This window comes from Ruegeria sp. BHSC276, assembly GCF_059612945.1.
Map to the genome: position 1 here is coordinate 284,834 of NZ_JBXWRP010000006.1, position 57,671 is coordinate 342,504.

Below are 57,671 nucleotides of genomic sequence, written 5' to 3' on the forward strand. Positions count from 1 at the left end.
GACACTTCTCGCAGCGGCCGGCGAGCCGGATATCAAGGAGAAGCTGCTGCAGGGCCACACGGCGAACGGCAAGGATTTCCGGGTGCATCTCGACGGCTACAATATGATGCCGTATCTCTCGGGCGAGGTCGACGAGAGCCCACGCGACCGGATCTTCTACTTCTCAGCCAACGGTGAACTGAATGCGGTGAGGTGGAATGACTGGAAGGTGCATTTCGCAACGCTGGAGGGGAATATCACTGACGCCGTGCGCTTCGCTTCGAACTGGCCCAAGATCGTTCACTTGCGATCCGACCCTCTCGAAGAAATGTGGCTGGAATCGGAAATGTACCTGCGATGGATGGCGGATCAGATGTGGCTCTTCGTGCCGATCCAAGAAGAAATCCGTGATTTCATTGCGTCTATGGACGGTTACCCTTTCCGAGAGGGGCAGGTCTTGAATGCCAGCGGCATCAATTACCAGTCACTGCGAGCGTATCAGGTTTTGAAGGAGATCACTGAAAAGGGTATTATTGCACCCGCATACCAGTGATTAGGCCCAAAAAGACTGATTGCGGCGTGCCTCATTGGGATGCCGTGATCAAAAAACCATCGAATACGAGGAGAGGCAAATGAAGACGCTGTATTTGGTTGCGGGCCTCTTAACGCTTCTCTCCAGTACATCAAGCGCGCAAGAGAAGCCGCGCTTGGTCTTGCAGATCACCGTCGATCAGCTGCGTGGCGACCTGATCGATCGCTACGGCCAGCACCTGGGAGAGGACGGGTTTAGCCGCCTGATCGAAAGCGGCGTGCATTTCGTCGATGCCCATCACCGACATGCGAACACTGAAACTATCGTCGGACACACGACACTCGCCACCGGCACGGATCCGGCGATCCACGGCATGGTCGCGAACCTGTGGTTCGACCGGATCGGAGGCTCGCAGTTTTACAACGTACAGGATCCCGACTTTCCGCTCGTAGGCGCCGAAGGCGTCGATACCGACGCCGAGATCGACCCCACCCAGCGGGCCGCGACGACGGATGGCCGGTCGCCCCGCAACATCCTGACGTCCACGATCTCAGACGAGATCGCGCTGCATTTCGGCCCCGAGGCGAAGGTCTTTGGCGTCTCTATCAAGGATCGCGGTGCTATCTCGATGGCAGGGCACGCGGGCACCGCCTACTGGTTCTCGAAGTCGGAGGGACGGTTCGTCACCAGCACGTTCTACCGGGAAGCCTACCCGGATTGGATTACCGAGTGGGAGGCAAAGGGCGTCGTGGCGCGCTACGCCGACACCGCGTGGGAGCTGTCCGCCACGCGAGACGCCTACATGTTCGGCACCCGCGACGATCAGCCATGGGAAACCGATTTCCCTGGCTTCGGACGAACGTTCCCGCACGCATTCGGCGCGGCGGACGACAAGTATTTCACCACGCGTCTGACGCTGAGCCCCGCCGGCGACGAGATCACTGCCGACTTCGCCAAGGCGCTGATTGACAACGAGGGGCTCGGGCAGGACGATGTGCCCGACTACCTCGCCGTCAGCCTGTCTTCCACCGACTATGTCGGCCACATTTTCGGCCCCTCCAGCCTAGAGTCAGAGGATAACATTCTGCGGCTCGACCGGACGCTGGCCGACTTGCTGGCACATATCGACGACCGTGTCGGGCTGGACCGGACGCTCGTGGTTCTGTCGGCCGACCACGGCGCGCCAGAGCATCCAGACTACCTGGCCACACTCGGCATCGAAGCTGGGACCTTCGACTTCGAGCGCATCGACACCGAGCCGGGTTTCGTGCGCCTGACTGCCGAATTCGGCGAGAGTCGCGACCTGATCCTCAATTTTTCCAACCCTTACTTGTATCTCGACACGGAAGAAATCGCGGCCCGCGGCTTAGACCCCGTCTTGGTGGAGCGCGCAGTGGCAAAGGAACTGGAGCGGCTGCCAGGCATCGCCCATGCCATCGCCAGCTCAGACCTTCGCGTGGGAGCAGTGCCTCGAGGCAAGATCCAGGACGCAGTTCTGGCCAACTTCCACCCCGACCGCTCGGGCGACATTTACCTCGTCTTCGAACCGCACTGGTTCATCGCCGATTTCGACGGGCTGCATGTGGCCTCAGCCCACGGATCGCCCTGGACTTACGACACGCACGTACCAATAATTGTCACAGGCCCTGGCATACAACCTACCCGGGTCTTTCGACGGGTTGAAACGGTTGACGTTGCCCCTACCCTCGCAGCCTATTTGGGCACAAAGCCGCCCTCAGGTGCGCTGGGCCAGCCGCTTGTCGAAGCGCTGAGGTAATCTGCGAAAATGAGCTTGATTGCCGCTGTCGCCTTCACCTCAGTATTTCTTGCCGCGACAACGGCTGATGCTACCGGCGCCGTCCTTTCGCTCGATTTTGGCGGGATGTCGATGGGACTTTTCGGTGGATTGGCGCTATTTCTTCTGGGAATGAACTTCCTGTCAGATGGTCTCAAGAACGCTGCCGGCGACCAGATGCGTGTTGTGCTCCAGAAGTTCACCAAGAACAGGGTGATGGCCGCCATCACTGGTGCCGGCGTGACAGCCGTGGTCCAGTCTTCGTCCGTCACCACAGTGCTTGTGGTAGGGTTCGTGTCCGCCGGTGTCATGTCACTGCAACAGTCTGTTGGTGTGATCATGGGCGCCAACGTAGGGTCCACCATGACCGCTCAAATTGTGGCTTTTAGCGTTGAAGAGTACGCTCCGGTGATGATAACGCTGGGTTTCTTCACCAACTTCATCGCCAAAAAGGACCGAACCAGGCATCTTGGCTCTATCCTTTTGGGTCTCGGCCTCGTCTTTTTCGGGATGGGCATGATGAGTGCCGCAATGGTGCCGCTGCGTGGCTACGAGCCATTTCTCCGCCTGATGCAGTCGATTGCGGAAAGCCCGTTTCTTGCCATACTTATTGCGGCGCTCTTCACTGCGCTAGTGCAATCCTCTTCGGCCACTACAAGCATAATCGTGGTTATGTCCAGCGAGGGTTTGGTTTCCCTAGAGGCTGGAATCGCCATGGCGCTCGGCGCCAATATCGGGACATGCGTGACAGCCGCTTTGTCCTCGATCGGTAAACCGCTGGATGCGCGTCGTGCAGCGGCAGTACACGTCATATTCAACGTCGCGGGTGTTTTGCTTTGGTTGCCCCTGATTTCGTTCCTCGCCTCGCTGACAGTCTCTGTTTCGCCTAGCTACCCGGATCTTGTCGGTGCGGAGCGCTTGGCCGTTGAAACCCCACGGCAGATTGCGAATGCGAACACGCTTTTCAACGTTATCAACACGGTGATATTCCTGTTCTTCACTCAGCAGATCGCCGCCCTTGCCATCCGCCTGGTGCCAGAGTCAAAGTCTACAGAGGCAACCGTTTCTGTCGTTCCGGAGTTTCTTGACGACGCGCTCCTGAGTACGCCAGTCATGGCGCTGCAAGCCGCGCGTGAAGAGACGGCACGGCTAGGAGGTCTCGCCCAAAACATGCTCGACGAGATTTGGGCAGTTGTACAATCGGGGGACAAAGCCAGACTCGACGAAGCCGAAAGCCAGGCAAAAACGGGTGCGGCCCTGCTGCCGCAAATTACGCGTTTTTTGGCGCGCGTTGGTGAAAGCGAACTGCGTGAAGCGGATGCAGACGAACGGGTCAATCTCGCCATTGCAGCCACCGAACTCAACATGGTTTCGGAGATCCTCAATGTTCGGATCTTGCCCGTTCTCCGTACGATACGTTCTAATGACGAAGAATTAGGACTCTCCGATATGTATAAGTTGATGGAAATGTCGGTTCGGGACGCCGTCAGCGCCGTTCGCGACAGAGACAAAAACGCAGCTATGCGTGTGCTCGGATACAAGGATGCCGGAGAACGGGCCTTCGCATCGCTTGCTGCGGCACAGGTTTTGACGACCGATGACAAGGTAAGGGCCGAAGATTTACGCCTGCGGATTGAGCTTGCCCAAACGCTGCGCGTGCTCATGATGATAACCCGTCGCGCCGTCCGAACGGTTCTTCGTAGTGGCGACGATCAGGATTAAGGGTGCTGTCAGACAAATTCTAACCAGTCTCTACAAGGACAGGATGCTTGCCCCCTATTCGGCGCAAAGACCGCGCCACTCGGCGTGAGCAGCGGCGCGGGTCAGCTTGAAACTTGGTCTGGAGTAGAGGCTGCGCTCCGAATTGAACAGGTTGTAGACCGAAGCGTGGACGGCCGCGAATTTCTGCAGACTTCGCATCCGCCGGAAGCGCAACATCGCCCGTTCTCGTCGTCGAAGTGAAAAGTGTAAATTCTCTGCGCGGTTGTTCAACCACCCACCGGTTTGCTGGCGGTGGCCAGAGCCAATTTCCTTCAAGGCAGCATCGTCGGATCTGAGCCGATCGGTCACGATCACTTCGGGGCGACCGTGCTTGCGCATTGCTTTTCTTAAGAATTTCAGCGCAGCTTTCTTGTCACGCGTCTTCGTGACGAAGCTTTCCAAAACCTCGCCTTCGTGATCAACCGCACGCCAAAGGTAATGGCGTTCACCGTTGATCTTCACGAACAATTCGTCGAGATGCCAGCGCCACTTGCTGGAACACATGCCGTCGGTTCGACGTTTTCGGATCTCACCGGCGAACATCGGTCCGAACCGATGTCACCAGAACCTCACCGCCTCGTGGCTGACGTCGATCCCGCGTGCATGCAGAAGATCCTCAACGTTGCGCAACGAAAGTGGAAACCGACAAACAGCATCACCGCCAGGCGGATGATCTCTGGGCTCGTTTTGAAGTAGCGAAACGGGGATCGTGTCGGCATAAACTGACGCTACAAATCAGACCTCCACGTCTCAAGCCGTCTTCTATAACAGAGCTCCAAAAGGTGTATGTGCGCAGCGACAAGAACGCCCGCTTGGGGCTCAGTGCGGACGTTGAGCGAAAAATCGCGAATGGCAACTATGCGCACAAAGCGGACGCTCAATCGTTTGATTTTCGCCCCGATTTGTATTCTGGAAGTTTGGCCAAAGCCGACTTCAAAGCGTCACCCCATCTGTCAGAAACAACGCGCAAGTACTGGTCGTCGGACTCGAATCTTGACCGCGTGCCGGCCGTAAGGCTGTCTTCCTCGTAGAGAAGCAGGTCAAGCGGAGCCCCGACAGACAGATTGGCCTTAATCGTGGAGTCAAAACTGACAAGCAAGAGTTTCACGGTTTCCGGAAAACTCATTTCCGGATCGTAGGCACGCACCAGAATCGGGCGGCCATATTTTGTCTCACCGATCTGAAAGAACGGGGTGTCGTCGCCGGCCTCGATAAAATTGCCTTCCGGGTAAATCAAAAACAGACGAGACGGGCCGCCCTTGATCTGGCCTCCGACAATGAGTGTCGCGTGAAAAGCACTGTCCGCTTGCTGACCAGACCGGGCATGCCCCTCGATGACGTCGTTCAGCGTAGCCGCGACCAGTTGCGCAACTTGAAACATTGTGGGCGCCTCTAAGATCGATGGTGAACGATCTGCCGGCGCTTTTGTTCGTTCTTCCAGAAGGCTTATCGTGGCCTGAGTAGTGGCCAGGTTTCCGGCCGTCAGGATTGTGATCGACCGGTCCCCTTCGACTGTCCAGTTGAACATCTTGTTGAAGGTCGAAACATTGTCCACGCCTGCGTTCGTGCGCGTATCCGACATGAACACCAGCCCGCTATTCAGCCGCATGCCCACAGCATAGGTCATCATGTTCTCCGTTACTGCTGTGCGACTTTCAACTGCACTGTCAATTGCTCGCCCGCTGTCCCAATTCTATTCCCTATTACCGGTGCGGCTTGGGCATAGTCCAGCCCGGTTGCGACGCGTACGTATCGATCGTCAGGTGAAATCCCATTTGAAACGTCAAACCCTACCCAGCCAAGCCCGTCCAAATGCACTTCTGCCCAAGCATGGGTCGCGTCCTGAAGTTCTGTTTCGTTCATCATCAAATAACCAGATACATAGCGTGCCGGCACTCCAATCTGTCGTGCGCATGTAATGAAGATATGCGCATGGTCCTGACACACACCGCGCCCAGCTTTGAGTGCATCTTCTGCGCTCCAGCCCGGGTGCGAACCTCCAATTTCATACGCGACCTGAGCTCGAATTGTTTCGGACAGAGCATGTAGCTGTTCCAGCGGTTCACCTTTGGGCAACGCGCCTATCAGTTCGGCAACCCCTTTCCCCGGCGTTGTCAGAGGGGTGCGCCTTTTGAACAGCCACAAAGGAGTCGACCCTTCGTGAGGCCCCAAGACGCCGTGGGTGTCTTCAACCTCGACCACACCCTCGGAGATCAACGAGATACTTTGGGTGTTTGCGTCGAAACTGATCAATTCCACGGTGTTACGATGGTAGTCTTCAAACACCAGCTCTTTGCGCCCGCCGGTGATTTCGGTGTTCCAACTTTCAATGCTTTGATTGCGAAAAGACTTTGGTGTCTTCCTCAGCTGTTGCAAACCGAAGGGAACCGGCGCGTCGAAATCGTATCGTGTCTCGTGGCGTATATGCAGTTTCATTGGTCACTCATAGAACCGGTAATCAATTTCGATCTGGCGGCTCAGGTCCCCGAGATCCTTCAAAAAGTCCTGAATGTATTCGTGCAGCCCGAGGTCAAAGATATCGGTAATCTGCCGGTCGAGATACTTCTCGGAAAGCGCGTTGGCCGCCGTAACGGACGGACCCGCAAAGCCATAGTCTTTGCTGAGGTAGGACAGGTTCTCTTGAATCTTCCTACAGCAGAAATGCAGGCTGCGGGGCATCCTCTGATCAAGGATCAGAAACTGCGCAATTTCCGACGGCCGGGTGTTCTGGCCGTGGGTCATGCGATAGCCACCGCCTGCCCCAACGGACCGCAGGATACTTTCCCACTGGATGTTGTCCAGCGACGAGCCGACCGAGAAGGCCGTGGGCAGAAGGACATAGTACTTCACGTCCAGGATACGCCCGGTATTGTCGGCCCGCTCGACAAAGGTGCCGATCCGGGTGAAATCGAAAATGTCATTGCGCAGCATGGTCCCCAGAGTTGCGCCACGAACCAGAGCGGCTTGTTGACGAATAAGTTCCAGCGTTGCAGGCAGGTCCCTCTCATTCACGCGGCGCTTCATGGCTTGATCAATCTGCATCCAAGTGGCGTTCACCGCACTCCAGACATCATTGGTCAATGCGGTTCGAACAAGGCGCGCGTTGTCCCGCGCCTGTTTGATGACCGACTTGATCGACGATGGATTGTCGGCATCACGCAACATCCAATCCACGGCATTGTCTTTCGAAATCTCATCATATTTGGCGCTGTATCCGCTATAAACGCCGGCGGTTTTCAGAACCGAGCCCCATTCCGCATCGGAATTCTTGGTCCGGGTCAGCGCCATCCTCTGGCCTGTTTCCAGCAATCTGGCCGTGTTTTCCGCCCTCTCAAGATACCGGGACATCCAGAACAACCCGCCAGCAGTTTTTCCCAGCATGGTCAGTCCTCCAGAACCCAGGTGTCTTTGGTCCCGCCGCCTTGGCTTGAATTAACGACCAAGGACCCTTTTTTTAGCGCAACGCGCGTCAGGCCGCCGGGGGTGATCTCGATCCCTTGCGGGGACACCAGAACAAACGGCCGCAGATCGACATGCCTGGGGGCAAGCCCCGAACGGGCGAAGATGGGCACCGTCGAGAGAGACAATGTGGGCTGAGCGATGTAGTTCGACGGCCGCGACTTGAGCGTGTCACGGAAGGCCGCGATCTCTTTCTTGCTGGCGGTCGGACCGATCAGCATCCCATAGCCGCCCGACCCGTGCACCTCTTTGACAACAAGATCCGACAGGTTGTCCAATACGTAGGACAGCGACTCGGGGTCGCTGCAGCGCCACGTAGGAACGTTTTTTAGCAGGGGCTTCTCGCCCGTGTAGAACTCAACGATTTCCGGCATGTAGGAATAGATCGCCTTGTCATCGGCTATACCTGTTCCCGGCGCGTTCGCAATTGTGATGCCGCCAGCACGATAGACATCCAGAATACCCGGCACGCCCAATGCGCTGTTGGGGTTGAAATTCAGCGGATCCAGGAACTCGTCATCAACCCTGCGATAAAGTACGTCGATGGGAGTATAACCTCTGGTGGTGCGCATGCAGACTCGTCCGTCGACAACCCGCAGATCGTGGCCTTCGACCAATTCCACGCCCATTTGATCAGCAAGAAACGCATGTTCGTAGTAGGCTGAATTATAGATTCCGGGGGTTAACACCGCGACAGTGGGTTCTCCGTCTGCTACAGCTGGTGCGCAGGCAGCAAGAGAACGTCTCAGATTACGGGGATAGTCTGAAACATTCCGAACATTGGTTGCGCTAAAGAGTTCGGGGAACATCTTTAGCATCGTTTCCCGGTTCTCCAACATATAGCTGACCCCGGATGGCGTACGAGCATTGTCTTCCAGAACGAAAAACTCGTCTGGTCCGGTTCGCACCAGATCGACGCCGACAATGTGCGTATAGACCTGACCGGGCGGTGAGACACCAAGCATCTGTGGCAGGAAGGCCTCGTTTCCGGCAATCATCTCAGCCGGCACACGCCCGGCCCGGACAATTTCTTGACGGTGGTAAATGTCATGTAGAAATGCGTTGATTGCGCGCACCCGCTGTTCGATACCGCGTTCCAACCGCTGCCATTCCCGCGCTGAAATAACTCGTGGCACGATATCAAACGGTATCAGACGTTCTTCGGCCTCGGCTTTGCCGTATACGTTAAAAGTGATGCCCGTCAGCCTAAAAACTTTTTCGGCTTCGCGCTGTTTCGCCCTCAGTCGTGACACGTCTTCCGCGTTGAACCAGCGACCGATCTCTTCGTATGGACCTCTGAGTGATCCATCGCCGTTGAACATTTCATCAAAATACTCACTCATACTTTAAGTTTTACGCATAGATCAGATTTTTCAAGTCATTCAGGCTTGGTTGGAAGCTGTCTTTGGAAGGAGCGTCTAATTTTCAGGCTAACTGGATAACGTGATGATCTTAACAACAAGGCGTTATTCGTGTTTCCAGTTGAAGTCACATTCAATGTTTTGTGCTGCATCTGAACGTCCGCTTTGGGCTCCGTGCCGACGGTCAGCCCGAATTGCGCGATAGAAAGCTTCCTAATGTCGAATGTCGGCGCATCAGGCTACGCCATTGAAACCGAAAGGCTGTCTCGATTTCTTCAATGGCGGCTTTCGGGGCTGGGCTGCAGCTCGGACCGTCGCAGCGCCGCGAGACCGCTCTGAGCCCACTCCGGACGTGGCCTCGCAGGGTCCCCTGCAAATGCAGCATGGCCCCCTACATTTGGCTGCTGCGATGCAGCGGAAAAAGCGGTCATTGGTGGCCGGCTCAGCGAGATTTGGGGTCGCGATGTCCGAGATGCGGACGATGCGGTCACCTGGAAACCAGCTTGAGTGCCCCTTACTCCAACGGCTCGATTGCAGGGAAGGACCAGTTCCCGTTCAAGATTTCTTCACGAGGTTCATATAGCCGAACGGTGTAGTTCCAACCTGGCGTAATAGGAATGCAATTCACGCGCCCATCCTCGCAGGCGCCAAAATTGATGGTAATGCTGCCGTCGGAATTGGGTTCGGCTGTTACGTTATTGAGGCTGTTGCGGCCGAGATCGTTTGCTTCCAGGTAGCCGTCGGCGTTGTAGACAGTGATTGACCAGAACGCGTCAACCGGTACTGCATTCAACGTGACCGAATGTGGTGTTACGCCATCATTTGCATCGACGCTGTCGATCTCATAGAGCGCCGCAGTGCGTGGCAGACCGCCCCAGCCGGCGGCGGCACCAACCAGGTGATCGATAGGCTTTGTTTCTCCCTCGGTACCGAACGAGTAAAAGCTGCTGAAACCGAGTTCGGCAAGGTTGCTTAGGGCCGTGCGTGCAGTTGCCAAATCATCCAGATCCCAATCCGGTGCCTCGAACGGACCTGCTCCACCCCCAGCCACGACAAGGCTGTCCTGAGCGGCATGTGCCTCTAACACATCGTCAGGATCGTTGGCGTCCATGAATATTCGTACAGTCACATAGGCAAAACGAGTACCAACGTTTTCTTCGGTCAGCGTGTATGTCCCAGGCGCGGTTTCGACGTACATGTAGTGATCCTGGTTGACCACATGCATCGAGATGTATCGCTCGCCCAAATCGGGCAGAGTGAATTCAACCGGATCGGACAGGTCCAGGACAATCCCGGAGTAGAGCGTGTCCTGGTTCATCCGAATAACCGGTTGGTTGTCAGGGGTCGTCGGTTTGCGAACGTGGATCAATTCTCCAACGCCCACGTCAAAAGCGGCCATATTGGCACGGAACATATGATCCGTCTCGGCCCGGACAAAGGTGTCCAGCGTTACTGGCTCTGCGACAGCCAGAGATGGGGCCAGCAGCGCAATCGGAATCAATTTCTTCAACATTATGGGCGCCCTTCTCAATTCACAGGTTGCGCAACGGGGAAGGTCCAGCTTCCATCTAGGACTTCCGGGCGGGGGCGATACAGGCGCACCACATAGTTCCAGCCCTCTGTGATAGGTAAGCAATTCACCCGCCCGTCGTCGCAGGCTCCAAGATGGATGGTCATGCTTCCGTCAGTATTCCGCGCGCCGGTGACGGAGTTGATGCTGTAGGCGTTCAGAGCGTTCGGTTCATAGAAGCCGTCGGCGTTATACATGCTAACCGACCAGAAAGCATCCACCGGCACGTTCTGCGGCACTTCGATCTTGTAGGCACCGACGGGCAGACCTGGGAAAAACGCCGGGTAGAATGCTTCCTCTTCCGGAAGCCCGCCCCAACCGGCTATCGTGCCAAGCATGTGACGTATGGGGTGGACGTTTTCCTTTTTGCCGAACATGCGGGAACTGTCTGGAACGAAACCAAGAGCACCGAGCGGCAGCAGCTGTTCGACTACCGCCTCAAAGGCGTCTTCATCGTAGTTTGGGGCCACGAACGCGTTCGAAGCGTTGGCCTCGATTGTCATTGCGTCCTGGATCGCATTGACAGCCGCCACATCCTCTTGGTTTGCGGCGTCGACAAGCACGCGGAGATAGACAATCACGTAAGGGGTGTCGAACGTTTCCATGTCGAGGGTATAGGTGCCGCCACCGAAGAACACCTCGTTTATGAAGTGATCCTGATTGACAACCATTGCCGTCATGTAGCGATCCGCAACGTCTGGAAGGATCAACGTCGCGCCCTCGCTTATGTCGACAACCGCGGTGCTGTAGAGCGTGTCGCGGTTCATCCGGATCGTCGGTTGGTTTTCGACCGGGGTCGGTTCCCGGAAGTGGAAAAACCGATTGATGCCACCCGCGAGCGACACGTATTTTTGAAGCTCAAGGTCAGTGGCGGCCCGAATGAAATTGTCCGAGGTGATCGGCACCTCCGCACTCTCGATCAGGCCCTCGAGGGTGTTCGTCGTCGTCTGCGCCTGCCCCGTTGTTCCGACCATCACTGCCAAAGCCAAGGCAGTTAGACTTACTCGCATCGCAACTATCCCCTCGTTCCATTGACAAGCCAATATCTACGTTTGACCTTAAAGTTCTTTAACCTGCGTCAAGCGCAACGCCTTAGGAACAAGCCCTTGGTTCCAATTTGCCGGTTCGTTGGACCGCTAAACGTTGCTGCGGCGAGAAATGCGTTTTTTTTGCTTTTGGCAGGATGCCGCCGAGCGTTTCTTGGCAGGGTCCGCTCTGCATTCGCAGTGTTAGCTCACAGATTTTTAACCGTTTTTTTGGCCGGTGACCGCTTTTCGGTTTAAAGAGTTCTTGATGACGACGATGGTTCGGAGTCTAAAAGGCACCTTTAGATCGACCCGAGATAGTACCCAATAGCCTCCGCCAATTCGGTTTCTTCGTAGCCGAAATGGGAGCGTACAACCTCTTCCAATTTCCGAAATATGGCGGCGGTCTTTTTGAAATTTGCATCGGAAGGGTCTTCCGCCAAAGATTCAGCCGCACGACCGAGGCGGATGATTAGCTCGTGGACCACCTCGTGCTCTGCCTTCAATTTGACCACAATCTCGCGGAACCTGTCTCCGCTGGCTGCCTCGATACGTGGAAACATATCAGCGCTTTCAATGTCGTGGTGGAACTTGAGCACCTGGCATTCGCGCCCGCAAAGCGATCCGAATACTCGAAAATTCTCAGCCATGTCGAGTGAAAGCACGATCTGCTTCAGGTGCTCAGGCGGCGTGTCCCCCGCTTCGATCCGGGTCAGGACGGCGCCGATTTGGGCCATCTCCATCAGATAATGTCGGTGGATCGCGGCTAGTTGTTGGCCTCGTTGACGGTGTATTTCTGTCGCGTCCGCCACCGGCGGCGCTTTCGGTCGGGCAGCTTCGTCGAGGCTGAGTTCATCCAGCAACAGGGTCGAAAGGTCAGTCATGATGGACAAGAAGAGCCTTGCTCACGCTGAGTCAAGAGCGTCTGCTTTGGGCTCAGAACTGTCTTTCGGCGCTGCGACGGTCCGAACTGCAGCCTGGCCACGCAAGCATACATTGACAAAATCGAGACAGCCTTTCGGTTTCAGTGGCGTAGCCTGATGCGCCGACATTCGACATTAGGAAGCGGTCTCTCGCGCAATTCGGGCTGACCGTCGGCACGGAGCCCAAAGCGGTCGAGCATCGGTACATCCAGCCGTTGGCACCAGGGTATCCATCCGTGGGCGCACGTTGCGGCGGTTGTTTCGCGCCGGGTACACCTTATAATCCTGAACTCCGGCATGTTGCGTCCTCTTTATGCTCCAGCAGGATCAATGCAACCGCCTCGGCGCCTATGGGTGCCGATTTGCAGTTCCGTGGAACGTGATCGCTCTGTGGCGAACGGCGTTTGCCAAATCGGGATTTCTTGGTCATTCTTAGTGAATGCAGATGCTGGAGTTCAGCCACGACCCAATTCTGGTGGTGATGTCCTGCGCGATGGCAATTGTCGCGGGGTTCACGGGCTTGTCGCTGACCCGAAACATGGCGGCCAAATCGACATCGCAACGCAAGATCGCGATTTCTCTTGCTTCCGTCGCGCTCGGTGGAGGCATCTGGTCGATGCATTTCGTGGCCATGCTCGGTCTGCAAATGCCGATCCCATATTACTATGATGCGGCCATAACGCTCGCCTCGGCGCTGATTGCCATATTGATCGTCGGCTGTGCACTGATTTTGTTGCATTTCACGGAACGTACGACGCCAATGATATTGGCAGCTGGCGGAATTGTTGGGCTGGGCGTCTTGGTGATGCACTATGTCGGGATGGCCGGGCTGCAACTGTGCAAAGCGGTATACACAGTTCCCGGTGTCGCGTTGTCCTCTGCCATGGCGATTGCCTTGTGCATGCTCGCGGTCTGGGTGGCCTATCAACGACGCACCAATTTGCACATCTTTCTTGCTACCGTCTGTTTTGGGCTGGCGGTCAGTTCCGTGCACTTCCTAGCCATGGCAGGAACAAATTTTGTTGCGGTACCCGTTCCTGGAGATTTTGGCCCGGGTATGAGCAACGAAACTTTGGCCATTGGCGTAGTATTGTCAGGCTTCGTGATTTTTGGTGCCTTTCTTTGGGTGAGCACGACCTATCTAGACGGGCCCGCGCAGCAATCCGAGGCAGCAAATGAAACGACGCCGGAAGCCATGCTGCCGCCCGAGGCGACTTTGCAAATTCCCTGCGAAAGGGAGGGAGCGAAAATCTACGTCGCACCTCAGGATGTCGCATTCGTCCGGGCAGACGGTCATTACACACAGGTCTACACGTGCAAGGATCGCCTGTTCTGCGTCTGGCCGATCACAGAGGCAACAAAGCGCCTTCTGAATGCCGGATTTGTGCAGACGCACCGCAGCTATCTGGTAAACCCCGAAAAGGTTGCCCGGTTTGAACGCACCAAAGACAAGGGTCGCTGTACCTTCAACGAACCGGAACTCCCGCCCGTCCCGGTCAGCCGGTCCAAGCTGAAGGATATTCAGTCGATCCTCTCGGGTGAACTGGGCGCAACTGGTGCAGCTTAAGGCGCATTTCGTGCAAAAACTGCGAAAATCAGTGGTTTTCTAAAGCCTGCGTATACCGATGGATGCAGGCTTCGCTCCAGCCAGAATATCAAGCAGGGAGGAGCGAGATGATTCCAGCGGCGTTTGAGTATTACCGCCCGAAAGATTTGGATGGGGTAATTGCTCTTCTGGAAGAACACGGGGATGACGCACGCGTCATGGCAGGCGGACACAGCCTGATCCCGATGATGAAACTTCGGATGGCGGACGTGCCCCATCTGATCGATCTGCAAGACGTTGCCGGATTGGGTGGAATCACGGTCGGCACAGACACCATCACCATCGGCGCGATGGTGACACAAGCCGAAATCATCGACCATACAGATCTTGCAAGCGCAGCACCCATCCTGCGCGAAGCGGCGTTGCAGATCGCAGACCCGCAAGTCCGTTATATGGGCACGGTCGGTGGCAATGTTGCCAACGGCGATCCCGGCAATGATATGCCCGGCCTAATGCAATGCCTCGATGCACAATTCACTTTGGTCGGTGCCGATGGCGAACGCACCGTTGCGGCCCGTGAATTCTATGAGGCTGCCTACATGACCGCTCGGGAAGACGAAGAGGTGCTGACCAGCATTTCGATCCCGGTGCCGCAAGGCGGATATGCCTACGAAAAGCAAAAACGGAAAATCGGTGACTACGCGACCGCCGCTGCGGCCGTGCAGATCGTGAAATCGGGCGGCACATGTGCGTCCGCTGCGATTGCGATGACGAACCTGAGCGACACACCGATCTACTCCGCGGCCGCCGCAGAGGCGCTGGTCGGCACATCTGTGGACGCGGACGCCATCAAGGCCGCCGTCGCCGCCATGATGGAAGACATCGACCCGACCGAAGACAACCGCGGTCCCGTGGCTTTCAAGAAACATGTGGCCGGCGTCATCCTGACCCGTGCCATCGAACGCGCTTGGTCGCGGGCCTGAGGGGGAACCAGAATGTCAAAGAAAATGCACATCGCACTCACGGTCAACGGCAAGGAAGAGGAGTTTCTGGCCGAGCCGCGTGAACTGCTGATTTACACCTTGCGCGAACGCCTGGGGATCACAGGCCCGCATATTGGATGCGAAACCTCGCATTGCGGTGCATGCACAGTGACCATCGACGGCAAATCGGTGAAATCCTGCACAATGTTCGTGGCCCAGGCCGACGGCAAGGATGTTACCACCATCGAAGGCATCGGCACACCAGACAGCCTGCATCCACTGCAGGAGGCCTTCAAGGAACACCACGGTCTGCAGTGCGGATACTGCACCCCGGGCATGATCACACGCGCCACCAAACTTCTGGAAGAAAACCCGAACCCGACCGAAGAGGAAATTCGGTTCGGCATGGCCGGCAATCTCTGCCGCTGCACAGGGTATCAGAACATTGTCAAATCCATCCAAGCCGCCGCGGCCGTGATGAATGCAGCCAAGGAGGCCGCAGAATGAAGGACGAAGTGGAAACCCGCGAAGACCGCGTCGCCAATCTCAAAGGGATGGGCTGCTCGCGCAAGCGCGTCGAAGATGCACGCTTTACGCAGGGCAAAGGCAACTATGTCGACGACATAAAGCTGGACGGCATGCTGTTCGGCGATTTTGTACGTTCACCTTTCGCACATGCGCGCGTCAAATCGATTAACACTGAAGAAGCCCTCAAGGTTAAGGGCGTTCTGGCGGTTCTGACCGCTGCCGATCTCGAGCCGCTGGGCCTGCATTGGATGCCGACGCTGGCTGGTGACAAACAAATGGTGCTGGCCGACGGCAAGGTTCTGTACCAGGGCCAGGAAGTGGCCTTTGTCGTAGCCGAAGACCGCTATGCCGCAGCCGATGGCATCGAAGCAGTTGAGGTCGAATACGAAGAGCTGCCCGTTATTGTCGATCCGTTCGAGTCGCTGAAAACCGATGTGGTTCTGCGCGAAGACCTCGACCCGACGGCCGATGGCGCGCACGGTCCCCGTAAGCATCCCAACCATATCTTCACATGGGAAGCCGGGCAGAAAGAAGCGACCGAGCAGGTCATCGGCGAAGCAGACGTCGTGGCCGAAGAGATGGTGTACTATCACCGGACACACCCGTGTCCGCTCGAAACCTGCGGCTGTGTGGCCTCCATGGACAAGGTCAATGGCAAGCTGACGCTGTGGGGGACCTTCCAAGCACCGCACGCCATCCGGACCGTGGTCAGCCTGATTTCCGGCATTGAAGAGCACAACATCCGTGTCATCTCGCCCGACATTGGCGGCGGTTTTGGCAACAAGGTGGGTGCTTATCCGGGCTATGTCTGCTCGGTCGTGGCCTCAATCGTGACCGGCAAGCCGGTCAAGTGGATCGAAGACCGAATGGACAACCTGATGACCACTGCTTTTGCCCGGGATTACTGGATGCACGGCAAGATCTCGGCCACCAAAGAGGGCAAGATCACCGGTCTGTGGTGCCACACCACGGCGGACCACGGTGGGTTTGACGCCTGCGCGGACCCCACCAAGTTCCCCGCCGGGTTCATGAACATCTGCACCGGGTCCTACGACATCCCGACAGCCTACTTGGCGGTTGACGGTGTCTATACCAACAAGGCACCGGGCGGTGTGGCCTATCGTTGCTCGTTCCGGGTGACCGAGGCGGCCTATTTCATTGAGCGGATGATCGAAGTTCTGGCGATTGAGTTGAACATGGACGCGGCCGAGTTGCGGCGGATCAACTTTATCAAGGCCGATCAGTTCCCCTATCAGTCTGCGCTGGGATGGGAATACGACTCGGGCGATTATCACACCGCCTGGGACAAGGCGCTGGCTGCAGTTGGGTACGAGGATCTGCGTGCCGAACAGGCACAGCGGGTCGAGGACTTCAAGGCCGGAAAAACCCGCAAGCTGTTGGGCATTGGCCTGACACACTTCACGGAAATCGTCGGCGCCGGTCCGGTCAAGAACTGCGATATTCTGGGTCTTGGAATGTTCGACAGTTGTGAAATCCGGATCCACCCGACGGGCTCTGCCATCGCGCGGTTGGGCACCATCTCACAAGGTCAGGGGCATGCCACCACTTTCGCCCAAATCCTGGCCAGCGAGATTGGACTTCCTGCCGACAGCATCACGGTCGAGGAAGGCGACACAGACACCGCACCATATGGTTTGGGGACCTATGGGTCTCGGTCGACGCCTGTGGCTGGTGCGGCAACCGCGATGGCGGGCCGAAAAATCCGGGCCAAGGCCCAGATGATCGCAGCCTATCTGCTGGAAGTTCACGACGATGACGTGGAATTCGACGTGGATCGGTTCGTTGTCAAAGGCGCGCCTGAGCGGTTCAAGACGATGAAAGAAATCGCCTTTGCCGCCTACAATCAGGCGATCCCAGGGATCGAGCCGGGTCTGGAGGCGGTCAGCTATTACGATCCGCCCAACATGACCTATCCGTTCGGTGCCTATATCTGCGTGATGGAAATCGACGTCGATACAGGCGAGCACGAGATCCGGCAGTTCTATGCGCTGGACGATTGCGGGACACGGATCAACCCGATGATCATCGAAGGCCAGGTCCATGGCGGCCTGACCGAGGCGCTGGCCATCGCGATGGGTCAGGAAATCGCCTATGATGACATGGGCAATGTGAAAACCGGAACGCTGATGGACTTCTTCCTGCCCACTGCATGGGAGACGCCCCATTACACCACCGACCACACCGTCACCCCCAGCCCGCATCACCCGATCGGCGCCAAGGGTGTGGGCGAAAGCCCCAATGTGGGCGGCGTGCCGGCGTTTTCGAACGCGGTGCATGATGCCTTCCGGGCCTTTGGTCTGCGTCAGAGTCATATGCCCCACGATCACTGGCGGATCTGGAAGACCGCCAATGATCTGGGCCTGCACGGCTAACAAGAGGGAGGAGGTGCGTGGTCACGCGCACCTCCACATCCAACTATGACTTGGACCGATTTACAGGGTGCCCTTGCAGGTGAAGGCTATGTCGCTTCCGCCGATCTGGCCGTGGCGCTGCATCTAGCACTGACACTGGGCCGTCCGCTTCTTCTGGAAGGCGCGGCGGGCGTTGGCAAAACTGAGGTTGCGCGCACTCTGGCTGCATCTCGCGGCACCCGCCTGATCCGGCTGCAATGCTATGAAGGCTTGGACGCGGCGCAGGCGATCTATGAATGGAATTACCAGCGCCAGTTGCTGAGCATCCGCGCGGCTGCCGAAGATGGCCAAACCGGCAAAGACGTCGAAGCGCGCATCTTTTCCCGCGACTTTCTGTTGGAACGCCCGCTGCTGGCGGCGCTGACCCAGGATGTTGCGCCGGTTCTGCTGATCGACGAGATCGACCGGGCCGACGAAGAATTCGAAGCCTACCTTCTGGAAATTCTGGCAGACTATCAGGTCTCGATCCCCGAGTTGGGAACCGTTACGGCCACGACACGGCCTATTGTGATCCTGACGTCCAACGGAACGCGCGATCTGTCTGATGCGTTGCGTCGTCGGTGCCTCTATACCCATGTGGATTATCCCGATCGCGCCACGGAGCTGGCGATTTTGAAGGCGCGCTGCCCCGACATCGAAGCGCATCTGGCCAACCAGATCGTGGGCTTTGTGCAATCCCTGCGCAAGGAAGAGCTGGAAAAGACTCCGGGCATCGCAGAAACACTGGATTTTGCCGCGGCACTTATGGGGCTTGGCCTTGCCGATCTGACGGCGGACCCGGCGATTTTGCAATCGACGCTGACCACGCTTCTGAAAACCCAGAGCGATCAGGCCAACATCACTACTGAAGTGGCCCAGCGCATCGCGGGACGCGCGGCGTGAGCCGGGTCACCAAATTCGCCGGGCGCGATCCTGGGCCGGCAGCACGCGTCGCCGGGTTCATGGCACATCTGCGCGAAAACGGACTGCGCCTAGGCGTGGCCGAAACGGATACGGCGCTTGCCGCGCTGAACGAAGTCGAAGCCGCCTGTCCAGAAAATGCGCGGCGGGCTCTAAAAGCGGTCTGTACCGGGTGCAAAGGCGACGTGGACGCGTTTGACGCGCTTTTCGACAGCTATTGGATGGACGCCGGACGCGTCCGGACAAAGGTCATGCCAACCCTATCGGCCCCCAGCGGTGAGGGCGTGCATTCGTCTAGAGATGCAAAGGGCGAGGACACCGGCAGCGCCGGATCCTCGACCGCGCCGGACACCAGCGATGGCGAGGGCGAAGCGGAAAGCGACGGCGAAGGCAAATTGATCGCCACCGAGGTGCGCAACCTGATGCGCAAGGACCTGCGAGACATCGTCCGCCCCGAAGACGTGGCCGAGGCCGAAGGCGTGGCACGCCGCCTGGGTGCGGCGCTGCGCGATCGCCGGTCCCGCCGCCGCATTGCCGCGCGCAAGGGCGATCGTCTGCATTTCCGCAAGACAATCCGCCACAGTCTATCGACCGGGGGCGAGCCGCTGAAGCTGTTGCGCAAGCGCCGCCCCGACCGGACCCGCAAGATCGTCGCGCTGTGCGACGTGTCAGGGTCAATGACTGTCTATTCACAGGTGTTTCTGGCCTTTCTGTCAGGGCTTATGCGCGCCGATACGTCTGCGGATGCGTATCTCTTTCACACGCGGCTTGTGCGCATTACCGAGGCCTTGCGGGACAAGGACGCGATGCGCGCCATTGGCCGGATGTCACTGATGGCGGACGGTTTTGGTGGCGGGTCCAAGATCGGGCCATCGCTTTTGCGCTTTGCCGATACCTATGCAAAGCGCTTTGTCGACGGGCGCAGCGTCGTGATGATCCTGTCCGATGGCTACGACACCGCGCCGCCGGACCAGATCGACGCCGCGCTGGCCAAGCTGAAGAAACGGGGCTGCAAGGTCATCTGGCTGAACCCACTGAAGGGATGGGCGGACTATGCCCCCGTTGCCAGCGGAATGGCGGCTGCACTGCCGCATCTGGACGTGTTTGCCCCCGCGAACACGCTCGGGGATCTGGCCGCTTTGGAAGGGGAACTGAGCCGACTATGACACCTGCTGAAATCCTTGACGGAGATCTTGCACAAACCGCAAAGGACCTGCGCGACCGCCAGCAACCGTTCGCGTTTGCCACGATTGTGCGCACAGCCGGGTCAACCGCTGCCAAGCCCGGCGCAAAGGCGCTTTTGAGCGCGGACGGTACCATCGTGCAGGGCTGGTTGGGCGGCGGTTGCACACGCGGTGCAGTCAAAAAGGCCGCGATTGAGGCTCTGCGCAGTGGCGCACCGCAGTTGGTTTCGGTCGCGCCCGAAGAGCTTTTGGCGGAAAAGGGCGTCAGTTCCGGAGAGACCATTGATGGCACCCGATTTGCCCGCAATGGTTGTCCATCACGCGGCAGCATCGACATCTTTATCGAACCCTGCCTGCCCATGCCTTTGCTGACTGTCATCGGTGCCTCGCCCGTGGCCGAAGCCCTGTCAGCGCTCGCGCGCGAGTTTCACTGGTCAGTGGGCTCGGACATTCCCGACAGCCCTGTCGCCGGCCAAAACGTCATTATCATCGCCACACAAGGCCAGGGTGATCTGGCCGCTCTGGAACGCGCATTGCTGTCCAAACCTGCGTATATCGCCTTTGTCGGGAGCAAACGAAAATACGGCGCGCTGTCAGACAAGTTAATCGCGAAAGGCATAGATCAGGCCGACATCCGCGCGGTCAAAGCTCCCGCCGGTTTGGACATCGGAGCTGTCACGCCCGAAGAAATTGCACTCTCCATTCTGGCGGAACTCGTCAAGGTTCGGCGCTCGAACGTGAAACGGGACGACGATGACTGAAACGACGGCAATATTGCTGGCCGCAGGTCTGTCGCGGCGCATGGGTGCGCAAAACAAGCTATTGTTGCCAGTTGATGGCGTCCCGATGATCCGCCATGTCACCCAACAATATCAGGCGGCGATTGATGGCCCCATTCTGGTCGTTCTCGGACACGATGCGCACTTGGTTAAAGAGGCGCTGGACGGCACCGGAGTGGACACCGTTTTCAATGCAGACTTCGCCGCTGGCCAGTTTACCTCGGTCGCGGCGGGCTTGCGGAATGCTGTTGATGCTCAGACGCTGCTGATCGGGCTGGGGGATCAACCTCTGTTGTCCAGCACCGATATCCTCGCATTGCTCACGGCGCATTACTGTGCCGACCCCGACAAGATCTCTTTTCCTGTTCATCAGGGTAACCGCGGCAACCCCTTGGTTGTGCCGCGATCTTTGCGCGCAAGGCTGTTGCAGGATCCAAAGAGCCCAGGCTGCCAAAAGTTCACGCGCGCCAATGCCGATCTGGTTCAGGAACTGCCCCTGCGTACGCCCGGGCTCTTTATCGATATCGACACGCCCGAAGCTTACCAGACCCACTGCCTGCCCATGAAGGAGGTTGCAGCATGAACACTCTAAGCCGTCTTTGGGCAAAAATGACTCGATCCGTCGAACTCACCCCCGTGCAGGCCGACCAACAGGCCCGCATAAAATTTCCCTGCTGCTAAGGAAGAAGACACATGGAACTTGCTGACGAAATCAGAATTGACGCTCCCAAGGCCGAGGTCTACGCCGCGTTGAACAACCCGGAAATCCTTAAACAGTGCATTCCAGGCTGCGAAGAATTAATAAAGCATTCAGACACCGAACTTGAAGCCAAGGTTGTGTTGAAGGTCGGACCCGTCAAGGCGCGGTTCAGCGGCAATGTTACGCTGAATACCGACGGCGCGCCGGATGCGTTTTCGCTCACCGGTCAGGGCAATGGCGGAGCGGCGGGTCATGCCAAGGGCGGCGCAGACGTGACTTTGGAAGACCAAGACGGCGCGACCCTTCTCAAATACACTGCCAAAGCAGATGTTGGCGGGAAACTCGCCCAACTGGGCAGCCGACTTATCCAAAGCACTGCCAAGAAACTGGCGGCAAAGTTCTTCAAGTCCTTTGCGGATGTGATGGCTAAAGAGCACACTTGATCAAGCGTCACGCGTCGCAAAGCCGGAAACTGACACATAGCCTCCAGAGCCCAGCTCGCGACGCTGGTATGTTTGGCAAATATTATGCTCAAGCAACGGGAAACGTGGGCTTTGGGTTGTAGGTTTCGTACGTCCAATAGTCTTGAACCTAGCCCCGAAGGTGCTGTCAGACGAATGCGAACCAGTCTCAGTTTGCCACGGAAACCGCGAACCTATCCGGAACAAAGTTGACGCCACTCGCTAAGAGCAGCGGCCCAGTTCAGCTTGAAGGAGTCTCTGCTGGTGAGCGATCTTTCTTGGTTGCAGTGGTTGTAACGGAGAGATGGAGGGCGTCGAAATTCTGTAAACTTCGCATGCGCCTGAAACGTTGCATGGCGCGTTCACGCCGTCGAAAAGGAAGGTGTGAATTCTCGACGCGGTTGTTAATCCACCTGCCCGTCTGTTGCTTTTCGAGCGCGCCCATTTCTCTGAACGCAGCCTTGTAGGAAGGGAATCGATCTGTGACGACCTCCTCGGCGCAACCGTGCCGCTTCATCAATTTCTTGAGGAATTTCAGTGCTGCAGTCTTGTTTCGGCGTTTGGTAACGATTGCTTCCAGCACTTCGCCCTCACGATCAACGGCCCGCCAGAGGTAGTTTCTCTTGCCATTCACCTTCACGAAAACCTCGTCCACGTGCCACTTCCATTTGGTGTAGGCTCTCAATTGCTGAACACGCTTTCTTCCGATCTCAGCAGCAAACTTTGGGCCAAACCTGTTCCACCAATACCGGACAGTTTCGTGGCTCACGTCGATGCCTCGCTCGTGCAACAAATCTTCGACATTCCGAAGCGAGAGCGGGAAACGAATGTACAGCATCACTGCAAGGCAGATGATCTCGGGACTGGTTTTAAAGTATTTGAAGGAGGCAGGTCTGGACCTGGGCAATAGCTACGCAGCACCCCCGCCCCACTCAAGCAAAGTTCTTCTGACAAGACCGCTCAACGAATTACATGAACCGAGCACCTGGCGTGATGCACGACTCTGTTCGCAGTGGAACCTAAGAAAACGTCCTCAAAACCAGGCTTGTGCGAAGCCAAGACGATGCAATCCGCGTCGCTCTCATTTGCGCAGTCGACAATAGCCCTACCCGCGTGACCAGAGATGAGCCGAACCTTCGCGCCTGGAATTTCAGAAGCAGTTTGATGCAGGTTTTCCAAGATTTCATGCCGCGTATTGGCAAGTACTTCGCTGGGAATCTGAGACGCTACATACGCCGGAATTGGTTCTTGGACGTGTATCACGGTGAATACAGCGTCCGCATCAGCCAATTGGCGCGCGGCTTCAAACGACGCTTGTGTGTCGTGTTCTTGGTCCAGAGCAACCGGGATCAGGATATTCTTGTACATTTGACCGCCTATCTACTGCTCCGGTGATTCCAGTTTGGTTCCTCGGCAGCAGGAAACCTAAACAGGCTCAGACTTTGACGATTTCCCCGCGCTCTTTGTAGCGGCTACAACCTCATCAACTGTTTTCTCAACAGCTTCAGCTTCGGTTTCAGCGACATAAGATGCACAACGGAACACGGTTTCGAACCATTCCTGAATGTCAGCAACCAACCGCTCCGCCGAATGGCGCTGCCACTCCGCCATGCTCTGAAGGGCTTTGGAGGGATCGGACGGGTTCGCGGAAGACACATTTCGTGCAGCTTTTAGAGCCGTCCGGACCGCCTCATGACGCCGTTCGAACCAATGCTGTGCAAAGGCCTCTGTTTCTTCGAGCAATTTTTCTTGTGCGTCCCAAAACTGTTCGATCTGGGCACCGAAGGCCGGATTGCCAGACATGGGCGGCTGCATTTGCTTGAAAACATCCACAACTGAGGTCGGGCTATTTGTGCTAGATTTCTTTCTCGGCATCGAAAATTCCTCCTCATTTCCTGAATAAGCTATTGTGCCACCTGCGGCATGCTTTCGCCTTAATACAGATCAATTACGCTTATCTTTAGAACTCTCGGCTTAGACCGCGACAGGGCACTCACATTCTCTCCGACATCGGTTCCTAGAGGGCAGTGTTGGAGTTAGAGTAGTCTAGACAAGAACTTAACGCTTGGTTTTCTATGCACATTGCCGGCTTTCTGATTACCCTTGGTATCCTCTTCCTTGCCGGATTGGCGGCCGACCAACTTGGCCGGGCCACGCATTTTCCTCGTGTTACAACCTTACTTTTCCTCGGTCTGATCGCCGGGAACGCCGGAATGGGGTTGATCCCACTCGACGTCGCAATGTGGTTCGACGAGATATCGATTGTAGCCTTGACGATGGTCGCATTCCTTCTTGGAGGATCTTTGACATACGAGAACCTGGTACGGCATGGCCGAGCCATTCTGACGATTTCGATTTCAATCGTGGTTGCAACCCTTGTTATTGTGCCTGCTGGACTGACCGCAATCGGCGTACCCTTCGGGTTGGCGTTAGTGTTGGCGGCGATTGCTACGGCTACAGCTCCGGCCGCCATGACAGACGTGATCAAACAATCTGGGGTGTCCAACAGCTTCACCGAGACATTAAAGGGCGTTGTCGCAATTGATGACGCTTGGGGTCTGATTGTTTTCAGCATCGCCTTGGTTCTGGCCGGTCATTCGGACGGTTGGGCCACTGTCACGACCACAGCGATGTGGGATTTCGGAGGGGCTATTTTGCTGGGTTGCGCACTAGGCGTGCCATCCGCTTACCTGACCGGCCGCTTGAAACCGGGGGAGCCAACGCAAGCAGAAGCAGTGGGCATAGTCTTTCTTACAGCGGGCCTCGCGCTTTGGCTGGAGGTTTCCTTCTTGGTAGCAGGCATGGTTGCGGGCGCAGTTATCGGGAATCTTGCCCGCCATCACGACCATGCTTTTCATGAGATCGAGCACATTCAGTGGCCATTTATGATCCTGTTCTTCCTGTTGGCTGGCGCCACGTTGGAAATTGAAGCCTTCGGCTTGATGGGCTGGGCTGGTGCTCTTTTCCTATTCTTGCGTGCCGTGGCCCGACTTGTCGGAGGTTACTGCGGAGCAATACTGGGCGGCCTGCCTCGCCGTCAGACCCGCTGGTACGGTACCGCTTTGTTACCACAGGCCGGTGTCGCGGTAGGAATGGCCCTTGTAGCCGGAGAGCAATTTCCGCATTGGGCCGCGTTGATCATGGCCTTTACTCTAGCCAGTACTGTGGCCTTCGAGGTGTTGGGGCCGCCGTTGACTCTCATGTCAATCAGACGAACGGCTGACGCGGATGAGCAGATTGGTCAGTGACTATTCAGACTGGATCGATTCAAGAAAGGCGAGCAAATTCGCCAACGGCAGGCCTACCATCATAGATTGCCCATTAGGTAGAGCCACCGCGATTTTTTGGTCTGTCTCAAACACCGCGCCAAAGATTGGCATTTCGCCCCCATGGGCGAGCAATTGTGAACGACCATCAATCTGTTCAGCTATGCGAACTATCGGAAACACACCGTCGTTTTCGCCCGCCAATTTGGTAAGGTCGGGTGTTCGAATAGCCAACATTTCGGCCATTGGCCCGTCTCCGGTCGCTTCGAAACCGTGACATTGCCAGCAATACGTCCGGTACAAATCACTTCCCGCACTGACGCTGACCTCCTGTGCTAGTGCAGGCCCGGTGACTAACAGTGCCAGTAAAATCCCTCGATAAACCTGCATATTCTCCTCCAAATCGCTGCCACTAATGAAGATCTCATTAAACAGTATAGCTAAGGAACGTCTTTGACCTTGCTCATGTTGTCCGCACCAGCACGAACATTGGCGTTTCAGTCGAATAGCGTTTGAGCACACGCCCAATCTAATCCGGGCAGACCTCCAACTACGCCACTTCGTCATTGACCTTACCACCCTCGCGCCCAGACGGCACTCCTTCCAATGCGTTCAAATGCCAACGAATTCGCCAAAGGTGATAAGACACGCGATGTAACCATCTGAGGGCATCCAAACGAGCCCAGACCACGTCGTCCGGCAGACTGTCAGTCGCAGCATCGGCGATGAGCAAGTCTCTGCGAAGTTTCCTCTGTCGTCGCAGAAAACGGCGAACGCGATTCAGCGTGACTTCACACTGCGCTGGATTGTCGATTTCCGAATAGCCATCAGTCGCCGCAATCACCACTGAAGCAAGCCGTTTCAAGCGCGGGTCTTTCGGCAACTCGCTTATCCGATCATCTTGGCTACACCGGTAAAGCAACCGATCGAGATGATCGAGGATATGGTACATACCCTTGATGCTGGATAACTCTACGTCGGACCTGCTGGACAGTTCTATCTTATCTAGATACGAGCGCGCTTCGGAAATAGCAGTCTCAATGCTGTCCCGCCCAAAGTTGATTCCGTTTGGCTCAGATGCCCCCATACATAACCGAAGGTGCGCTACTTCGGCCCTAACAATTTGTTCGACTGCAGCTTTTGCTGCATCCACAGCTATTTCCGGCGTCCCAATGACAAGCGGATCCAGAGATCTCGTTAACTCTGCACCTCGGTCGGGTACGAGCGCCTCGACAAATCTGGCAAAGGGTTTGGCGAAGGGCAAGATCAGCGCCACGCCTATGGCGTTGAAGAAACTATGGAACGCGACAAGCGCAGTCAGAGAATTTCCTGCCCCCACCCCGCTTACAAAGACCGAAGTAAATGGCCCCAGCAAAAAAAATGCCATTACTCCTGTCATCACGTTGTAGATCACATGAGCAAAACCGGTTCGACGAGCCATCGTGCCCCCACCAAAGGTGGCTAGAACAGCGGTGAAAGTTGTCCCCACGTCCATTCCAATGACGAGCGCCGCCGCTTGAGGGAAGTTCACAGCACCAGCGCTCAACGCAGCCAATGCTGTCGCAACGCCAGCGCTCGAAGACTGCGTCACCATCGTTATCAGGACGCCGATCAATACAAGCTTCAGCCTGCCTAGCAGTGTATCTGGCGGAAAATCGGCAGGAGTAACTACGCCGCGAAACGCCTCAAGCCCGGACTTGAGCTGCTCGATGCCAATGAAAATCAAACTGAACCCGGCCAACGCCAACCCAAGGCCGGAAACCGCTTTTCTTCCCGAAAGAGCCAGCAAAGCCCCAATAAAAACAACTGGCAACATCACTTGTCCCAGGTCTAGCCTGAACCCCAAGAGCGCGACGAGCCAACCTGTCATGGTCGTTCCGATATTGGCCCCAAATATGATCCCAAGCGCTTGGGGAAATGTGAGCAGACCAGACGCGACAAACCCGACGGCCGCAACGGTGGTCGCACTGGAAGACTGGATTGCAGCTGTCGTGACCGCGCCTGTTACGGCCCCGGTAAACGGTGTCGACGTGAACCGGCCCAAAACGTCTCGCAATTTCGCCCCTGCCAAAGCCTTCAAACCTTCGGTCATCAACAGCATGCCGACAAGGAACAGGCCGATGCCGCCTAAGGCCGGTAACAGGTTCCAGAACATCACGAATTGCTTTCCACCCTAAGTCTCACACCGCCTAGCATGTTTGCTTTGCCTTTAAATCCGACGACAAAAGTCAGTTGGTTTGCGTTCAGCCTCGCAGACCCGACGCCGCGAGTTGATTGACATAGATCAAAGCACCAACACGAATTGCATAGTGAAATTCGAATGTTTCAACATATTCTACGTTCACCGTCCTGTCCCCAAGTAAACACAAAGGTGAACGGAATTTTGAAGAAGTGGAGGTTCCACCCACGGGGGCTCGGCAAGAGTGATGGCGAGCCCCCAGTTAGTCGATTGGCGCCCAATGCGCCCAAACGTTGAGACACAAGGCATTCGGTGCGGCTTTGACCATAGGATTAAGCCGCTGCGCCAATCGAGATAAAAAGAGAAGGACGCCACTGACGACGTTCGGAATGGGCAGTTGGCGGAAACCACCTATGAGCTCTGTTGATCCAAGCGAACAGAAACTCAGACGGGCCCTTACTACCCCGTTGCTCACGCTTTATGGCCTTGGGGTAACGGTCGGAGCGGGCATTTACGTTTTAGTCGGTGCAACAGCAGCCATTGCCGGACCGTTTGCGGCGTTGTCGTTCGTTGTAGCCGCGCTCGTCGTATCACTCACCGCGCTTTCCTATGCAGAACTCGCAACTCGATTTCCTGTCAGCGCAGGTGAAGCAGCCTATGTTGAGGCGGGATTTCAGAAAAGATGGATGGCGGTTTTCGTTGGGTTTGCGGTGGCAGCCTCGGGCGTTATCTCCGCTTCTGCCGTTGCAATTGGCGCAGCATCATACCTTCATGCTTTGACCGGTTTTGCGATTCCTGTTTTGACCATCAGCGTCGTTCTGATCATGGGTCTAATCGCGCTTTGGGGGATCACTGAATCTGTCTTTGTTGCGGCTGTCATCACGATCATCGAGATCGCAGGCCTTCTCTTTGTGATTGGCTGGGGCATGTCGGTTCAGGATCCGCAGGGATACGGGATCAGTTCGATGCTTCCGCCACTTGAACTCGACGCGTGGAGAGGCATTTTCGCGGCATCACTTCTAGCCTTCTTTGCATTTGTTGGCTTCGAAGACATGGCCAATGTTGCGGAAGAGGTCAAAGACCCCGTGCGCACCATCCCAAAAGCGATTTTACTAACCCTCGTTCTGGCGACGGTGTTGTATCTGGGAACCTCAATGACGGTTCTACTTGTTGTTCCGATCGATGTTCTCTCGACATCCACAGCACCCCTCGCGCTTGTGTTTTCAAACGCCCCCGAGGTGATTAAACAGGGCTTTTCCGCGGTCGCGATTGTGGCGACAGTCAATGGAGTACTGATCCAGATGATTATGGCCTCGCGGGTGATCTACGGACTAGCAGACCGTGACCATTTGCCGAAGGTTCTGGCGATAGTCCCTAAGGCAACGCAGACACCGGTTGTTGCTACTTTGCTGGTTGTAGCGATCATCGTTCTGCTGACTCAAATTATACCGATTGGTACTTTGGCAGAGCGCACATCCCAGATCGTTCTGGGCGTCTTTGTGCTCGTCAACATTTCGCTTATCCTGCTGAAGATGCAGCCGGACGAGGCCCCCAAGCATTTTCGCGTTCCTCTTGTGGTACCGCTCCTGGGGGTGATCACCAGTGCATTGCTTTTTGGATCTGGATTTCTCTAACTAGACAAAACAACCCAAAGGCCTCAACGAGCTGCCATGGCGGTGCTGGCAGACTAGTGCGAACCAGTCTCACAAAGGGCAGGATGCCTGCACTTTATTCGGCGCAGAGACCGCGCCACTCTGCGAGAGCGGCAGCGCTGTTAAGATTGAAATTTGTTCTAGAAGACAGGCTGCGCTCTGAGTTGAACAAGTTTAGAACTGAGGCGTGAACGGCGGCGAATTTCTCTAAACTGCGCATCCGCCTGAAACGCAACATCGCCCGTTCTCTTCGTCGAAACGGCAGACGCGAATTCTCAGCGCGGTTGCTCAACAAGCGCCCCGTTTCCAGACGCTGCTCCGCACCAATCTCTCTTGGAGCAGCGCCAAACGACCTGAGCCGATCAGTCACGATCACTTCGGGACGACCGTGCTTTTGCATTGCTTTTTTTAGGAATTTCAATGCGGCTTTCTTGTACCGGGTCTTTGTGACGTAGCTTTCCAGCACCTCGCCCTCGTGATCGACCGCCCGCCACAGATAGTGCCGCTCCCCATTGATCTTCACGAACATCTCGTCGAGATGCCAACGCCAACGGCTCGATTTCATCCCTTCGATCCGGCGTTTCCGGATCTCGGAAGCGAACATCGGACCAAACCTGTGCCACCAGAACCGGACGGATTCGTGACTGATGTCGATACCGCGCTCGTGCAGCAGATCCTCGACATTGCGGAGCGACAGCGGGAAACGCACGTACATCATGACCGCCAGGCGGATGATCTCGCGGCTGGTTCGGAAATACTTGAATGGGTCGTCTTTCGTCATCCCAAGACGCTATGAGACCGCCCTGCTCCGCTCAACCAGATTCCCTCTGACACCGCCCCGCGATATGATCGGGTGCCTTCGGCACGATCCCATTGGGGTTGAGCGCCTTAATCGAATAGTAGCCCTGCAGGATGTGATCCATGTTCACCGTTTCCCGCACGCTGGGCAAGTCGAGCATCCGCGTGACGTAGTCGGTCAGCCGGGGATAGTCCTTGACCTGCCGCTGGTTGGTCATGAACAGACCATGATAGGCTGCGTCGAAACGGATCAAGGTAACGAAGGCGTGAAGGGTCCGTCAGGGATCCAACAGGATGCTGCCCAAAACCTCGATGTCGCCCTCGTGCTGCCGGATGATCAGGACCTCACCGGATCGCGTTGCTTGCCCCGCGAGCGCAGAAATATTGACCTGGTGCGACACCAGCATCACCCGGCCATCCTGTTCCCGTAACAAGGCCCGCAAGTCGCGGGTCTGACTGTCTCTTCGCTCGTATCTGCCAAAGAACGAATTCAACGCGGGCGCGTCCACCACGGGCCCGAGATCGAGAAGTTCGGCGGTTTCGCGGGTCCGGCACCATTGGCTCGTCAGCACCCGGTCAAACTCTATCCCACGCTCCCGAAAGGCCGCACCGATCGCGCGGGCCTGGTTGCGGCCGCGCGCGTCAAGGTTCCGCTGGGTTTCGCAATTCCCAAGTTCGAAATTGGCGGGATCGCCTGTTCCGGGGGCGAGAGCATGCCGCATGATCGCAATCGCGCCGGGTTGTTCCAGGGCGTCCCAGTCGTTGGCAAAAAGCGATGCGGGCAGGAGAAGCAGGATGAATGTGATTAGGCGCATGAGCAGAACCTAGGCGGCCCGCCTTGGCTTTCCAGACCACAAAATCCGGCGGCGGTCGTTTCGCATGCGTCCGCCTCCCTCCGCACAATCCCCGCAAACCATTGAACTGCATTGTTTTCGACGGGCGCGCGGGTAGCGTTGCCCCATGCGAAACGAGATCAACACATCGCGACTGGGGTCCAACCCGCTGCCGCCCGACCGGATAGCCTCGACCGAACGCCGCGCCGAGCTGTGCCGGTTGCTGGCAACGGGCCTAGTCCGGCCTCGGCCAAGGTCGGTGACGGGATCAGGATAGCAAACAGAAGATACAGAAGGGTCAGGACCCATTGATTTTCGTCCAGCAGCGTGATTCACGGCTCGAAAACGAGCGGTGAACATGTCTGATCTTTTCTGGCTTACGGACGCGCAGATGGCGCGTCTCGAGCCCTTCTTTCCGAAATCCCACGGCAAACCCCGCGTCGATGACCGGCGCGTGTTGAGTGAAATTATCTTCATTAATCGCAATGGGTTGAGATGGCGCGATGCCCCTTCTGCCTGTAGCCAACACAAGACCCTCTATAACCGTTGGAAGCGGTGGAGCGACAAAGGCATCTTCGCCCAGATGATGGCAGGTCTGGCTGCCGCTCACGGCGAAGAGAAGACCATAATGATCGACGCCACCTACCTGAAGGCCCACCTTACCGCGACCAATTTGGGCGTCAAAAAAGGGGGCGTGGACGCCTGATTGGCCGCACCAAGGGCGGCATGAACACCAAGTTGCATGCCATCTGCGATAGCCGGGGACGTCCACTCAACCTGTTCGTCACCGCCGGTCAGGTCAGCGACTACATCGGCGCACGCGCATTGCTGAGCAGCCCACCCGATGTCGACTGGCTGCTCGGGGACCGCGGATATGATGCCGACTGGTTCCGGGAAGCGTTGAAAGACAAAGGGATACGCGCCTGCATCCCTGGCCGGAAGCAGCGGCATAAACCTGTCAAGTACGACAAGCGCCGCTACGAGAGGCGCAACCGGATCGAGATCATGTTCGGCAGGCTGAAGGATTGGCGGCGTGTCGCAATGCGATACGACAGATGCCCGCAGGTCTTCCTGTCAGCCATCGTCCTTGCAGCACTCGTCATTTACTGGCTATGAGTCCTGAACCTAAGCGACAGACCGGCAATTTCCGGTTCACGCCTCAAAATCTTCCCCTGTGTTTTTCTCATCGCCGCAGTGTAGTTCGCCATAAGATTCATTGGCTGCGTTTGAGAGTTGGCGATGAATGCGAATGATCGGATCGTGAAATCTTTCACACGTGGAGCAAGGCTAACCAATAGGATGAAAATGAGTCGCGTCGATCTTGCTGGAGGTGATCCGTTTGACAGGCCCGACAATCCATTGATTATGTGCGCATGACCAAAGCTCAAAGACCGCCAAAGCCAAAACCCATTCCTTACACCCCGGCGCTGAACCGCTATGAGCGGATGGTGTATCGGCGATGTGGGCGATCCGGTGTGAAGCTTCCGGTTGTCAGCCTAGGCCTGTGGCATAATTTTGGTGCGGACTCGACGCACGAAAACAAGCGCGCCATGTGTCGAACCGCGTTTGATCATGGGATCACTCACTTTGATCTGGCGAACAACTACGGTCCACCACCCGGTTCAGCCGAAGAAGCATTTGGCGAGATCCTCAAAACGGATTTCGCGGGTTACAGGGATGAACTGATCATTTCCTCCAAAGCAGGCTACGACATGTGGCCGGGTCCCTATGGGGAATGGGGGTCACGCAAGTACATGATTGCGTCCTGTGACCAATCACTCGCGCGCATGGGGCTAGATTATGTCGACATCTTTTATTCCCACCGCTTTGACCCCGATACCCCTCTCGAAGAAACAATGGGCGCGTTGGATTATATCGTACGGTCGGGTCGCGCGCTCTACGCAGGCATCTCGAGCTACAACTCCCAACGCACGCGCGAGGCCGTGAAAATTCTCAACGACCTTGGGACGCCCTGTTTGATTCACCAGCCTTCCTACAACCTGCTCAACCGTTGGGTAGAGCGGGACGGTTTGCTCGATACACTGGACGACCTTGGGGTAGGATCGATTGCATTCACGCCGCTGGCACAAGGCATTCTGACTTCCAAGTATCTAACCGGTATTCCGAGTGGTAGCCGTGCCACGCAAGGGAAGTCATTGCTCGATGGCATGATCAACGAGCGGTCTCTGGCAAGTGTCCGTGCTCTGAACGACATGGCCGAGGAACGCGGGCAGACTCTGGCGCAAATGGCCCTGGCCTGGGTGCTCAGAAGTGGGCGTGTAACGACCGCACTTATTGGTGCGTCCCGGCCGGAACAAATCGTCGATTGCGCACGCGTCGTCGATAATCTCGACTTCAGTGCTGACGAGCTCAAAAAGATCGATGAAATCAGTTCGGAAGAAGATATCAATTTGTGGGCGCGGTCGTCAGAAACAGAATGACCATCCTTAGAACGTAAGCAAAACCCACGCCCTTCAAAGCATACAGTTATTGGCGGATTAAATGTCCTTTAGTTCGACCAACCAGCTAACAAGGGCCGTCGGCCCAGAGTTCCGTATCTGCAAGACGAACGAAGATCGGCCTACCCATCGCAACCGTTGTGGCGTCGCCACATGGTTGGGTCATGCCCTTCTGGGACATTGGCGCATGGATCATCTGAGTAGCCGCGCAGTACGCTATATCTTCGGATCTGATCATCGCTCAGAAGAGCTGGTGTCGCGAGATGTCTCGACAAATGAACCATACGCAAAGCGGCTTGGGCTTCAGCAGCTTTAGCCAAAAGAATTGCGAGTTCATCTTCTGAAACTTCGGTGTCTTCAAAAGCTGCGCTCACCGCAGCTTCAGCAGCGATGAATTTTTCTCCTGCCGCGATGGCTTCGGTTCTCATTTCTTCAAACAACGCGGTAATTTCAGCAACTTGATCGTTTGAAAGCGCAAGCTCTTCTTGAAGCTCCAGCAGATGAGCGGGGCCAGGAAGGCCGTTCAACTCCGCAGGAAGAGCCAGTCCCCAACCGCCGCCCCGGCGAAGCTCAGCTATATCTTGATTGGATAGGCTTTTGATCTCACGTGTCTCGAAACCGGCGTACGGTGTACCACCATGCTTGTGCCCATCATCCTGTGATAACGCCGACAAAGGCATCGCAGATAGAACAACCGCCATCGACAAAACGAATTTCATGGGCATTCCCCTACAAAAAGAGCGCGGCATTCGCCAATACAAAGACAGTATGAATTTTCCCGCGTCGTACACAAGCCGTCGTTCGCGCGCCATAACGAATGGCGGCTAAGTCCCGCGTTGCTGCCATAGCCTGGATTTCGATGAACGTCCGGTCTATTTGAATGCGGTCGTTGGCAGTCGCTGAACCGCGATCTTCAGCGGAAACAGCAGCTTTCCGCCGACAGCAGACGCTCATGGCATCATGCTCTACGTCCGATGTGCGGACAAAACTGTCGGTCGCTTGTATTCAGCAATCAACGGCTTAGGCGAAGCCTTCAACGGAACAAGTTATCATTGACTTAATTCAAGGCTACCGGCGCGTGTAGATGGCAACCTGAGTAACGCCAAATACTATCCGCCGAGGGCTGTTGGGGTGTAATTTCCTGCGCCCCGCTACATTTTTTCTGAAAGTCAGCACATTGGCGCCGCTGGCCATAGTTATGCAGCCACGAACCGCTATGGTGTCGTGGAATACCAAAAATGGTATCCATTACACAGCAGAGTCTCCATTTTTTGGAAATTCGAAGCGGCACTCCCTTCCGTGTCAAGCGGAAACGCTTTCAAATGTACCTTAAACCTACAATGCGCTACGTTACAGACGTGGAAAAGAATGCATATACAATAAGAAACCTAAAGCGAGTCTACGGCGAAGGGCCTGCGGCCGTGCACGCATTGCGCGGAGTAAATCTGGACATTCCGGAACGAGAAATCGTTGTGCTACTTGGCGCTTCAGGCAGCGGAAAATCGACCTTGCTGAACATTCTCGGAGGCCTAGATCGAGCGTCCGACGGCAGCATTCACTTTCGCGACCAAGATCTGACTTTGATGTCAGACAAAGAACTTACCCGGTATCGCAGAGATCACGTGGGGTTTGTTTTTCAATTCTATAATCTGATGCCTAGCCTAACTGCTCGAGAGAATGTTGAGCTTGTCACGGAGATCGCACGAAACCCAATGGACCCTGATCACGCGCTTGCGCTCGTCGGATTGACCGATCGCGTTGATCACTTCCCCGCCCAGTTGTCTGGTGGCGAACAACAACGCGTCGCGATTGCACGTGCGGTTGCGAAACAGCCAGACGTGCTGTTCTGCGATGAACCAACAGGTGCCTTAGACAGTAAAACGGGAAGGACTGTTTTACAGGTCCTGAAAGATGTGAATGAGCGGCTGGGTGCAACTGTTCTGATTGTGACCCACGCGACGTCTCAGGCAGCCATGGCTGACCGGGTCATCCGCTTTGGTGATGGCGCTGTAATCGAAGTTACGCAAAACACCTCCAAAGTCGCGCCAGAAGATATCGAGTGGTAGCTGCAGAATGTCTGCAATGGCAAAAAAGCTCGCTAGAGATCTGTGGCACATCAAAAGTCAGGCTACGGCGATCGGTTTAGTTGTTGCACTCGGCGTCCTGATGCAAGTCATGCAGTCCGGATTGGTTGTCAGCTTGGATGAGACCCGTACGGCGTATTACGAAAGATATCGTCTTGCAGACGTTTTTGCGCCGGTTGTCGGAGCTCCAGAACATATTGCCGAAGACTTACGGAATTTACCTGGAGTTTCATCGGTCGACACCCGAGTGGTCGGGCAGGCTTTGGTGGACTTACCGAATATAGAACTGCCCATTCGCGCTCTGGCCATTTCGCTTCCCGAAATCGGCGAAGCCAAATTGAATTTGATCTATTTGACCGATGGTCGACACCTCTCTCGCGAGCGGCCTGATGAAATAATTGTTTTGCAAAGCTTTGCGCAGGCTCACGGCTTAAGACCCGGAGATCAGATCTCTGCAACCATGAACGGGGCGCGGCGAAACTTCGAGGTCGTCGGACTTGCAATGTCGCCTGAGTTTCTTTTTGCCGCAGCGCCGGGAGAAATGGTGCCTGACGATAGTCGATTTGCAGTTCTTTGGCTCAGTCGTCCAGCTATGGAGGCGGCATTTGACCTGAACGGAGCTTTCAACGAAGCCCTCTTTTCGTTGAGCCGCGGAGCGGAAACACCTGCGATCCTTCGTGCAACCGATAGGGTCTTGGACAAGTTCGGGGGACTTGGCGCGTTCCCGCTTAGTGATCTTGCCTCGAACAAGTTTGTTTTAGAAGAAATTGACGGCTTGCGCCGTACGTCTGCTACAGTCCCCCCGATCTTCTTGGCCGTCGCTGCGTTTCTTCTTTACATTGTCATTTCCCGTTTGGTGGCTTCTGAAAGGGAAGAAATCGGATTGATGAAAGCATTCGGTTACACGAACTGGGAGGTTGGAAGCCACTATCTAAAAATGGTCCTGATAATTGCTGGGGGTGGAGCCATTGTAGGTGGAATATTGGGAATAGTTGCCGGACGCGCGCTGATAGATGTCTACCTCGTTTATTACAAATTCCCGTTTTTAGTTTTTCGACTGGAACCTCTGAGCGTTACGCTTGGATTTTTAGCGAGTATTCTGACATCTTCGGTCGGGGGGATGGTGGTGTTGCGTAGGGTATTTGTCTTGACACCTGCAGTGGCGATGCGGGCCGCGGCGCCAGCCGATTACAGCAGAAGCGGGCAAATCGGAAAAGCCTTAGCCGGGTATCTGGACCAACCAACTCGAATGGTGTTGCGCCGGCTTACGCGCCAGCCCGTGCGAATGATAGGCGCGATAACAGGCGTCAGCGCCGGCATCGCTCTGTCAGCAGCAATGGCTTCAATTCTAGCAAGTTTCGACAGAATGGCTGAGCTGACCTTCGATATCATGGATCGGAGCAACGTGTCCGTCAGTTTTATAAACCCCATTTCTCGCCAAAGCCTGTTCGACGTACAGTCAATCGAAGGAGTAATTGAAGTTGAGCCTGTTCGCATCGTGCCCGCAATCTTTAAGCACGGTCGTCTTTCCTATCGCGGTGCGATTACCGGATTGACTGAATTTCCAAGGTTGAACCGCGCAATCGACCGTGCTGAACGATCGATCCCGATGCGCCAGGATGGGGTCATTCTTTCATCAGGCCTCGCTAGAATTCTCGACATCCGAGCGGGTGACAGGCTTTCCGTTGACGTACGCGAAGGTCGTCGTCCTGTGTTGCAACTGCCCGTAGTCGCCATTTCCGAAAGCCTCATGGGATCGCCGGCATACATGGAGATAACCGCACTGAACCGTGTTCTCCGCGAACCGGATCGAGTATCCGGAGCATTCATACGAACTGACAAGTATCTTGAGGAGGAGACTTACAAACAGCTCAAGGACATGCCAATGGTGGCGGGTGTGGCGCTAAAATCTGATACTAGAGGTGCGTTTCAGAAAGTGATGGACGAAGGAGCAGGCGCCATGCGCTACATTATGGCCTTGATTGCCGGGGTTATAACGTTTGGTGTAATATACAATGCAGCTCGTGTCGCTCAAGCCGAACGCGTCCGGGATCTGGCAGCGCTGCGAGTTTTGGGGTTCACAAGAACAGAAGTAGCCTTCGTCTTGCTAGGTGAATTGGCCGTCGTCACGTTGCTGGCGCTGCCGTTAGGGGCGTTAGCAGGCTATGGTTTGACCATCGCGGTCTCTCAAGGTTTCAGTACGGACCTGTACCAAATCCCCCCCTACTTTAGTTTCAGGAGTTTTGGGCAAGCTACTGTGGTTGTGGTCATTGCAGCATTGCTTTCAGGGTGGTTGGTTAAACGCAATGTGGATCGGTCGGATCTGGTTCTGGCACTCAAATCAAGGGAGTAGCATTCGTGAGCGCGCGAAAAAGGTACTCTCGGTCGATCTTAACAATTGTTTCAGCGATTGTGGTTGCGGTTACTCTCCTTGCCGCTTTCTGGCCGCGCCCGATACTGGTCGATACTGCGACGGTAGAACGCGGCAATATGATTGTTACCATCAACGAAGAAGGCAAAACGAGGGTTAAGGAACCCTATGTCGTTTCTTCCCCTATTGCCGGTGAACTGCAACGTGTTTCGGTTCTGCCCGGTGACCGTGTCGTCGGTGGTGAAACGATCGTTGCCCGCATGACGCCGGCCAATCCATCGGCTCTGGATGTACGTACCCGCGAGCAAGCACTTGCTGCGGTCAGCGCCGCCGAAGCAGCGCTCAGGGTTGCCCGCGCGGATTTAAACGCGGCATTGGCTACGGACGACTTCGCGCAAAGCGAACTTGAGCGCACACAAAAGCTTGTTGCTAAAGGCATAGCAAGCAAAGTCACGATGGAAAGGTCCGAGCAGGCCGCCAGAATCGCTAAAGCCAACCTCGATACAGTCCAGGCTGCAATCGCGATGCGAGAGGCAGAACTGGCCAATGCGCGCGCGCGATTGATTGGATTTGATGACGCAGGTCTAGCCGAAGCGCTTGAGGATAGCGGGGCGCCCTCCTACAGTATTCCGCTGCGCGCACCCATCGACGGAACTATTTTGAAAGTTATCCAGAAAAGTGAAACAACACTCCCGGCTGGTGAGCCGATATTGGAAATCGGAAACATCGAAGGCGACCTCGAAGTAGTGGCAGAACTCTTGTCGTCAGAAGCGGTGCAGGTCAGCGAAGGGGATCGTGTAATTATCACCAATTGGGGCGGCCTTGGCGATCTGAGTGGTTCAGTTAGCCGGATTGACCCCTATGGATACACGAAGTACTCAGCACTGGGAGTAGAGGAACAGCGGGTTGAAACCACGATACAATTCGACGGTCCAAGCGAGGTTCGAAGGACTTTGGGACACGGATATCGTATCGAAGTCCGCATAGTCGTCTGGGAACAAGAAGACGTCACCATCGTTCCTTCAGCTGCGCTGTTTCGACAGGAAGCGAATTGGGCCGTCTTTGCCAATGCTGGCGGCCGCGCAGTTCTAAAGAAGGTGGACATCGGCCAAAACAATGGTGTCGAAGCTCAAGTGCTAAGTGGATTGGAGCCGGGTGATACGGTGGTTCTTTTTCCATCAGCCAATCTGATTGACGGCTCGCGAATTGAAGAAAGGCAGATAAAGTAACGGGTCTTTATTCGGGCGGTTTGACCATGTCTGTTTTGGGCTCGAAGCAGTCGTTGGCGGGGCCTTGGCTGTCCGTCCGGTCTAGGAAAGCGAACGGCATCTTATGCCGTTCGCCGATCGTTTACATGTCGATCTTCTCGGCGATTGCCAACGCATCTTCGAGCTCGACCCCAAGGTATTGAACCGTGCTGTCTACTTTGGTGTGTCCGAGCAGGAGCTGGACCGCACGAAGGTTGCCGGTCTTTCGATAGATTTGAGCGGCTTTGGCGCGCCTCAGCGAATGCGTGCCGTATCCGCTCGGGTCCAAGCCGATCGCCGACACCCAGTCCTGGACAAGCCGCGCGTACTGCCGGGTCGATACATGCGGTCGATCGTGGATCCTGCTGGGAAACAGAAACACACCCCCGACCATCTCGGGAGACGAAACCCAGTTCCAGATGGACTCACGCGTGTTTTCAGAGACCTCGAACTGGACTGGTCGTTGTGTCTTGCTTTGGATGACAGAGACACGATCGCGGACACTGCCCCCAATCACGAATTCGGCGACCTTCAACCGGACGAGATCGCAGCCACGCAACTTGCTGTCGATCGCGAGGTTGAACAGGGCGAGGTCCCTGAGATTCCCCGCCAGTTTGAGGCGGGCACGAATCGCCCATACCTGCTTTGGGAGCAGCGGGAGTTTCTGGCCCACAAGCCGCCCTTTGTTCGACGGGCGGCGTTTCGGTTTGACAGCGGGGAGTTGGACTTAGGACATGAGATTTCCTCAATCCGTCCCTCTCGCTCCCGGCGTCGACACTGTGTAGACGGGGTGTTTCTAGCCCAGACCGTGAATGGCCGGTTCCGGATTCGAGGTTGCGTTGCATGTTGCTGCATCGCCGCAAGGCGGCAGAGAGCCCTGAACGGTCTTTCAGAACTGGAAATTAACACCTCAGCTACCGTAGCTCGATGCGGCCGATTTTATGCTACAGTAGGCAGGCACAAATTGGAGATTGTTGGCTCGGAGCAACGGAGATGGAACGCAAATTAGCGGCCATTCTGGCCACCGATATAGTCGGTTTCGCGGGATTGGTATCACGAGATGAAGGCGGAACATTAGCTAAGTTGGTTCGACTAGAACGTGAAATCATCGGCATGCAGGTGGAAGCAAACCGCGGTCGTGTTTTTAAGTCTACTGGCGATGGCTTTTTGGCTGAGTTCTCGAGTGTCTTTGAGGCGGTCAATTGTGCAATCAACATTCAAAGAGCGTGCGCGCGCGAAGCACGCCAATCGAATAGTGACGACCCACTCATTTTACGCGTCGGAGTTTCGCTCGGTGATGTTGTTGTGCACGGCGATGATATACTCGGCGAGGGCGTAAATACTGCCGCACGGCTTGAGGCAATAGCGGAACCAGGCGGAATCGCGGTTTCAGGGGAAGTGATGGCGCAAATAGCTGGCAAGATAGATCTTCCGCTGGCGGATTGCGGTCACAAAAGACTCAAGAGAACTGATAGTCCAATACATGTCTACATGACCATTTCAGAACCCGGGAAAGAAGGAGGGTTTCTGGATTTTGATGAAGATGAATTGGCCAAAACCTTAATAACTGGTGGCTGCATCTGTGGGTTGGTCCGATATGAAATAAACGCGCCTGCCATAAGCACAGGGTATTGCCATTGTAGTTGTTGCAGAAAATTTTCTGGCTCAGCAGTTAATGCATGGGCGGCCTTTCCCGCTTCTGCTGTTCGATTTCTCACCGAGGAACCTCGGTACTTCGCAACTACGCCGATAGCAAATCGTGGCTTTTGTGCCAAATGCGGGGCAAGCCTAACTTATAAGCTCGTGAAGCCACGAGAAACGGCCTATCTGGTCCTGCATACTTCGAGCCTCGACCAACCAGAAAACTTTGCTCCCTCGGTCCACTCCGGAATAGAAAGCAAAATGCCTTGGTTTGATATTTTGGATGATTTGCCGCGGACAAGATCTTCAGACTCCAGAGTTTTGCAAGAAGCGTGGTCAAGTGTCGGTCTACCAGACCCTGAGACTTGGGGACCTTTGGCTAAGCCACCTGCAGTATTTTAGTGATGGAGCGATTTCTGCTTTGTCCGTATAGCGGAAGTAGACGATGATCAAACCAAGGTCAGCTATCCGAAGAAGTCGTCCCCACATGTTGTCAGTTTGCCGATCCGATCGTTCTTGCTAGGCTGGACGGCGGAGGAACTGGATGCGTTCACGGATCACGACATTGATGTTTGTCGATATGGTCGGATACTCGCGAATGATGAGCGCCGATCAAGACGCTGCGATCGAGGCGGTTCGTGAGCTGAAGAACAAGCAGCTAGAGCCCGTCCTTTCTGATTTCGGCGGCGAGATTCTCAAACGTATGGGCGATGGCTGGATCATCGCCTTTTCGTCCATCAGTGCGGCTCTAGACAGCGCAATTCAGGTGCAGACGAACCTTTACGATCACCGGAAACTGAAGCTGAGGATCGGGTGTCACCTGGGTGAGATCGTTGAAGATGAAGATGATTTCTACGGTGCCGGTGTGAATATTACGCAGCGTATCCAGACTGAAGCACCGCCGGGAGGTGTGATGGTGTCGGAAGATCTGTTTCGGCAATTGTCCAGCGACCGCGCCAAGCTTCTTAGCGACGCAGGCACGTTCAACCTGAAGAACATTTCGCAACCGGTCAGGCTGTATCAGTGGCGCCCGGCTCCCGGTCTAAAACGGAAGCTGGACGATGTTCCTTCAATCGCAGTGCAGGCCTTCGAATTCGCTCCGATCGATCCAGAAACTGGTGCTGTGGCCGGCGACTTGCGCGACCAGTTGATCGTTCGTGTCTCGCGTCGCAAGGGCGTGTTGATATTCGACGCTTCCGACAAGAACGTGGAAAAGGTGACTTATGACTTGCGCGGACGGTTGCGCATAGCCGGGGGAAGGGGCCGGTTGACTGTGACCTTGACCTCACGGGCAGATGCCCGGCCTGTCTGGTCGCAAACATACGAGGCGCCGACAGAGGATATCTTTGCCTTCTGTGACGAAGTGCTCGAACTGGCGGAGGGTGATCTGCGTCTGCAAACCAATGCATTCGACGGGGATCGCCTGGTCGAAATCCCACTCGAGGATTTGAGTGTCTCGGAACTCAGGGCACGGGCGGCCAACGAATACTACAAAGTGACGATGGAGAGCTGGACGTATGGTCTCGCTCTCATGGAACGTGCGATTTCACTGAATCCGTATGATGCGGTATCGCTTTGCATGCGGGTAGAAGCCCAGATCATGCTGCATGGAGCACGCTACCAAGACCTGCCAGCAGACCTACGGCAAATCTATGCCGAGGACCTTAATACGGCGGTCATCCAGTCGCCGCAGAGTGACTACGTGTTCTGGACCCGAGCGTATTTCCGGCTTGCCGTTGATGACGACGTCCCAGGCGCCCGAGCTGATCTGAAGCGAAGTGCAGAAATCAATCCGGCGTATCTCGAGAACTACGAGCTCAGAGGGCAGATCCTCCTTCGAGAGTCCGATTTCGAGGGTGCCGATGCCGCCTTTTCCCGGTTGATCGAACGAGGCGCTCAGAACCCGCTTCAGCCTTACCGGCTGTTCATGAGAGGTGTAGCAAGGTTCTGCGCGGGAGACTTCGAAGGAGCCGCCCAAGATGCTGCCGCGGCTTCTGACCTGCGCCCGAACGAAGCAGGTCACCTGAAACTCCGCGCAATGGCCCTCAATGAAATGCAGATGGGAAAAATGGCCAAAGCTTGCTTGACGGCCGCCCGCAAGCTCTCCCCGGAACCGATGATGACAACCAAGCTGCCAGTTCTGCCGCCCGAGTTTCGCTGGATTTCGGACAAGCTGAAGCCCGGCACCTGATATTTGCGAACAGTAAGAGGGATCTTTTTGGGCGCGCCTCGTCAATGCCCGCTTCGTCCGCAACTCGGACATAGACCCTAGTTTGCTGGACGTCCGGTCTCGGTGAAAGCAGACATCGCACAACGTCGCCCCGATTTCGTCGGCTTGAATGTCTGTTTCTGTCGAAAGCGGTCATTTTTGAAAAACACCCCGAGTTCCGCTATGCGGACAAACCTGCCGACCGGCAGTCGACAGCACGGAAGCGCAAGCATTCGTTTTTCCGAAGGAAGTAAATGTCTGCTTTCTGAACCGCATGTTGCGCAATCTTAGAACCGGGTAACCGACCGACACCAACGCCTTGGGCTCACCCTTCTTCAGGGGACGACTGGTGATATTAATAGGCACCGTGCCAGTACTTCCGGAGAACCACTTAACCGAGAAATTAGGCTCAGCCAGGCGTGTACCAGATAGGTGACGTGTAGGCACGTTCTTGCGTCTCCGTCGGTGCATCGTCAGGCAGCGACGCGCCCATTCGGAAAGCATCGTACACCGTCCAGCGCGGGGTCGGGATTTCGATAACCCGGGCGTAATAGAAGGCCGATTGAGAGGGATCAAAGTCAGGATCGGTCCATACCGTTCCCATCTCACCCTGCCCGATCGAGTTCGTCCAGGTGGCACGCTCCACGTCGACGGTGGAACCGATGGAGGGCAATTTGCCGTTTGCGTCCGGCTCCCGATCACCGGCCCAGGCCACGTCATACACCTGTTCGTGTGTCTCGCCGTCGGCATCGAGCCAGCCCTTGACGATCTGAATGCGATCCAAATTTCCGCCGATCGGATCCTTCAGCGCGTAGACCATGAAGGTTGGCGCTTCCGAACCTTCGGATGGCGGCGGAAGATCCCCGCCCATCGGAGTGCCCTTGGTATAGCCTGCCGTTGCAGGGGTCCGCGAGGTCAGGTCATCCATCGTGTAGTTCCAGCCGCCGAAGAAACGTACCACGATGCGCGATCCCGTCGTTGCATAGACCTCCTTGCGCTCCATCGCATCGAAGATCGCTTCGCGCGTGTTCTCACTCGCCCATACGGCGGCGAGGCCGGATGCGACCATTTCCCAGCCCAAAATTGCCACGTCTCCGAACTGGGCGACTATATGCCCGGGGCGTTCAGGATTGGGCTCGGCCCCGGAATGCTTACCAAAGAAATTATCCTCCTGAGCAGTGGCGAGTGATGTGTGGCTGTCAGTCGATCCAACCATCCCGAACTTGTAGGGGTTGGTGCCGAGCGACGTTTCCAGAAGCAACCCGGTTTTCAACGCCTCACGCGCGTATTCACCGGCAAGCATGTCGTCGGTCTTCAATTCCGATAAGTTCAGGTTGCCCTTGTCCCAGGTTTCGTAATCGGCGAACTCGTCGTTCGGGCTGAGGAAGGGATGTGCCTCGCCATCCCCTTTGATCTGCGTGACTTCGTAGACGGGTTCCCACATTGCACGGGTCTGCGCATACTCTGCATCCAGTTGCCGGCCATCATACTGCGCGGCTTCAGGAAACATAATGCCGTTTGACAAGTTGCCGTTATGTGCGATGGCAAGCACGTCTCCGCGCGTGACATCTTCATAGTTCGCCATCCATTTCCACAAGTCGCGCGGATTGATGGAACCAAGGGGTGCCTCGGTGGTGAACGGATCCATCATGCCAGCCTTTTCGCCTCCGTCGCGGTATACGACGACGCGATGCATGTTTCCACCCTGGATCAACGAGGTCCATTCATAGCCGATGAAGCTAGTGAAAAGACCGGGTTCGTAAGCTTCTTCTGCGGCCTCAATCTGGCGCTGCCAGACAGAGCGGAAGGGTTTTGATCCTGCCTGGACCGCAAGCACCGGAGAAATCACCTCACCACGCGAATATGCGTCGATGAGTTCCAGAGCGGCTGCCACCCCTTCGTCGCCGCCATTCGCCACCATGGTTGCGATGCGGCTACCCTCGGGATCCGACATGATGGATTGGTCTTGTGCATAGATCATGTCGAAGAGACCCATGTTGTCGGAATGGTCAGCAACCACCAACCAATCGAGCGGCCGTGAAAGCCGCGCCATGAAGCCGGTTGTTGCCTGCACTTCTTGACCCTTGGCAAAGCGATAGGCAGCCCGCGCGTCCAAACGGTTGCCGAAAGCACCTGCATCAAACGAAGTGGACGTATGCAAGTGCGTATCCCCCCAGAGAGGCCGGTCGGGTATCCCACGTTGGGCGTAGGGGGAATAGGACTTACCGGGAAAAGCCTTGCTGAGGCTCGAACCGTCGGGCGTCGGCTCGAATGCGAATGCAGCGGCGCCCAGGACCCCAAGTGCCGTTGTCATTGAAAGAAATGATTTCATCGCGAACCTCCCCACACCGGTCTCCGCGGCAATCATATCACGAAACGGCCGCAAATTGATCGACAAAACCGAATTTCTTGGAAACTTCCAGATTGATGCCTGCGTCCAAAGCGGACGTCGGCATCACCTCCTAGGGAAACCGGATGCTGTTTACCCGGGACCTCTTTTGAAGCTTATTCACGTCTGCCTTGGGCTCGTCTCAGTCATCTGAGGCTTTTTTTCAGATGACTGGTGTGCGGACGAAGCTGTCGTTCTCCCATTAACCTGTTTCAGTATCTGGGCTTGAGCAACAGCGATGGCGGGCGCGGTTGCCCGGCAGCAAGAAGCCGAGCGTGATACCGCTGGTAGGCCCAGAGGTCCATGTCGCGAGAGATGAACTCGCTGCCCCGGTCGACGCGGATCGTATCCTCAAAGCTTGCCTTGCACATAGACAAAAACCCGAATGCGTATAATGTTTTTCCAGTCCTGGTTTTTTTTAACCAGTCGCATGAGGAGGAAGAGCAATGAAGTCTCTCACTGTTTTTTTGGTTTCCTGCACAGCTTTTTGGGTCATGCAAGCGGCAGACGCTCTGGCCGCAAACTGCGGAACCGACTTTCAGCATGCCTATGAAAAGGGCGTTCGCGATGGTCGGGGCGATGGTTCTCATTTGCGTGAATATGACCCGATGCACCATGGTCGGAAGGTTGCCAGAAAATGGAATGAGCGCGGAAACTGTTATCGCGAGGGTTACGATGTAGGATATCGGAATGCTGCTGCCGATGCGCGAAAAAAGCCCTCGCGACCCTCGCATGAAAACGCTCCCACGCCGGGCTCCAACGAACGGGCATATTACGACGACGGATGCCACGAGGGTACCGGTGACGCACATATGAGCATGAGCATGGCATACGAGCGGCACTCTGACATGTATGACCGCAGGTTCGAGCCTTTTTTCAGGCAAGGCTATGAACACTGCTGGAAGTTGTTCAGGTGATAACTTGACGTAGTGGGGGCAGCCACGCCAGGTTCAATTTCTGGCAGTGGCTGCCGTTTAAATGGACGAAAATAGAGGTGGCGACGAAAGCAGCTTTTCTCTCACCAGTGCTTCTGGCGCCCGGATTCGTCCTTTAGAATAATGTAGAAAACATGCACGCTGCTGCGGCCTGTCAACGTATTCACGGAGGTGCTGTCAGACAGATTCTAACCAGTCTCAGTTTCCCAATAACCACGGGAACTTAGGCGGAACAGAGCTGACGCCACTCGGCGAGAGCGGCGTTGCGGATCAGCTTGAAGTTTTCGCGGGTGTAGAGGTGGCGCTCCTGGTTGAAATGGTTGTAAACGGAGGAATGAACGGCGGCGAACTTCTGCAAACTTCGCATGCGCCGGAAGCGCTGCATGGCCCGTTCTCTTCGTCGGAATGGCAGGTGCGAATTCTCAACCCGATTGTTCAACCAACGGCCTGTATGCTGCAGATCGGCCGCTCCAACCTCCCGCAACGCCGCACCGTACGAAGGGAGGCGGTCCGTCACCAGAACTTCCGGCCGATCGTAGCGCCGCATCAATTTTCTGAGGAATTTCAGAGCGGCTCGCTTGTTTCTACGTTTCGTGACCACGGCTTCCAGAACTTCGCCTTCGTGATCAACAGCGCGCCACATGTAGTGACGTTCGCCGTTGATCTTCACGAAAACCTCGTCGACATGCCACTGCACTTGCCGCTCGGATCGCAGTCTTTCCGCCCGCCGACGCCGGATTTCTGACGCGAACATCGGACCAAATCTGTTCCACCAGAAACGGATCGTCTCGTGACTTACATCAATACCGCGCTCGTGCAGCAGATCTTCGACATTCCGCAGCGACAAAGGGAAACGAACGTACATCATGACCGCAAAGCGGATAATTTCCGGGCTGCTATGAAAGTATTGGAATGGATCACACTTGGGCATGGCCAGAGGCTACGAAACCGCCCTGCCCGCCTCAACCAAATTCCTTCTGACACCACCACCGCCTGGTCCGACCGGCCCAGATGGTCGGAGGCTCTGCGAGGAAGTGCGGCACTTTAGATTATTGGCCCAGTTGAAGTAAATTTAGGTACGGAGCATTATCGGGATACTTCAGCCGACGTAAACGCCAGAGGATAAGGGCAATACGAAATCCAGTTAACCAGATGACAATTGACGAACTACTGGTCGATTAATCTCATTGTCCGAGCAAAACCTACCCAGCGAGCTTCAGCGCTGCTTTCGTTTGACCGAGATAATGCATCCGGAATGCTTCGGGTGCCGTGCTGGTACATCACGAGCCATCGCATCCACATTTCCAAGGTGTCGTAGTGCCCCGCTGTTCAGCAACACGCCGCGCCCGGCATCATACCGACGCTGTCCAAATCCGCTGGCAACGCATTCCCAGTCTTCCTTGTCTGCCGCGTTGCGGAACCTCGGCAGGTCGTGCGGGTCATGCCGTCCGGGTGTTGCTGCGACGTGATCGTGTTTCTTCGCATTGATTTGGTGGGTTAAATGATGGGACACTTGTGTTGTGCCAGGTTGTTGGACAGTACCGGTTGTCGGCCTCGGCTTTGGACGCATGATCGTCACGACGCCTTGTGGTTTCGGATGTCCTGGGACGGCCACGTGAGTTGCCGTAGGTTTTGGTGTCAACTGTGGAACCTGGCCAGGAACCGCCGTGGGAACCTGATTGGGGGTTCCTGTTGGCACAAGCGTTGGTGCAGCCGTAGTACCGCTGGGTTGCGGAACACGGCCGGGCACTGCGACCGGAATTTGGTTTGGTGCTGCAGTCGGGACGAGCGGTGGCACAGCAGTTTGACCGGTGGGCTGAGGCGGGACCTGACCAGGAACTGCGACTGGTATTTGGTTTGGTGTCGCGGTGGGCACAACTGGCGGCACCGCTGTTGGGCCGGTAGGTTGAGGCGGAACCTGGCCAGGGATAGCTATCGGAACTTGATTGGGAGTTGCAGTCGGAACTTGCGGCGGCACCGCGGTAGGCCCGGTAGCCAATGGCGGAACCTGATTTGGAACGGCTGTCGGAACCCGGTTTGGAGTCGCATTTGGAGTCAAAGGCGGAGCTAGGGTCGGCGCTACTACCGGCGTGGGAACCTGACCGGGAACCGCTATTGGTGTCGCGATAGGAACCTGACCGGGAATTGCGTTCGGAATCGCGCCCGGCGCAAGGACTGGAACAGTAACGGACGTGGGCGTTTGCTGCGTTCCCTTAGGCGGCAACTGATTTGCTACCGGCTGAGTTGGGCCGGTAATTTGATTACCTGTTACTTGCCCACCGGCCTGCCCGCAGCCTTGGCTTGACTGGTGAGGATTCCCTACGCCACGGCACCACCCGTAGTGATTTCCGCCGGCAACGACCTGTGTAGCGGCCAGTTCTGCAATCAAACAAGCTGTCGTAAGTAACGCAATTCTGTTCAGTTTCATAACATCCTCACCAACTTGTTGTCAGAGCAAGATACGCGCCTGGGTCGCCCGAGTCGGTCAGAGGACCGTCTCTCAAAGGGACGCCAACGTATCCGGATAGGAATAAGTTTCGCTTAAACTCGATGTCCAGCCCCAACCCGGTCGATGCCAGTGTAGCACTTCCCACTTCGAAACTGGCGGGATCATTATTCGAGATGTAGCCAACGTCGAGAAAAGCGAAGGGCGTCAGACGATTTACGCTCTGCGAGCTTGGGAAATAGGAGTGAGATACTTCGAAGATTGCTGAAATCCCTGAGTCACCATCCACTTCGTCAAAGCGGTATCCACGCAACGCATAACGATCACCAAGGAAGTACTCTTCGACAGAGGGTAGCCGGTCTGATGTATACTGACCCCAGATCTCTGTCCGCCAAGCTGTGTTGGGCGATAAGCCCGGTAGGGGGCTTTCGTATCCAATGCCGCCCCTCAAATGCCAGAACGAAGAGTCCCCGTCATCAAAGCTTGCGTCGGTCGTGTCGTTGTCATTGTCACCAAATGACAGAGTTAACCCTGCTTCAAGCGCTTGCCCCTTTGGATAATTCTGGCCGTAAAGGTAAGTGAGGCCAACGACACTGGCGTCACTCGATAGTGGAACGCCTCCGCTGACTGAATCCGCTTCTGAAAGACGGTAGTCCAGCAGCAGGTATCCATATCGGGCTACATCGCGGATAACGGGGTAACCCAATGCGACGGTGAAGTTTTCCCCGTCGACATCAGTTCTTGCAAAATCGCCAGAGATATCACGCTTGGCGTTTACATTGCCGTAGAAGATCTCACCGTACAAACCATTACTGTTAAGAGGCGTGCGATAGGTAAGAGCGCCCCATAATGAGTGTTCATCGTCTTTGTTCCAATTGTAATTGCCTGAACCCTCAAATCGCAGCAAATCCCCAACGGTCAGCGTCGAATAAAATTCTTGTACGACATAGAAACTGAGCGCTTCTCCAAGCTCACGCGGAGGATTGTCTAGTGTCGCACTACCAGCTTGTTTGCGCAGAGGTTCTCCCAAGACTCTCAGCCGAGCACCAGCCTGATCCGGGTAATCAAGTTCGGTCGATACGTCCAAATCGGGTATGTCCTCGGCTAGCATAACCGCCCGCTCAAATCGTTTGAGAGTTATTGGATATGCGGTAGTGAGGGGGCGAAAGATCTTTTCTAAGCTTTGGAACGTGCGAGTATCTACGCCTTCAATTTCGATGGTTTGAATACGCCCTTCATCAACAACAATGCTCTGCCCATCGGGGCCAGGCCAGGCCTCAGCCAAAAAATAGCCGTCTTCTCGGTAGATCTGCGTGATCGTTGATGCGACCTCCACCGCTGTGATGCGGCCTGACCGATCAAAGGCCAACTGACCGGCAAAAGTTAACAACTCATCTGAATCATACACCGTTACGCCGCTGACAGAGTGCCGGGATGCGACGTCCCAGGTTTGGGCAATGCTACTTTTTGGAACTGATGCAGTTGCCACAAGAGTGCAAATGATCGCAGAAACAACCGAGCTGAGTACGCGCATTTTTGACAACCTTAAGGTGATTGACATGTTGAAGTCCAATGGTATTACGTGGTTCGCATGTGTGAACCTGACGCTATTCGAATATATTGATGGGTGATGTTTTTGAGAAACACAGCGAACAGAGCGCAGATTTACTTAATACGCCGCACATACGACGGCGCTCAATTACACAACCCCGCTATTTTAGCATCTAAAGTAGAGAGCTAGTAGGACAGTCCTCACAACTCCGGCTGCTCAAAAACATAAAGCCGCGATTTCTTGGCATCGTCTGTCAGAATATAGAGAAGCCCTCTCGTCTCATCGAGAGCGATCCCTTCGGGATGTTTAACTTCTTTTTGTTTTCCATCTACTGTGAACGTCAAACTGATAGACTTTACTGACTTGGATTCTGGATTGTAGACGAAGATCTGACGGCCTTTGTCACTCACAATCCAGAGAGAACGTGAGTACCGGGACCATGCCAAGCCACTCAAATCCAGTTCATCATCATCTACACGCTCGGAGATAAAACCTGCATCGCGGGCTAAAGGAATGATCTCAATAATTTCGTCTAGCTCTGGCGATAACACCATCAACAACCTTGGTTCTCCCTCAATGCCAACGAAGACCCGCCCGGAATCCGGGTCAACGGCGATGCCTTCGGGTCCCTTGTTCAAAGGGTTGCCGACGAGTAATTCAGCGGCGGTCGGGAAACCTTTAAGAGATGCGAGAGGTATTTTAGTCAGTTGAATGGGGTCAGTTGGGTGAACGACTAGGATTGATCGGTCAGTTTCTTGAAGCACCAAAACAGACCCATCTTTTCGAGATGCAACACCCTCCAAATCTGATCCTGCCAATGCTGGCAATTTGAAAGAGTTTGCTAATACCCCGTCGACTCCGAGTAGGTGCAGTTTAGGTTCGGCATCACTTACAGACCACAAGAAGCCTTCGGCGTTAGACATTGCCAAACCAGAAGGCTCTGAAAATCCCTCTGATTTGTCTGCCACCTTGAATTTATCGACCAGAACCAAACCAGCACTTTCGGCGCAGGCAAAATCGGTCCAAGGCATGAAGGCTGCCGCAACCAAGCTGGCCGCAAAAGCGAGTCGTCTAAGTTTGCAGAAACACCATGAAATTTGAGCTTTTGACGAAAACACTCTGTTTTCTGTCATTGAATTCTCTCGCGCTTGGACCACATCCCTGTGTCAGCGTTCGTATCACAGTCCGGATGCGATGTCCGAAGAATGCACTGTAATCTCTTTACCTGATCCCGCCTGTTGCGATTGAATTGAATGGGGCATGACGTGCCTTTGGTGAAGTGTAAGCCTTTGGCGCATGCAGGAAGGAAAACAAGTTGAATACGACCCTCACATTTGTGACCGTGTTGTTGATGCTGCTGTTGCCGGGTACTGCGGTGTCACAAGTCGACCCTGCGACGATGCTGGCCGGGGCTTCGGGATCGGAAATTGTTATCGAACGACGTTGGATACAGTTTCGGGGCAAACAGGAACTGTATTTTTTTACTCTCGACGTCATCGTAACGGTCATATTGACTGGACTGATCGTCTATCACCCTGTGAGGCGGAGAGCCCGCAGAAGTGTCAGCGACATCGTCATGCCGCGACTGTTCTTCCTGTACGCGCTTGTCGGTATGGCGGTTGGGTTTCTGGTCGTACAGCACGGATCAATGATCGGTTTTGTCATATTTGGAATCGGAGCCCTGTTGAGGTTCCGATCAAATATGGATGACCCGGTCGACACGGTGGAAATGATTATAGTGACCGTGCTTGGGCTCGCAGTAGGGTTGGGCTTGCCCTTGATGGCCACACTGGTGGCGGTTGTATGTTGGTGTTTCATTTGGCTCGGTGGGCGAAACAAGGGTGTTGAAATTTCGCTCAAGGCTTCAGACGAAGAGCATTCACTGAAAGTCAGCGGAGCTATCGAAGCCATGGCAGCAGACGCTGGTTGGAAGCTGCTCAGAAAACACCACGTTCCCGGCAAATCTCGCGTTTCTTTGCTTTTCATTACCTCGGGCGGACTTTCAGAAGCCCGGATCGAAGAGATGGTAAACGATCTGGTCCCTGAAAAAGTTGAGTTGAAACTCAACCTCTAGTCATTTCACAAGGTCTAAGCGCTTCAAAACCGCATTTGGGGATCTGATCTCTTTCGGGAGCGACTTGAAGTTTACCGACCTTTCGAAATCAGGCCCTCGATATACCGCTATCCCAAACTCTCCGTTCGGCTGGAACGTAACATGAGTGAAGCTGTGAGGTGATCTGGCGCTATCGCCGATAAGCCGCCGCGTGCCACCCCCCAAACAAGCTTGGGAAACATAGGCCACACCGTCTTTCCAGCCTGGGAAGAAGGCATGATGGTGGCCTGACAGATGCAGAACGACACCGCTTTCCAGATAGACTTTTTCAAGTGTTGGGTCACCAATGATTTCGCGTTCTCGCTGGATCGCGAAGGGCCAAAGTGGGAGGTGACTGAAAGTGACAACCGGATTTCCATTTGCACCCAGTTCCACAAGTCGGTCCTGCTGATCACCGGATAGCGGCCCTAAGGTCGTAGCATCCAAAGATGCAAACGTTACGCCCTGCATCTCAAACGCGTAGAAGAAAGGATAGTCATCTGAAACCAGGAAATCGACATCTGGCTTTCTTGGTGTCCATTCCTTCGCATAAATTCTTCTTTCACGCTCAAACGCGCGATAGGCAGATGCGTCGTGGTTTCCGGGCGTGACAGCAAATGGAATTCCGGCACCCGCTATCGGATCTGATACGGCCTCGTGAAACGCCTTCCACATCTCCCTGACCTGTTTGTCTGACAAGTTGGGAATGCGCTGTCCCGCGACCATGTCGCCCGTCGAAATCACCAGATCGGGATCAATCTCAATTATCCGCTCAATCGCTTTGTAGACGCGGGGATCGTATTTTACCGAGCCATAGCTTCCGTTTAGATCCGATATGACGATTACATCCAACGCCGCCGCTTTACAGGCGAACATAGCGGTCCAAATGAACGCCGCAATAGGGGCAGAACGCTTACGGGTCATTACAGTCTAATGCCGCCACCTCGGTGTCGTTTCGCAAAAAGAATGCGACAGGGTTCAAGTCGAACATCAAATCACCACTAGAACAATTGTTCTGTAGGATGGACGTTGCCAACGCGGTGTTTTTCACAACTTGGGCAATCTGCCTATCTGACAACCCAAGACTCTGCGACAACCAGTCATAAATAGCACCTTGCGTTTGAAGGTCACTGTTCAACGCAACCAAGCGACGGTAGGTGCTTGGAGAGAAGTGCCGGATCTTCTCGAGCATTTGAGTAGATTTTGCGAAGTTGGCATACTCAACCCGCCCACCAGCATCGTTGTCGTTTAGATTGCTGCGGCGGATCAATATTGCGTTGGCCGGAACATCTCCATCGTTTGGTTGATGGTGCTTGGCTTTCTTATGCCTCAGTTCTCCGTCTTCGACCCAGTACCAGTAGGGCGTGAAATCAATGTTTCCAACACGGTCCTGCTGGCTGAAGATGAAGTCGAGCAGAACAATCTCGGTAAGTTCTTGCATCCAAAATGCCATCTGTTGGTCACTGACATCGGGACCGAGATCCTTGTTGATCTGCCGGTCTTTTCGGCCTTCTTTCACGCCATCTGCAATTGCCTCTGACAATGGTTTTGAAGAACGCAATGCCAAGAAGGCAGGAGTTTCCTGAAAATCGCGGTTTTGACCTTTCCCCCAACCAGATTTGCGGGTGCCGTTGATTTCCGAGCCGTATCGATGCCCAGGACTATCAACTAGTACACCGTATATTTGCGTTCGATCCGAGGTGAACAGATCATCGGTCGGTTGGTATGAGTTGGGGTCGGAATCCGCAGCTGCGAAGACCCGCCAGCCTTCATGGTTCATGCGCCCGCCATGAGAGCCACCTGAAATCGCAAGACCGGGCTCTGCGACCTCGGAGAGATGCGCCTGAGCGTCCATGCTGCGCCAGACCGCCACCGGCACTTTCACCGTTGCATCGAAATACCTGGAGAAATGATAGTAAAGCAGAGACGAGGTGGAAAACGTTCCACTCGTGCCCTTTTGGTTCATGGTGGTTTTGAATTTGGCCACTCTGTCCTTGGCTAATGCTTTTGCCGACTTGCCCTCTTTGCAAGCGTTTCTCTCGAATTCAGAGCGATTCCCCACGTAGGGTCCTTCCGAAATATCGTAGACGGCCATTCCTGGGCTGGTACTCCAGGTTTTTGGACAAATAGCGATTTCGGAGGCATAGAAATCGATCTCGCAATAGGCCGTTTCTTCCTGAAGATCGCTTTTCTTATACTCGCCCGTAGGAATTTTTTCGATCCGAATGCAGCGTTCTGTAACGCCATTGGGGCTATCAAATGTCGCGACTTCACCTAGAACATCGTCGTTCGCCCACAAGACGGTGGGCGCGATGACAGCAAGTGCCCCTACAAGGTTGAGCTTCATCTGAATAGTCCTCCAGATCTCATTTGGGGCAAATCGCGGCCTGCTGTTCGGCGGAAATCTTCAATTTGGGGTCGACACTGAAATTGGCGAACTTTGCGTCAATCCACTGGTCACACCCGCCCGAACATGGGGCCCCGTTTCTGGCATCATTCCAATATTCCTTGGCCCTTTCTTCCGTCCAACCGCAAAACTGAACAAGCGCCATTGCCGACAATGCGCCTGAGGAATGAACGCCCCACATGCAGTGCACAAGGACAGGACCCTTTGCAGGGTCCTCAATCACCTCGTGTATGGCGGCCATGACGGTGCCGGGGCGGGACGATCTGGCGCTCTGATAGTCAAAGGATCCGTTTCCACAACTGGTTCGGCCGAATTCGGTGTTCTTGCCGAAATCCGCATAAAACCCGGCCGAAAACCCGTCATCGCACAGTGTTTCGCGCTGAGCGTCGCTCAAGCCCGTTCGACCCTTGTCGCCGCCCTTGAAGCCAGAGCGATACATAACTCCGCCTAGGACTGGGCGAAAGAAAGCTACGCCATCGACGCCTCCGTCGCTGCCCTTAGAGAGCATCTGGCTGTTGCTTGGGCCACCGTTTCGACTGGTGACGTCAGAATTCGCCGCGGTTGCCAGAACACCAATGAATATGAGGGACGTCAAAAACCGCATGCGTATTCCTTTCTGTTTTCAGCCAGCGATGCCCACGCTTTTCCTGCCGTCAGTCCCACCGAGAGGCGCGTTCAGGGAAGCCAAGTCAGGTCGGCGGTTGGCTTCCCGCCCTGAAGCTTTAAATCGGCCACACCAAATTGATGATAAAGACGACCACGAAGTAGGCCAGAAAAACTTTCCAGTTCAATTGGTGTTTGTTTTCTTCGTTTATCACGCCGGCCGATCTCAACGCCAGGTTTGTTATGATCCCGAATTTCCCGAAGGATCAAGACACTTGACTGCCATGACCCTGGTTGCCGCTCAATAGGATCGTGCTGTCTGTTTTCAGAGGTAAAAGACGGCCCAATGGCGCCTCAAGTGCATGGGGGTTGGTTCTGTCCGCCGCAAGCGTTAGCACCAATTTGCGCACCAGCAGCGGCTCCTACCAGAGTTGCAGCTGTTCTCCCACTGCCGGACCCGATTTGGTTCCCCACCGCCGCGCCAACAAGTGCTCCGGAGGCCGCGTTCACGCCTTGATTATTTGTGCAAGCGGCAAGACTTGCTCCACAAAAAATCAACACCACAGTTGCCCTAACAATTCCGTTCATAGGATTCTCCGTTTGCTACATGTGTCCCAACCATTCGTGCGCTCGGACAAATGGTTCTATCCGACATTCCCCAAGTGGCGTGCCGTCTGACGTAAGGATCGCGTGGATCCGACCGCTGGACAAGCGTTTTTCGCCCTGAACGGCGCCTGCGGTCGCGCAGGCTGCTGGAACAGGGCGGATCAGACCGCGAATGCGCCGTGATCTGGCTCGGCGGTTGTGTTTTTCGGCGCAGCGGCCAGACCTGTCCTGCCGCTTTCGTTCAGTTTGGACGTGGATCGCGGTCATGCACATGACGGAGGTGCTCGCAATCGGCGGATGGCGGCGAGGATGGCGCGGACCATCGGGCCGGTGACGGCCACCTCAGCCAGTTGGAAGGTGATGGCGCGGGCATGGCGGACGACACGCGCCCCGATCTTGATCAGCTTCAGTTGCAGGCTGGTCAACGACCAGTCCGCCATCGCCTCGGGCAGCTCGGTGCAGCGCAAGAAGGTGGCCAGGTTGTAGGCCAGAGCGTGCAGTTGCAGTCGCACCTCGTTGTCGCGAAACTTCCGGTATGACAGCCGCGTCCAGCGAAAGGCGTATTTGCCTTCCTTGATATGCTGCTCGGCCGTGCCGCGCTGGTTGTAGAACCGCACCACCCAGTCTGACGCCATCGGCATGCTGGTGACGATGAAGCCGACACGCGGGAACAACTCGCCCGGATGCCATTCGATCTTAGCGATCACCCGGCGTTCCTTGTCCCAGGACGCCGCCTGATAGTCGAAGTCCTCGAAGAACCGTTTGACCTTGTTCAGGGAAGGCCGCCCCACGGGCTGTTTCAGCCGATGCGCGATCTTCTCGCGCAGGACGTTGTTCGCAGGCAGCCGGATGGCGTAGAAGAACCGGGCTTCTTCCAGCCGCTCATAGATCGCCGGGATCGCGTAAGCGGCATCAGCCCGGAAGAACCGGCCGCCAAGGTCGCGCTCCGCGTAGCGGGCGATGACGGGGTCGAGAACCTCCCGCCAGCCATCGGCGCTGTGGACATTGCCATGGCGCAGGGCGCAACGCTCCAGCATGCCGAACTGGTTGAACAGGAAGTTGGGGTGATAGCAGGTGCAGTCGAAATGCCCGTTCCAGGCTGCGCCCTCCTGATCGCCATGGGTGGGACTGACCGAACTGTCCATGTCCAGCACGATGTACTTCAGACCATTGCGGCCATGAAACCGGTCGATCCATTGCCCGTTCAGGTCGGCCAGCGCCGCCCGGTTCTCGGGCAAGGCCAGCGTCTCGGTCTCGAACCGCCCCATCTGTGAGGCCGAGGCCGCTTGCGCATCGACCGCCCGGCCACCCACGACCTGACGCATGACCGGGTCAATGGCCAAGCGGTCGGCGTCATTCACATCCTCGTATCCGGCCAACCGCCCGAACACCGATTGCCGGAACAACCCGTCGAGACGATGGACTGTGTTTTTGCCGCGTCGCGTTTCGCGCAGCGCCGCTGCCGCCAGATCGGACAACCCGAGCGCGTCATCCATCTCCCGCATCACTAGGAGGCCACCGTCGGAACTGAGCTGCGCACCTCGAAATTCCAGCCGCACGCGAGTGTCGAAATCCACCCGATCTGCCCGCTGCGGGCTCGCACCCTCTGGGTGATCCATGAAACGTGCCCCTCAAAGCCGACAACACCATGTTTTATATGCGAAATATCACCATCAGGACAGCGAAATCAGCGCGTTACTTGGGGAATACGGGATGATTAGAGCGACGATGGTGACCGCCGCATGTGCCAGGTCGAAATGCAAGTTGGATCTCCTTTTGCAGATTTGGGATTGGTGAATACGTGTCAGCAGTCACCTGACGGCAGCATCGTTACGTCCGAGTATCTTCCCTCAGATGTCGTGATCCGAGCGCAAGCACCAGTCTCCATGTTGAACCAGTACGAGGTCAGCCCTTCGCTTCGGATGAGTTCAAACCCGAGGGTGCTGCCAGACGAATGCTAACCGGTCTCCACATGGACAGAATG

General features: G+C 55.7%; 49 protein-coding genes and 3 pseudogenes (1 of these 52 cut by a window edge). 24 read left to right on the plus strand and 28 right to left on the minus strand.

All coding sequences use genetic code 11. The annotated features are described in order from the left end of the window. From AC2FMD_RS12230 to AC2FMD_RS12240, 3 genes are all read left to right on the plus strand, one after another. Positions 1 to 532, plus strand: the final stretch of a protein-coding gene (locus AC2FMD_RS12230) for an arylsulfatase (RefSeq protein WP_496682451.1). It extends 1,049 nt beyond the left edge of the window; only the last 532 of its 1,581 coding nucleotides appear in the window; its start codon lies off the left edge, out of view; its stop codon occupies positions 530 to 532. Between the two features lie 79 nt (positions 533 to 611). Next, positions 612 to 2,288, plus strand: coding sequence for an alkaline phosphatase family protein (locus AC2FMD_RS12235; RefSeq protein ID WP_496742822.1), 1,677 nt, complete (start codon positions 612 to 614; stop codon positions 2,286 to 2,288). 9 nt (positions 2,289 to 2,297) lie between these two features. After that, positions 2,298 to 4,028, plus strand: a complete 1,731-nt coding sequence (locus AC2FMD_RS12240; protein WP_496742821.1) for a Na/Pi cotransporter family protein — start codon at positions 2,298 to 2,300, stop codon at positions 4,026 to 4,028. A gap of 54 nt (positions 4,029 to 4,082) precedes the next feature. Here the strand turns inward: AC2FMD_RS12240 and AC2FMD_RS12245 are convergent. The 8 genes and pseudogenes from AC2FMD_RS12245 to AC2FMD_RS12280 all read right to left on the minus strand — a co-directional run bounded on the left by AC2FMD_RS12245 (position 4,083) and on the right by AC2FMD_RS12280 (position 12,366). Beyond that, positions 4,083 to 4,786 (minus strand): annotated as a pseudogene (locus AC2FMD_RS12245) (IS6 family transposase). 158 nt (positions 4,787 to 4,944) lie between these two features. After that, positions 4,945 to 5,694, minus strand: coding sequence for a proteasome-type protease (locus AC2FMD_RS12250; protein ID WP_496710978.1), 750 nt, complete (start codon positions 5,692 to 5,694; stop codon positions 4,945 to 4,947). An 11-nt stretch (positions 5,695 to 5,705) separates the two neighbouring features. Then, entirely contained in the window at positions 5,706 to 6,503 is a 798-nt protein-coding gene (locus AC2FMD_RS12255) for a transglutaminase family protein (RefSeq protein ID WP_496687002.1), read from the minus strand. Between the two features lie 3 nt (positions 6,504 to 6,506). Beyond that, positions 6,507 to 7,448, minus strand: coding sequence for an alpha-E domain-containing protein (locus AC2FMD_RS12260; RefSeq protein ID WP_496742819.1), 942 nt, complete (start codon positions 7,446 to 7,448; stop codon positions 6,507 to 6,509). 2 nt (positions 7,449 to 7,450) lie between these two features. Then, the gene (locus tag AC2FMD_RS12265; RefSeq protein WP_496742817.1) at positions 7,451 to 8,869 is read right to left on the minus strand and encodes a circularly permuted type 2 ATP-grasp protein; all 1,419 of its coding nucleotides are present in this window, start codon (positions 8,867 to 8,869) and stop codon (positions 7,451 to 7,453) included. Positions 8,870 to 9,401: 532 nt separating this feature from the next. Further along, on the minus strand, positions 9,402 to 10,400 hold the full coding sequence (locus AC2FMD_RS12270; protein ID WP_496742815.1) for a DUF1214 domain-containing protein: 999 nt from the start codon (positions 10,398 to 10,400) through the stop codon (positions 9,402 to 9,404). Between the two features lie 14 nt (positions 10,401 to 10,414). After that, positions 10,415 to 11,467 carry a DUF1214 domain-containing protein gene (locus AC2FMD_RS12275; protein ID WP_496795059.1) on the minus strand — a complete coding sequence of 351 codons (1,053 nt, stop codon included), beginning with the start codon at positions 11,465 to 11,467 and terminating at the stop codon, positions 10,415 to 10,417. 317 nt (positions 11,468 to 11,784) lie between these two features. Continuing rightward, positions 11,785 to 12,366, minus strand: coding sequence for a hemerythrin domain-containing protein (locus AC2FMD_RS12280; protein ID WP_496742812.1), 582 nt, complete (start codon positions 12,364 to 12,366; stop codon positions 11,785 to 11,787). A 478-nt stretch (positions 12,367 to 12,844) separates the two neighbouring features. Between AC2FMD_RS12280 and AC2FMD_RS12285 the strand changes: the two genes are divergently transcribed. The 10 genes and pseudogenes from AC2FMD_RS12285 to AC2FMD_RS12330 all read left to right on the plus strand — a co-directional run bounded on the left by AC2FMD_RS12285 (position 12,845) and on the right by AC2FMD_RS12330 (position 21,900). Next, positions 12,845 to 13,972 (plus strand): MHYT domain-containing protein, encoded by a 1,128-nt coding sequence (locus AC2FMD_RS12285; protein ID WP_496710953.1) that lies wholly within the window; start codon positions 12,845 to 12,847, stop codon positions 13,970 to 13,972. Positions 13,973 to 14,079: 107 nt separating this feature from the next. Further along, positions 14,080 to 14,934 (plus strand): FAD binding domain-containing protein, encoded by an 855-nt coding sequence (locus tag AC2FMD_RS12290; RefSeq protein WP_496687173.1) that lies wholly within the window; start codon positions 14,080 to 14,082, stop codon positions 14,932 to 14,934. 12 nt (positions 14,935 to 14,946) lie between these two features. Beyond that, positions 14,947 to 15,441: a (2Fe-2S)-binding protein gene (locus AC2FMD_RS12295; protein WP_496742810.1), complete on the plus strand. Its 495-nt coding sequence runs from the start codon at positions 14,947 to 14,949 to the stop codon at positions 15,439 to 15,441. Further along, positions 15,438 to 17,855 (plus strand): aerobic carbon-monoxide dehydrogenase large subunit, encoded by a 2,418-nt coding sequence (locus AC2FMD_RS12300; RefSeq protein ID WP_496684424.1) that lies wholly within the window; start codon positions 15,438 to 15,440, stop codon positions 17,853 to 17,855. The genes AC2FMD_RS12295 and AC2FMD_RS12300 overlap by 4 nt, the downstream gene beginning before the upstream one ends. A gap of 45 nt (positions 17,856 to 17,900) precedes the next feature. Beyond that, a complete protein-coding gene (locus AC2FMD_RS12305; protein WP_496742809.1) occupies positions 17,901 to 18,776 on the plus strand; it encodes an AAA family ATPase in 876 nt (291 codons plus the stop codon). Next, on the plus strand, positions 18,773 to 19,960 hold the full coding sequence (locus AC2FMD_RS12310; protein WP_496742808.1) for a vWA domain-containing protein: 1,188 nt from the start codon (positions 18,773 to 18,775) through the stop codon (positions 19,958 to 19,960). The genes AC2FMD_RS12305 and AC2FMD_RS12310 overlap by 4 nt, the downstream gene beginning before the upstream one ends. Next, positions 19,957 to 20,196, plus strand: a pseudogene (locus AC2FMD_RS12315) (XdhC family protein); the annotation flags it as partial. The gene AC2FMD_RS12310 and the pseudogene AC2FMD_RS12315, both read left to right, overlap by 4 nt. 3 nt (positions 20,197 to 20,199) lie before the next feature. Next, positions 20,200 to 20,739 (plus strand): XdhC family protein, encoded by a 540-nt coding sequence (locus AC2FMD_RS12320; RefSeq protein ID WP_496742843.1) that lies wholly within the window; start codon positions 20,200 to 20,202, stop codon positions 20,737 to 20,739. Then, entirely contained in the window at positions 20,732 to 21,340 is a 609-nt protein-coding gene (locus AC2FMD_RS12325; RefSeq protein WP_496742806.1) for a nucleotidyltransferase family protein, read from the plus strand. Before AC2FMD_RS12320 ends, AC2FMD_RS12325 begins: the two co-directional genes overlap by 8 nt. Positions 21,341 to 21,450: 110 nt before the next feature. After that, positions 21,451 to 21,900, plus strand: a complete 450-nt coding sequence (locus AC2FMD_RS12330) for an SRPBCC family protein (RefSeq protein ID WP_496684409.1) — start codon at positions 21,451 to 21,453, stop codon at positions 21,898 to 21,900. Between the two features lie 212 nt (positions 21,901 to 22,112). Here the strand turns inward: AC2FMD_RS12330 and AC2FMD_RS12335 are convergent. The 3 genes and pseudogenes from AC2FMD_RS12335 to AC2FMD_RS12345 all read right to left on the minus strand — a co-directional run bounded on the left by AC2FMD_RS12335 (position 22,113) and on the right by AC2FMD_RS12345 (position 23,793). After that, positions 22,113 to 22,825: pseudogene (locus tag AC2FMD_RS12335) on the minus strand (IS6 family transposase). 53 nt (positions 22,826 to 22,878) lie between these two features. Beyond that, a complete protein-coding gene (locus tag AC2FMD_RS12340) occupies positions 22,879 to 23,286 on the minus strand; it encodes a universal stress protein (RefSeq protein WP_496742804.1) in 408 nt (135 codons plus the stop codon). 57 nt (positions 23,287 to 23,343) lie between these two features. Then, the gene (locus tag AC2FMD_RS12345) at positions 23,344 to 23,793 is read right to left on the minus strand and encodes a phasin family protein (RefSeq protein WP_496742803.1); all 450 of its coding nucleotides are present in this window, start codon (positions 23,791 to 23,793) and stop codon (positions 23,344 to 23,346) included. Between the two features lie 200 nt (positions 23,794 to 23,993). Between AC2FMD_RS12345 and AC2FMD_RS12350 the strand changes: the two genes are divergently transcribed. Then, positions 23,994 to 25,166 carry a cation:proton antiporter gene (locus AC2FMD_RS12350; RefSeq protein WP_496682584.1) on the plus strand — a complete coding sequence of 391 codons (1,173 nt, stop codon included), beginning with the start codon at positions 23,994 to 23,996 and terminating at the stop codon, positions 25,164 to 25,166. On the opposite strand, the gene AC2FMD_RS12355 is transcribed toward AC2FMD_RS12350, so the two are convergent. Continuing rightward, positions 25,167 to 25,574: a c-type cytochrome gene (locus AC2FMD_RS12355; protein ID WP_496686986.1), complete on the minus strand. Its 408-nt coding sequence runs from the start codon at positions 25,572 to 25,574 to the stop codon at positions 25,167 to 25,169. It abuts the gene before it with no gap. Positions 25,575 to 25,734: 160 nt separating this feature from the next. Next, the gene (locus tag AC2FMD_RS12360; protein ID WP_496795075.1) at positions 25,735 to 27,339 is read right to left on the minus strand and encodes a Na/Pi cotransporter family protein; all 1,605 of its coding nucleotides are present in this window, start codon (positions 27,337 to 27,339) and stop codon (positions 25,735 to 25,737) included. 437 nt (positions 27,340 to 27,776) lie between these two features. On the opposite strand from AC2FMD_RS12360, the gene AC2FMD_RS12365 reads away from it, so the two are divergent. After that, positions 27,777 to 28,997: an APC family permease gene (locus AC2FMD_RS12365; RefSeq protein WP_496795060.1), complete on the plus strand. Its 1,221-nt coding sequence runs from the start codon at positions 27,777 to 27,779 to the stop codon at positions 28,995 to 28,997. A 94-nt stretch (positions 28,998 to 29,091) separates the two neighbouring features. Here AC2FMD_RS12365 and AC2FMD_RS12370 read toward each other — a convergent pair whose 3' ends face one another. The 3 genes from AC2FMD_RS12370 to AC2FMD_RS12380 are packed head-to-tail and all read right to left on the minus strand — an operon-like array spanning position 29,092 to position 30,628. Beyond that, on the minus strand, positions 29,092 to 29,796 hold the full coding sequence (locus AC2FMD_RS12370; RefSeq protein ID WP_496795061.1) for an IS6 family transposase: 705 nt from the start codon (positions 29,794 to 29,796) through the stop codon (positions 29,092 to 29,094). Between the two features lie 31 nt (positions 29,797 to 29,827). Further along, positions 29,828 to 30,067, minus strand: a complete 240-nt coding sequence (locus AC2FMD_RS12375; RefSeq protein WP_496743231.1) for a hypothetical protein — start codon at positions 30,065 to 30,067, stop codon at positions 29,828 to 29,830. Between the two features lie 24 nt (positions 30,068 to 30,091). Then, the gene (locus tag AC2FMD_RS12380; protein ID WP_496686968.1) at positions 30,092 to 30,628 is read right to left on the minus strand and encodes a histidine phosphatase family protein; all 537 of its coding nucleotides are present in this window, start codon (positions 30,626 to 30,628) and stop codon (positions 30,092 to 30,094) included. A 376-nt stretch (positions 30,629 to 31,004) separates the two neighbouring features. Here AC2FMD_RS12380 and AC2FMD_RS12385 point away from each other — a divergent pair. Together AC2FMD_RS12385 and mgrA are read left to right on the plus strand one after the other, a co-directional pair. After that, a protein-coding gene (locus AC2FMD_RS12385) for an IS5 family transposase (RefSeq protein ID WP_496795062.1) occupies positions 31,005 to 31,762 on the plus strand; the annotation gives its coding sequence in 2 pieces (ribosomal slippage) (positions 31,005 to 31,341 and positions 31,341 to 31,762; 759 coding nt in all). 293 nt (positions 31,763 to 32,055) lie between these two features. Next, complete coding sequence (gene mgrA / locus AC2FMD_RS12390) at positions 32,056 to 33,087, plus strand: L-glyceraldehyde 3-phosphate reductase (RefSeq protein ID WP_496682647.1); 1,032 nt, start codon at positions 32,056 to 32,058, stop codon at positions 33,085 to 33,087. Positions 33,088 to 33,227: 140 nt separating this feature from the next. Here the strand turns inward: mgrA and AC2FMD_RS12395 are convergent, their stop codons facing one another. Further along, on the minus strand, positions 33,228 to 33,824 hold the full coding sequence (locus AC2FMD_RS12395) for a Spy/CpxP family protein refolding chaperone (protein WP_496682619.1): 597 nt from the start codon (positions 33,822 to 33,824) through the stop codon (positions 33,228 to 33,230). Between the two features lie 621 nt (positions 33,825 to 34,445). Here AC2FMD_RS12395 and AC2FMD_RS12400 point away from each other — a divergent pair. From AC2FMD_RS12400 to AC2FMD_RS12410, 3 genes are read left to right on the plus strand one after another with little or no spacing between them, the layout of a single operon-like run. After that, entirely contained in the window at positions 34,446 to 35,171 is a 726-nt protein-coding gene (locus AC2FMD_RS12400) for an ABC transporter ATP-binding protein (protein WP_496682649.1), read from the plus strand. 16 nt (positions 35,172 to 35,187) lie between these two features. Next, positions 35,188 to 37,542, plus strand: coding sequence for an ABC transporter permease (locus tag AC2FMD_RS12405; RefSeq protein ID WP_496743227.1), 2,355 nt, complete (start codon positions 35,188 to 35,190; stop codon positions 37,540 to 37,542). A 5-nt stretch (positions 37,543 to 37,547) separates the two neighbouring features. Further along, a complete protein-coding gene (locus tag AC2FMD_RS12410; RefSeq protein ID WP_496795063.1) occupies positions 37,548 to 38,789 on the plus strand; it encodes an efflux RND transporter periplasmic adaptor subunit in 1,242 nt (413 codons plus the stop codon). A gap of 121 nt (positions 38,790 to 38,910) precedes the next feature. Here AC2FMD_RS12410 and AC2FMD_RS12415 read toward each other — a convergent pair whose 3' ends face one another. Beyond that, positions 38,911 to 39,480: a tyrosine-type recombinase/integrase gene (locus AC2FMD_RS12415; protein WP_496743224.1), complete on the minus strand. Its 570-nt coding sequence runs from the start codon at positions 39,478 to 39,480 to the stop codon at positions 38,911 to 38,913. 320 nt (positions 39,481 to 39,800) lie between these two features. Between AC2FMD_RS12415 and AC2FMD_RS12420 the strand changes: the two genes are divergently transcribed. Beyond that, on the plus strand, positions 39,801 to 40,850 hold the full coding sequence (locus tag AC2FMD_RS12420; RefSeq protein WP_496682628.1) for a GFA family protein: 1,050 nt from the start codon (positions 39,801 to 39,803) through the stop codon (positions 40,848 to 40,850). Between the two features lie 142 nt (positions 40,851 to 40,992). Further along, positions 40,993 to 42,639: an adenylate/guanylate cyclase domain-containing protein gene (locus tag AC2FMD_RS12425; protein ID WP_496795064.1), complete on the plus strand. Its 1,647-nt coding sequence runs from the start codon at positions 40,993 to 40,995 to the stop codon at positions 42,637 to 42,639. Positions 42,640 to 43,066: 427 nt separating this feature from the next. On the opposite strand, the gene AC2FMD_RS12430 is transcribed toward AC2FMD_RS12425, so the two are convergent. Next, on the minus strand, positions 43,067 to 44,989 hold the full coding sequence (locus AC2FMD_RS12430; RefSeq protein WP_496795065.1) for a DUF3604 domain-containing protein: 1,923 nt from the start codon (positions 44,987 to 44,989) through the stop codon (positions 43,067 to 43,069). Between the two features lie 503 nt (positions 44,990 to 45,492). On the opposite strand from AC2FMD_RS12430, the gene AC2FMD_RS12435 reads away from it, so the two are divergent. Then, positions 45,493 to 45,963 (plus strand): hypothetical protein, encoded by a 471-nt coding sequence (locus AC2FMD_RS12435; RefSeq protein WP_496713380.1) that lies wholly within the window; start codon positions 45,493 to 45,495, stop codon positions 45,961 to 45,963. Between the two features lie 241 nt (positions 45,964 to 46,204). Here the strand turns inward: AC2FMD_RS12435 and AC2FMD_RS12440 are convergent, their stop codons facing one another. The 3 genes from AC2FMD_RS12440 to AC2FMD_RS12450 form a co-directional block, all read right to left on the minus strand. After that, positions 46,205 to 46,912 carry an IS6 family transposase gene (locus tag AC2FMD_RS12440; RefSeq protein WP_496795066.1) on the minus strand — a complete coding sequence of 236 codons (708 nt, stop codon included), beginning with the start codon at positions 46,910 to 46,912 and terminating at the stop codon, positions 46,205 to 46,207. Between the two features lie 1,504 nt (positions 46,913 to 48,416). After that, positions 48,417 to 49,961 carry a ShlB/FhaC/HecB family hemolysin secretion/activation protein gene (locus AC2FMD_RS12445; protein ID WP_496712535.1) on the minus strand — a complete coding sequence of 515 codons (1,545 nt, stop codon included), beginning with the start codon at positions 49,959 to 49,961 and terminating at the stop codon, positions 48,417 to 48,419. 218 nt (positions 49,962 to 50,179) lie between these two features. Next, complete coding sequence (locus AC2FMD_RS12450; RefSeq protein ID WP_496682732.1) at positions 50,180 to 51,112, minus strand: SdiA-regulated domain-containing protein; 933 nt, start codon at positions 51,110 to 51,112, stop codon at positions 50,180 to 50,182. A gap of 182 nt (positions 51,113 to 51,294) precedes the next feature. Here AC2FMD_RS12450 and AC2FMD_RS12455 point away from each other — a divergent pair, with 182 nt between their 5' ends. Continuing rightward, a complete protein-coding gene (locus AC2FMD_RS12455; protein WP_496712536.1) occupies positions 51,295 to 52,053 on the plus strand; it encodes a hypothetical protein in 759 nt (252 codons plus the stop codon). Here AC2FMD_RS12455 and AC2FMD_RS12460 read toward each other — a convergent pair whose 3' ends face one another. The 6 genes from AC2FMD_RS12460 to AC2FMD_RS12485 all read right to left on the minus strand — a co-directional run bounded on the left by AC2FMD_RS12460 (position 52,054) and on the right by AC2FMD_RS12485 (position 57,306). Then, positions 52,054 to 52,995 carry a metallophosphoesterase family protein gene (locus tag AC2FMD_RS12460; RefSeq protein ID WP_496795067.1) on the minus strand — a complete coding sequence of 314 codons (942 nt, stop codon included), beginning with the start codon at positions 52,993 to 52,995 and terminating at the stop codon, positions 52,054 to 52,056. Continuing rightward, positions 52,985 to 54,418, minus strand: a complete 1,434-nt coding sequence (locus AC2FMD_RS12465; RefSeq protein WP_496795068.1) for a hypothetical protein — start codon at positions 54,416 to 54,418, stop codon at positions 52,985 to 52,987. The genes AC2FMD_RS12460 and AC2FMD_RS12465 overlap by 11 nt, the downstream gene beginning before the upstream one ends. Positions 54,419 to 54,437: 19 nt before the next feature. Next, positions 54,438 to 55,082 (minus strand): protein-tyrosine phosphatase family protein, encoded by a 645-nt coding sequence (locus tag AC2FMD_RS12470; RefSeq protein WP_496795069.1) that lies wholly within the window; start codon positions 55,080 to 55,082, stop codon positions 54,438 to 54,440. A 71-nt stretch (positions 55,083 to 55,153) separates the two neighbouring features. Next, entirely contained in the window at positions 55,154 to 55,351 is a 198-nt protein-coding gene (locus AC2FMD_RS12475; RefSeq protein WP_496712541.1) for a hypothetical protein, read from the minus strand. Positions 55,352 to 55,435: 84 nt separating this feature from the next. After that, positions 55,436 to 55,669 (minus strand): glycine zipper 2TM domain-containing protein, encoded by a 234-nt coding sequence (locus AC2FMD_RS12480; protein ID WP_496712542.1) that lies wholly within the window; start codon positions 55,667 to 55,669, stop codon positions 55,436 to 55,438. A gap of 281 nt (positions 55,670 to 55,950) precedes the next feature. After that, positions 55,951 to 57,306, minus strand: coding sequence for an IS1380 family transposase (locus AC2FMD_RS12485; protein ID WP_496795070.1), 1,356 nt, complete (start codon positions 57,304 to 57,306; stop codon positions 55,951 to 55,953). Positions 57,307 to 57,671 lie beyond the last annotated feature (365 nt).

Coding starts and splice junctions, on each gene's coding strand:
- AC2FMD_RS12345 (WP_496742803.1), bottom strand. CDS start 23,793: ATGCCGAGAAAGAAATCTAGCACAAATAGCCCGACCTCAGTTGTGGAT.
- AC2FMD_RS12360 (WP_496795075.1), bottom strand. CDS start 27,339: ATGTTCTGGAACCTGTTACCGGCCTTAGGCGGCATCGGCCTGTTCCTT.
- AC2FMD_RS12255 (WP_496687002.1), bottom strand. CDS start 6,503: ATGAAACTGCATATACGCCACGAGACACGATACGATTTCGACGCGCCG.
- AC2FMD_RS12275 (WP_496795059.1), bottom strand. CDS start 11,467: ATGCGAGTAAGTCTAACTGCCTTGGCTTTGGCAGTGATGGTCGGAACA.
- AC2FMD_RS12435 (WP_496713380.1), top strand. CDS start 45,493: ATGAAGTCTCTCACTGTTTTTTTGGTTTCCTGCACAGCTTTTTGGGTC.
- AC2FMD_RS12285 (WP_496710953.1), top strand. CDS start 12,845: ATGCAGATGCTGGAGTTCAGCCACGACCCAATTCTGGTGGTGATGTCC.
- AC2FMD_RS12340 (WP_496742804.1), bottom strand. CDS start 23,286: ATGTACAAGAATATCCTGATCCCGGTTGCTCTGGACCAAGAACACGAC.
- AC2FMD_RS12370 (WP_496795061.1), bottom strand. CDS start 29,796: ATGACGAAAGACGACCCATTCAAGTATTTCCGAACCAGCCGCGAGATC.
- AC2FMD_RS12250 (WP_496710978.1), bottom strand. CDS start 5,694: ATGACCTATGCTGTGGGCATGCGGCTGAATAGCGGGCTGGTGTTCATG.
- AC2FMD_RS12300 (WP_496684424.1), top strand. CDS start 15,438: ATGAAGGACGAAGTGGAAACCCGCGAAGACCGCGTCGCCAATCTCAAA.
- AC2FMD_RS12365 (WP_496795060.1), top strand. CDS start 27,777: ATGAGCTCTGTTGATCCAAGCGAACAGAAACTCAGACGGGCCCTTACT.
- AC2FMD_RS12325 (WP_496742806.1), top strand. CDS start 20,732: ATGACTGAAACGACGGCAATATTGCTGGCCGCAGGTCTGTCGCGGCGC.
- AC2FMD_RS12265 (WP_496742817.1), bottom strand. CDS start 8,869: ATGAGTGAGTATTTTGATGAAATGTTCAACGGCGATGGATCACTCAGA.
- AC2FMD_RS12420 (WP_496682628.1), top strand. CDS start 39,801: ATGGAACGCAAATTAGCGGCCATTCTGGCCACCGATATAGTCGGTTTC.
- AC2FMD_RS12465 (WP_496795068.1), bottom strand. CDS start 54,418: ATGAAGCTCAACCTTGTAGGGGCACTTGCTGTCATCGCGCCCACCGTC.
- AC2FMD_RS12355 (WP_496686986.1), bottom strand. CDS start 25,574: ATGCAGGTTTATCGAGGGATTTTACTGGCACTGTTAGTCACCGGGCCT.
- AC2FMD_RS12235 (WP_496742822.1), top strand. CDS start 612: ATGAAGACGCTGTATTTGGTTGCGGGCCTCTTAACGCTTCTCTCCAGT.
- AC2FMD_RS12450 (WP_496682732.1), bottom strand. CDS start 51,112: ATGACAGAAAACAGAGTGTTTTCGTCAAAAGCTCAAATTTCATGGTGT.
- AC2FMD_RS12280 (WP_496742812.1), bottom strand. CDS start 12,366: ATGACTGACCTTTCGACCCTGTTGCTGGATGAACTCAGCCTCGACGAA.
- AC2FMD_RS12380 (WP_496686968.1), bottom strand. CDS start 30,628: ATGCGCCTAATCACATTCATCCTGCTTCTCCTGCCCGCATCGCTTTTT.
- AC2FMD_RS12405 (WP_496743227.1), top strand. CDS start 35,188: ATGGCAAAAAAGCTCGCTAGAGATCTGTGGCACATCAAAAGTCAGGCT.
- AC2FMD_RS12305 (WP_496742809.1), top strand. CDS start 17,901: ATGACTTGGACCGATTTACAGGGTGCCCTTGCAGGTGAAGGCTATGTC.
- AC2FMD_RS12485 (WP_496795070.1), bottom strand. CDS start 57,306: ATGGATCACCCAGAGGGTGCGAGCCCGCAGCGGGCAGATCGGGTGGAT.
- AC2FMD_RS12440 (WP_496795066.1), bottom strand. CDS start 46,912: ATGCCCAAGTGTGATCCATTCCAATACTTTCATAGCAGCCCGGAAATT.
- AC2FMD_RS12480 (WP_496712542.1), bottom strand. CDS start 55,669: ATGAACGGAATTGTTAGGGCAACTGTGGTGTTGATTTTTTGTGGAGCA.
- AC2FMD_RS12330 (WP_496684409.1), top strand. CDS start 21,451: ATGGAACTTGCTGACGAAATCAGAATTGACGCTCCCAAGGCCGAGGTC.
- AC2FMD_RS12470 (WP_496795069.1), bottom strand. CDS start 55,082: ATGCGGTTTTTGACGTCCCTCATATTCATTGGTGTTCTGGCAACCGCG.
- AC2FMD_RS12445 (WP_496712535.1), bottom strand. CDS start 49,961: ATGCGCGTACTCAGCTCGGTTGTTTCTGCGATCATTTGCACTCTTGTG.
- AC2FMD_RS12240 (WP_496742821.1), top strand. CDS start 2,298: ATGAGCTTGATTGCCGCTGTCGCCTTCACCTCAGTATTTCTTGCCGCG.
- AC2FMD_RS12350 (WP_496682584.1), top strand. CDS start 23,994: ATGCACATTGCCGGCTTTCTGATTACCCTTGGTATCCTCTTCCTTGCC.
- AC2FMD_RS12295 (WP_496742810.1), top strand. CDS start 14,947: ATGTCAAAGAAAATGCACATCGCACTCACGGTCAACGGCAAGGAAGAG.
- AC2FMD_RS12260 (WP_496742819.1), bottom strand. CDS start 7,448: ATGCTGGGAAAAACTGCTGGCGGGTTGTTCTGGATGTCCCGGTATCTT.
- AC2FMD_RS12425 (WP_496795064.1), top strand. CDS start 40,993: ATGCGTTCACGGATCACGACATTGATGTTTGTCGATATGGTCGGATAC.
- AC2FMD_RS12290 (WP_496687173.1), top strand. CDS start 14,080: ATGATTCCAGCGGCGTTTGAGTATTACCGCCCGAAAGATTTGGATGGG.
- AC2FMD_RS12270 (WP_496742815.1), bottom strand. CDS start 10,400: ATGTTGAAGAAATTGATTCCGATTGCGCTGCTGGCCCCATCTCTGGCT.
- AC2FMD_RS12460 (WP_496795067.1), bottom strand. CDS start 52,995: ATGACCCGTAAGCGTTCTGCCCCTATTGCGGCGTTCATTTGGACCGCT.
- AC2FMD_RS12395 (WP_496682619.1), bottom strand. CDS start 33,824: ATGAAATTCGTTTTGTCGATGGCGGTTGTTCTATCTGCGATGCCTTTG.
- AC2FMD_RS12400 (WP_496682649.1), top strand. CDS start 34,446: ATGCGCTACGTTACAGACGTGGAAAAGAATGCATATACAATAAGAAAC.
- AC2FMD_RS12430 (WP_496795065.1), bottom strand. CDS start 44,989: ATGAAATCATTTCTTTCAATGACAACGGCACTTGGGGTCCTGGGCGCC.